This is a genomic window from Pseudomonas sp. F8002 (genome assembly GCF_013385495.1).
Classification (GTDB): Bacteria; Pseudomonadota; Gammaproteobacteria; order Pseudomonadales; family Pseudomonadaceae; genus Aquipseudomonas.
The window spans coordinates 55878-112745 of record NZ_JACAPW010000010.1 but is presented as its reverse complement, the minus strand read 5'-3'; the positions used below and the strand labels follow the sequence as shown (position 1 = coordinate 112745).

At 61.1% G+C, this 56868-nt stretch carries 49 protein-coding genes, 1 tRNA gene and 2 pseudogenes (1 of these 52 cut by a window edge); 29 read left to right on the top strand and 23 right to left on the bottom strand.

The window, feature by feature from the left end:
• Together hslO and HX811_RS08745 are read left to right on the top strand one after the other, a co-directional pair.
• Positions 1-858, top strand: the 3' portion of a protein-coding gene (gene hslO, locus HX811_RS08750; protein WP_102367891.1) for an Hsp33 family molecular chaperone HslO. It extends 45 nt beyond the left edge of the window; the window shows 858 of its 903 coding nt (coding positions 46-903); its start codon lies off the left edge, out of view; the stop codon is at positions 856-858.
• A 179-nt stretch (positions 859-1037) separates the two neighbouring features.
• The gene (locus HX811_RS08745; RefSeq protein WP_177009301.1) at positions 1038-2579 is read left to right on the top strand and encodes a phosphoenolpyruvate carboxykinase; all 1542 of its coding nucleotides are present in this window, start codon (positions 1038-1040) and stop codon (positions 2577-2579) included.
• A gap of 57 nt (positions 2580-2636) precedes the next feature.
• Here HX811_RS08745 and HX811_RS08740 read toward each other — a convergent pair whose 3' ends face one another.
• The 5 genes from HX811_RS08740 to HX811_RS08720 form a co-directional block, all read right to left on the bottom strand.
• Entirely contained in the window at positions 2637-3488 is an 852-nt protein-coding gene (locus HX811_RS08740) for a DMT family transporter (protein ID WP_102367892.1), read from the bottom strand.
• 115 nt (positions 3489-3603) lie between these two features.
• On the bottom strand, positions 3604-3981 hold the full coding sequence (locus HX811_RS08735; RefSeq protein ID WP_177045577.1) for a DUF1493 family protein: 378 nt from the start codon (positions 3979-3981) through the stop codon (positions 3604-3606).
• 168 nt (positions 3982-4149) lie between these two features.
• Positions 4150-4479, bottom strand: a complete 330-nt coding sequence (locus HX811_RS08730) for a hypothetical protein (protein ID WP_177045575.1) — start codon at positions 4477-4479, stop codon at positions 4150-4152.
• A 442-nt stretch (positions 4480-4921) separates the two neighbouring features.
• Positions 4922-5515 (bottom strand): putative adenosine monophosphate-protein transferase Fic, encoded by a 594-nt coding sequence (locus HX811_RS08725; protein WP_008435782.1) that lies wholly within the window; start codon positions 5513-5515, stop codon positions 4922-4924.
• A complete protein-coding gene (locus HX811_RS08720) occupies positions 5515-5685 on the bottom strand; it encodes a YhfG family protein (protein WP_003213201.1) in 171 nt (56 codons plus the stop codon). The genes HX811_RS08725 and HX811_RS08720 overlap by 1 nt, the downstream gene beginning before the upstream one ends.
• 209 nt (positions 5686-5894) lie before the next feature.
• On the opposite strand from HX811_RS08720, the gene HX811_RS08715 reads away from it, so the two are divergent.
• The 3 genes from HX811_RS08715 (at position 5895) to HX811_RS08705 (ending at position 9296) form a co-directional block, all read left to right on the top strand.
• The gene (locus HX811_RS08715; protein ID WP_177045574.1) at positions 5895-7832 is read left to right on the top strand and encodes an ATP-dependent DNA helicase RecQ; all 1938 of its coding nucleotides are present in this window, start codon (positions 5895-5897) and stop codon (positions 7830-7832) included.
• 114 nt (positions 7833-7946) lie between these two features.
• Positions 7947-8804: a M15 family metallopeptidase gene (locus HX811_RS08710; protein ID WP_177045573.1), complete on the top strand. Its 858-nt coding sequence runs from the start codon at positions 7947-7949 to the stop codon at positions 8802-8804.
• Between the two features lie 60 nt (positions 8805-8864).
• Positions 8865-9296: a thioesterase family protein gene (locus tag HX811_RS08705; protein ID WP_177045572.1), complete on the top strand. Its 432-nt coding sequence runs from the start codon at positions 8865-8867 to the stop codon at positions 9294-9296.
• 165 nt (positions 9297-9461) lie between these two features.
• On the opposite strand, the gene HX811_RS08700 is transcribed toward HX811_RS08705, so the two are convergent.
• The 4 genes from HX811_RS08700 to HX811_RS08685 all read right to left on the bottom strand — a co-directional run bounded on the left by HX811_RS08700 (position 9462) and on the right by HX811_RS08685 (position 14369).
• Positions 9462-9944: a glycine zipper domain-containing protein gene (locus HX811_RS08700; protein WP_008435777.1), complete on the bottom strand. Its 483-nt coding sequence runs from the start codon at positions 9942-9944 to the stop codon at positions 9462-9464.
• 257 nt (positions 9945-10201) lie between these two features.
• Entirely contained in the window at positions 10202-12550 is a 2349-nt protein-coding gene (locus HX811_RS08695; protein ID WP_102367895.1) for an FdhF/YdeP family oxidoreductase, read from the bottom strand.
• Entirely contained in the window at positions 12547-13386 is an 840-nt protein-coding gene (gene fdhD, locus HX811_RS08690; RefSeq protein WP_177045571.1) for a formate dehydrogenase accessory sulfurtransferase FdhD, read from the bottom strand. Before fdhD ends, HX811_RS08695 begins: the two co-directional genes overlap by 4 nt.
• Positions 13387-13481: 95 nt before the next feature.
• Positions 13482-14369, bottom strand: a complete 888-nt coding sequence (locus tag HX811_RS08685) for a LysR family transcriptional regulator (protein WP_003213213.1) — start codon at positions 14367-14369, stop codon at positions 13482-13484.
• Positions 14370-14499: 130 nt separating this feature from the next.
• Here HX811_RS08685 and lysM point away from each other — a divergent pair, with 130 nt between their 5' ends.
• Entirely contained in the window at positions 14500-14940 is a 441-nt protein-coding gene (lysM, locus tag HX811_RS08680) for a peptidoglycan-binding protein LysM (RefSeq protein WP_177045570.1), read from the top strand.
• A gap of 120 nt (positions 14941-15060) precedes the next feature.
• Here lysM and yrfG read toward each other — a convergent pair whose 3' ends face one another.
• The gene (gene yrfG, locus HX811_RS08675; protein WP_003213217.1) at positions 15061-15723 is read right to left on the bottom strand and encodes a GMP/IMP nucleotidase; all 663 of its coding nucleotides are present in this window, start codon (positions 15721-15723) and stop codon (positions 15061-15063) included.
• A gap of 87 nt (positions 15724-15810) precedes the next feature.
• Between yrfG and nudE the strand changes: the two genes are divergently transcribed.
• Positions 15811-16377 (top strand): ADP compounds hydrolase NudE, encoded by a 567-nt coding sequence (nudE, locus tag HX811_RS08670; protein ID WP_003213218.1) that lies wholly within the window; start codon positions 15811-15813, stop codon positions 16375-16377.
• A complete protein-coding gene (cysQ, locus tag HX811_RS08665; protein ID WP_008435771.1) occupies positions 16374-17210 on the top strand; it encodes a 3'(2'),5'-bisphosphate nucleotidase CysQ in 837 nt (278 codons plus the stop codon). Before nudE ends, cysQ begins: the two co-directional genes overlap by 4 nt.
• 113 nt (positions 17211-17323) lie before the next feature.
• Here the strand turns inward: cysQ and HX811_RS08660 are convergent, their stop codons facing one another.
• The 7 genes from HX811_RS08660 to rfbB are packed head-to-tail and all read right to left on the bottom strand — an operon-like array spanning position 17324 to position 24408.
• Positions 17324-17779 carry a YiiD C-terminal domain-containing protein gene (locus HX811_RS08660; protein ID WP_087692720.1) on the bottom strand — a complete coding sequence of 152 codons (456 nt, stop codon included), beginning with the start codon at positions 17777-17779 and terminating at the stop codon, positions 17324-17326.
• A 27-nt stretch (positions 17780-17806) separates the two neighbouring features.
• Positions 17807-19192 carry a sigma-54 dependent transcriptional regulator gene (locus HX811_RS08655; RefSeq protein WP_003213224.1) on the bottom strand — a complete coding sequence of 462 codons (1386 nt, stop codon included), beginning with the start codon at positions 19190-19192 and terminating at the stop codon, positions 17807-17809.
• Positions 19189-20997, bottom strand: a complete 1809-nt coding sequence (locus HX811_RS08650) for an ATP-binding protein (RefSeq protein WP_023659335.1) — start codon at positions 20995-20997, stop codon at positions 19189-19191. Before HX811_RS08650 ends, HX811_RS08655 begins: the two co-directional genes overlap by 4 nt.
• A 36-nt stretch (positions 20998-21033) precedes the next feature.
• A complete protein-coding gene (rfbD, locus tag HX811_RS08645) occupies positions 21034-21915 on the bottom strand; it encodes a dTDP-4-dehydrorhamnose reductase (protein WP_177045569.1) in 882 nt (293 codons plus the stop codon).
• Complete coding sequence (gene rfbC / locus HX811_RS08640) at positions 21912-22457, bottom strand: dTDP-4-dehydrorhamnose 3,5-epimerase (RefSeq protein ID WP_177045563.1); 546 nt, start codon at positions 22455-22457, stop codon at positions 21912-21914. Before rfbC ends, rfbD begins: the two co-directional genes overlap by 4 nt.
• Positions 22454-23329: a glucose-1-phosphate thymidylyltransferase RfbA gene (gene rfbA / locus HX811_RS08635; RefSeq protein WP_003213231.1), complete on the bottom strand. Its 876-nt coding sequence runs from the start codon at positions 23327-23329 to the stop codon at positions 22454-22456. The genes rfbC and rfbA overlap by 4 nt, the downstream gene beginning before the upstream one ends.
• Complete coding sequence (gene rfbB / locus HX811_RS08630) at positions 23326-24408, bottom strand: dTDP-glucose 4,6-dehydratase (RefSeq protein ID WP_177045561.1); 1083 nt, start codon at positions 24406-24408, stop codon at positions 23326-23328. The genes rfbA and rfbB overlap by 4 nt, the downstream gene beginning before the upstream one ends.
• 180 nt (positions 24409-24588) lie before the next feature.
• Between rfbB and HX811_RS08625 the strand changes: the two genes are divergently transcribed.
• From HX811_RS08625 to HX811_RS08610, 4 genes are all read left to right on the top strand, one after another.
• The gene (locus HX811_RS08625) at positions 24589-27498 is read left to right on the top strand and encodes an aminotransferase (protein WP_177045559.1); all 2910 of its coding nucleotides are present in this window, start codon (positions 24589-24591) and stop codon (positions 27496-27498) included.
• A gap of 125 nt (positions 27499-27623) precedes the next feature.
• Entirely contained in the window at positions 27624-28502 is an 879-nt protein-coding gene (aguB, locus tag HX811_RS08620) for an N-carbamoylputrescine amidase (protein ID WP_008435737.1), read from the top strand.
• A gap of 6 nt (positions 28503-28508) precedes the next feature.
• Entirely contained in the window at positions 28509-29615 is a 1107-nt protein-coding gene (gene aguA, locus HX811_RS08615) for an agmatine deiminase (RefSeq protein WP_102367900.1), read from the top strand.
• A 243-nt stretch (positions 29616-29858) separates the two neighbouring features.
• Positions 29859-30071 (top strand): hypothetical protein, encoded by a 213-nt coding sequence (locus tag HX811_RS08610; protein ID WP_003213240.1) that lies wholly within the window; start codon positions 29859-29861, stop codon positions 30069-30071.
• Between the two features lie 132 nt (positions 30072-30203).
• On the opposite strand, the gene HX811_RS08605 is transcribed toward HX811_RS08610, so the two are convergent.
• Entirely contained in the window at positions 30204-32276 is a 2073-nt protein-coding gene (locus tag HX811_RS08605; protein ID WP_177045557.1) for a TonB-dependent siderophore receptor, read from the bottom strand.
• 227 nt (positions 32277-32503) lie between these two features.
• Between HX811_RS08605 and HX811_RS08600 the strand changes: the two genes are divergently transcribed.
• Positions 32504-33211 carry a DsbA family protein gene (locus HX811_RS08600; protein WP_102367902.1) on the top strand — a complete coding sequence of 236 codons (708 nt, stop codon included), beginning with the start codon at positions 32504-32506 and terminating at the stop codon, positions 33209-33211.
• A 272-nt stretch (positions 33212-33483) separates the two neighbouring features.
• Positions 33484-34770 carry an OprD family porin gene (locus HX811_RS08595; protein ID WP_003218115.1) on the top strand — a complete coding sequence of 429 codons (1287 nt, stop codon included), beginning with the start codon at positions 33484-33486 and terminating at the stop codon, positions 34768-34770.
• 72 nt (positions 34771-34842) lie between these two features.
• Here the strand turns inward: HX811_RS08595 and HX811_RS08590 are convergent, their stop codons facing one another.
• Positions 34843-35616: an alpha/beta fold hydrolase gene (locus HX811_RS08590; RefSeq protein WP_177045555.1), complete on the bottom strand. Its 774-nt coding sequence runs from the start codon at positions 35614-35616 to the stop codon at positions 34843-34845.
• 258 nt (positions 35617-35874) lie between these two features.
• Here HX811_RS08590 and HX811_RS08585 point away from each other — a divergent pair, with 258 nt between their 5' ends.
• From HX811_RS08585 to HX811_RS08575, 3 genes are read left to right on the top strand one after another with little or no spacing between them, the layout of a single operon-like run.
• Positions 35875-36090 carry a 4-oxalocrotonate tautomerase family protein gene (locus tag HX811_RS08585; RefSeq protein WP_003218111.1) on the top strand — a complete coding sequence of 72 codons (216 nt, stop codon included), beginning with the start codon at positions 35875-35877 and terminating at the stop codon, positions 36088-36090.
• Positions 36087-36737 carry a DsbA family oxidoreductase gene (locus tag HX811_RS08580; protein WP_008435730.1) on the top strand — a complete coding sequence of 217 codons (651 nt, stop codon included), beginning with the start codon at positions 36087-36089 and terminating at the stop codon, positions 36735-36737. Before HX811_RS08585 ends, HX811_RS08580 begins: the two co-directional genes overlap by 4 nt.
• A 31-nt stretch (positions 36738-36768) precedes the next feature.
• Positions 36769-37479 (top strand): SDR family NAD(P)-dependent oxidoreductase, encoded by a 711-nt coding sequence (locus HX811_RS08575; RefSeq protein ID WP_003218108.1) that lies wholly within the window; start codon positions 36769-36771, stop codon positions 37477-37479.
• A gap of 72 nt (positions 37480-37551) precedes the next feature.
• Here the strand turns inward: HX811_RS08575 and HX811_RS08570 are convergent.
• Positions 37552-37749 (bottom strand): annotated as a pseudogene (locus tag HX811_RS08570) (DUF6124 family protein); the annotation flags it as partial.
• 2 nt (positions 37750-37751) lie between these two features.
• On the opposite strand from HX811_RS08570, the pseudogene HX811_RS08565 reads away from it, so the two are divergent.
• From HX811_RS08565 to HX811_RS08560, 3 genes and pseudogenes are all read left to right on the top strand, one after another.
• Positions 37752-38552 (top strand): annotated as a pseudogene (locus tag HX811_RS08565) (terminase); the annotation flags it as partial.
• Positions 38464-39303: a phage portal protein gene (locus tag HX811_RS31960; RefSeq protein WP_371132396.1), complete on the top strand. Its 840-nt coding sequence runs from the start codon at positions 38464-38466 to the stop codon at positions 39301-39303. The pseudogene HX811_RS08565 and the gene HX811_RS31960, both read left to right, overlap by 89 nt.
• Positions 39304-39478: 175 nt before the next feature.
• On the top strand, positions 39479-39829 hold the full coding sequence (locus HX811_RS08560; RefSeq protein ID WP_177045552.1) for a hypothetical protein: 351 nt from the start codon (positions 39479-39481) through the stop codon (positions 39827-39829).
• Positions 39830-40026: 197 nt separating this feature from the next.
• On the opposite strand, the gene HX811_RS08555 is transcribed toward HX811_RS08560, so the two are convergent.
• The 3 genes from HX811_RS08555 to HX811_RS08545 form a co-directional block, all read right to left on the bottom strand.
• Entirely contained in the window at positions 40027-40317 is a 291-nt protein-coding gene (locus tag HX811_RS08555) for a DUF3077 domain-containing protein (RefSeq protein ID WP_177045550.1), read from the bottom strand.
• Between the two features lie 631 nt (positions 40318-40948).
• Positions 40949-41024: transfer RNA gene (locus HX811_RS08550), tRNA-Thr, on the bottom strand.
• Positions 41025-41508: 484 nt separating this feature from the next.
• Positions 41509-41745, bottom strand: coding sequence for a DUF2790 domain-containing protein (locus HX811_RS08545; RefSeq protein WP_177045548.1), 237 nt, complete (start codon positions 41743-41745; stop codon positions 41509-41511).
• A 691-nt stretch (positions 41746-42436) separates the two neighbouring features.
• On the opposite strand from HX811_RS08545, the gene bcsQ reads away from it, so the two are divergent.
• Genes bcsQ through HX811_RS08500 form a run of 9 tightly spaced genes read left to right on the top strand, consistent with a single transcriptional unit; the run spans position 42437 to position 56849 of the window.
• Positions 42437-43420 (top strand): cellulose biosynthesis protein BcsQ, encoded by a 984-nt coding sequence (bcsQ, locus tag HX811_RS08540; RefSeq protein ID WP_177045546.1) that lies wholly within the window; start codon positions 42437-42439, stop codon positions 43418-43420.
• Positions 43417-45636 (top strand): UDP-forming cellulose synthase catalytic subunit, encoded by a 2220-nt coding sequence (bcsA, locus tag HX811_RS08535; protein ID WP_177021033.1) that lies wholly within the window; start codon positions 43417-43419, stop codon positions 45634-45636. The genes bcsQ and bcsA overlap by 4 nt, the downstream gene beginning before the upstream one ends.
• Positions 45633-47891, top strand: coding sequence for a cellulose biosynthesis cyclic di-GMP-binding regulatory protein BcsB (bcsB, locus tag HX811_RS08530; RefSeq protein WP_134325575.1), 2259 nt, complete (start codon positions 45633-45635; stop codon positions 47889-47891). Before bcsA ends, bcsB begins: the two co-directional genes overlap by 4 nt.
• The gene (gene bcsZ, locus HX811_RS08525) at positions 47888-49084 is read left to right on the top strand and encodes a cellulose synthase complex periplasmic endoglucanase BcsZ (RefSeq protein WP_177009278.1); all 1197 of its coding nucleotides are present in this window, start codon (positions 47888-47890) and stop codon (positions 49082-49084) included. Before bcsB ends, bcsZ begins: the two co-directional genes overlap by 4 nt.
• Positions 49066-52923 (top strand): cellulose biosynthesis protein BcsC, encoded by a 3858-nt coding sequence (locus HX811_RS08520; RefSeq protein WP_008435712.1) that lies wholly within the window; start codon positions 49066-49068, stop codon positions 52921-52923. The genes bcsZ and HX811_RS08520 overlap by 19 nt, the downstream gene beginning before the upstream one ends.
• A gap of 16 nt (positions 52924-52939) precedes the next feature.
• Positions 52940-53611 carry an SGNH/GDSL hydrolase family protein gene (locus HX811_RS08515; RefSeq protein WP_003218072.1) on the top strand — a complete coding sequence of 224 codons (672 nt, stop codon included), beginning with the start codon at positions 52940-52942 and terminating at the stop codon, positions 53609-53611.
• Entirely contained in the window at positions 53611-54276 is a 666-nt protein-coding gene (locus tag HX811_RS08510; protein WP_008435711.1) for an alginate O-acetyltransferase AlgF, read from the top strand. Before HX811_RS08515 ends, HX811_RS08510 begins: the two co-directional genes overlap by 1 nt.
• 17 nt (positions 54277-54293) lie before the next feature.
• Positions 54294-55709: an MBOAT family protein gene (locus tag HX811_RS08505; protein ID WP_003218070.1), complete on the top strand. Its 1416-nt coding sequence runs from the start codon at positions 54294-54296 to the stop codon at positions 55707-55709.
• Positions 55710-55721: 12 nt separating this feature from the next.
• Positions 55722-56849: a cell division protein FtsQ gene (locus HX811_RS08500; protein ID WP_008435708.1), complete on the top strand. Its 1128-nt coding sequence runs from the start codon at positions 55722-55724 to the stop codon at positions 56847-56849.
• Positions 56850-56868 lie beyond the last annotated feature (19 nt).

The following is a 56868-nucleotide window of genomic DNA, read 5'->3' as shown; positions in this document are numbered from 1 at the left end:
GACGACAGCGACGCCCGCGGCGAACTGGTCGCCCTGGAGCGCAGCTATGCCGAAGTCCTCGCCAAGCACCCCTATCCGGAGCCGGTCGCGCAATTGCTCGGCGAGCTGATGGCGGCTGCCTCGCTGCTGGTGGGCACCCTGAAGTTCGATGGCTTGCTGATCCTGCAGGCCCGTTCCGAAGGCCCGATCCCGCTGCTGATGATCGAATGCTCCAGCGAGCGCGAAATCCGTGGGCTGGCCCGCTACGACGCGGACCGCATCGCCGCCGATGCGACCCTGGCTGACCTGATGCCAGACGGCGTGCTGGCCCTGACCGTCGATCCGACGGTAGGCCAGCGTTACCAGGGCATCGTCGACCTCGACGGCGAAACCCTGTCCGACTGCTTCACCAATTATTTCGTGATGTCCCAGCAAGTGGGCACCCGCTTCTGGCTCAACGCCGACGGCAAGCGCGCCCGTGGCCTGCTGCTGCAACAACTGCCGGCCGACCGCATCAAGGACGAAGAAGACCGCGCCGACAGCTGGGCCCACATCACCGCCCTGGCCGGCACCCTGAAAGCCGAAGAGTTGCTGGGCCTGGATAACGAAACCATCCTGCACCGCCTCTACCACGAAGAGGCCGTGCGCCTGTTCGACGTGCAGTCCCTGCGTTTCCACTGCAGCTGCTCCCGCGAACGCTCGGCCACGGCCCTGGTCAGCCTGGGCCTGGAAGATGCGCAGGACCTGGTGGTGGAACACGGTGGCAACATCGAGATCGACTGCCAGTTCTGCAACCAGCGCTACCTGTTCGACGCTGCCGATATTGCTCAATTATTCGCCGGCGCGGGCGTAGATACCCCTTCAGGCACCCGCCACTAAAACGTTTAAGCACAGGTAAATCACCTGACAAACGCCGGATTTCCGCCGTTCTGACCGGAGGGCCCTACTCTTTTTGGGCTTTTCTGGCATAATCCGGCCCACTTTTTTCGCGGTAGTAGTGCGCAACTTTCTACTACAAAACGTTTGGAGCACTCGGCCACTGGCCGACGGGGAACCTCATGACGCAAGCCAATAACGCCGTATACACCGATCTGAGTGTTGACGATCTGGTCAAAGAAGCCCTGCAGCGCGGTGAAGGCGTGCTTGCCGATACCGGTGCGCTGGTCGTAGAAACCGGTCACCGTACCGGCCGTTCGCCAGTCGACCGCTTCATCGTTGAAGAGCCTTCCACCCAGGCTGCCATTGCCTGGGGCCCGATCAACCGCAAGTTCCCGGCCGACAAGTTCGATGCCCTGTGGGCTCGCGTCGAGGCATTCAACAACGCGCAAGAGCATTTCGTTTCCCACGTTCACGTAGGGGCTGCAGAAGACCACTACCTGGCCGTGAAAATGACCACCCAGACTGCCTGGCAGAACCTGTTCGGTCGTTGCCTGTTCATCAACCCGGCCCAGTACAACCCGGCCGGTCGTGACGAGTGGCAAGTGCTCAACGTGGCCAACTTCGAGTGCGTGCCAGAGCGTGACGGCACCAACTCCGACGGTTGCGTGATCCTCAACTTCGCCCAGAAAAAAGTCCTGATCGCCGGCATGCGTTACGCCGGTGAGATGAAAAAAGCCATGTTCTCGGTGCAGAACTTCCTGCTGCCGGCCTCCGACGTGCTGCCGATGCACTGCGCCGCCAACATCGGCGAAGCCGGCGACGTGACCCTGTTCTTCGGTCTGTCGGGCACCGGTAAAACCACCCTGTCCGCCGACGAAAGCCGCTACCTGATCGGCGACGACGAACACGGCTGGGGCGAAGGTGTGGTGTTCAACATCGAAGGCGGTTGCTATGCCAAGTGCATCGACCTGTCCGAGAAGAACGAGCCGGTGATCTGGAAAGCCATCAAGCACGGCACCGTGCTCGAAAACGTGGTGATCGACGATGCCAAGCACGCCGACTACACCAACGTCAGCCTGACCCAGAACAGCCGCGCCGCCTACCCGCTGGAGCACGTGGCCAAGCGTTCCGAGAAAAACCTCGGTGGCGAGCCAAACGCTGTGATCTTCCTGACCTGCGACCTGACCGGCGTACTGCCGCCCGTGTCGATCCTCAGCGAAGAACAAGCGGCGTACCACTTCCTGTCCGGCTACACCGCTCTGGTGGGCTCGACCGAAATGGGTTCGGGCGGCGGCATCAAGTCGACCTTCTCCACCTGCTTCGGCGCGCCATTCTTCCCACGCCCGGCTGGTGAATACGCAGAACTGCTGATCAAGCGCGTGCGTGGCTTCGGCTCCAAGGTCTACCTGGTCAACACCGGCTGGACCGGCGGCGGCTACGGCGTTGGCAAGCGCTTCAACATCCCGACCACCCGTGGCGTGATTGCAGCGATCCAGAGCGGTGCGTTGATTGGTGCCGAGACCGAGCACCTGGACACCATCAACCTGGACGTGCCATTGGCTGTACCGGGCGTCGAGACTGGCCTGTTGAACCCACGTAACACCTGGGCTGACAAGGCTGCCTACGATGAAGCGGCGAAAGCGCTGGCGGGTCTGTTCATCGAGAACTTCAAGAAGTTTGAAGTGAGCGATGCGATCAAGGCTGCGGGTCCGAAGTTGTAAGATTCGGCCGTTGTGAAAAAGCCGCCCCTAGTGGGCGGCTTTTTTGTGGGCGAAGGATCAGTCGACGAGGTGCAGAACCACGGCTCCCACTAACACCAGCACCACACCGGTCACTTGCACCGCTGACAGCCGCTCCTTGAAAAACACAAACCCCAGAATCGCGGCGATCCCACCGGACAGGGTGCTGATCACCGTCACCACGGAAACCGACCCCGCCATTGCACCCCACGAGAACGCCGAGAACCCACCCAGGTTCATCAGGCTCGCGCTGGTCAGCGTTGCGCAGTTTTTCAGCGGTGGGATTTTCAGGCCGTCTTTGATCTTAAGCACCATCAACACCAGGACGCACAGGCCAACCAAATACCCAAGCCAAAGCATCGTGACCGGGCCAAGCGTCGGCAGGGTGTAGCGGCCCTGCACCCAGAAGCTTGTGCCGTAGAGCAACGCTGCGAGCATCGCGTAGGCGATTGAGCGGCTGGAGCTGTTGTGAGGGATGCCATTGTCCTTGTGAATGCTGGACAGGATCACGCCAATTACGCAGAGAGCGATGCAGCCGAGCTGGATCAGGCTGATGTGTTCGCCGCTGGCCCATGACAGCAAAGTGGTCACGACACCGTAGGACGTCACCAGCGGCGCGACAATGGCCGCTTTGCCCAGCGAGAAGGCCTTGGACAGCGCAAGGGCGCCGGAGACGGTCAGCAGGGCTGCTGCGGCTCCCAGGAGCCACACACTCAAAGGCGCCGCGAGGGATTTGACGAGGAAGGCCGGGAATATGACCAGCAGCAGGGTCATGATCAGGAAGCCCAGCGCCTGGCCGAAGTACACCGCGCGTTTGACGCCGACAGCTCGGGCGTTGAGGCCCACGAGGAAGTCCGTGCCGCCCCAGAGCAGGGCGGCCAGCAGGCCCATTAGTACGTCCATGTAAGGTCCTTGTTATTTTTTTGAGAGCTGCGGTGTATCGGCTTATAGGTGTGTCGGCTGTCCGGGCCTCATCGCGGGCAAGCCCGGCTCCCACAGTTGATCTTCAGCGTGTTTGGAGTTTGTGTTCGCTCAGGTTTTCCAGGGTTTGGGTGTCCCAGCGTTGGGTCTTGATCGCGAGGTATAGCATGCCGATGGTCAGCGGGATTTTGTCGCCGCGGCCTTTGGCTCTGTGTTTCAGGAAGACGTCGAAGACAGGAGGCTGGAAGTAACGATAAGCGTCGTAGTCGTTCAGGTCGACGGCGAAGTCTTGTTCCAGCGCCTCCATCAATTGATTGGCTTCGGCGCCGTCGCAACCCAGGTCCAGGTTGATGGCCGTTTCAAGGCGCAGCGTCTTATGTTCAGGCAGGCCAATTTCTTCATGCAGCAGTTGCAAGAGCTGTTGCATGGCAAAGTCTTCAGGAAAGTTGGGGGCCAGGTTCATGGTGGTTACGCGTGAGTGGGCAGAGCGACTGACTTTATCGATCGAACCGTGATCCTTCAAACGAAACAGGTCAAATGTGGGAGCCGGGCTTGCCCGCGATGGCGGTGTGTCAGTGGTAGAAGTGTTTTCTGACACTCCGCTATCGCAGGCAAGCCAGCTCCCACGTTTTTAGCTGTGTGGCTGCTCAGGTGGTGTTCGCTTTACGGCGTCGGTGGTGGTGAGTTGCATCATGCCGGTTTGGGCGACTTCCAGTAGATCGCAACCGTCCTGGACGAGCAGATACAGGGCGTTGGTGATGTGCGAAATATCTTTGAGGTCGGCCTGTTCGAAGGTCAGGCAGGAGAAGGTTTCCAGGAGGTCGGCTGCGGCGCGGATGCGTTGGTGGGCTGCGGACTGGATATCTTCGGCGGCGGCTTCGGTGTCGATGAGCAGGGGGTGGGAATCGGTGAAGTTGGTGCCAAGTGGAAGGTAGCGGTTTGTCGCTTCAGGTGTTTGCATTTGAAGGTACTCGGTTTGCTGTTAAGTAACCGTCGTCACCGTGGCCAAACGATGGGTGGCGGACTGTGCGCAGGTTGGCCAACCGGAAACAGCAATCCGGCACGTCCGAGGACGTCCCACACACAGCCGCCATAACATTGCGCTGAGAGGACGATAGACGTCCGCCAGACAAGTGATGGCACTTATGTGTGCTGTTTTCGAGTGACCAAACCCGGTCGCTGAATTTGCAACGACGGGGCGAACCTTGGCGGGAGTGTGGGGCGAGAGCAATAAACAGATCGTTACCAGCTTTAACGGATACTGATCGTTCCCACGCTCCGCGTGGGAATGCATCCCGTGACGCTCCGCGTCACCAGTGTTCATGGCTTGGGTCGTGCGCGGATGACGGGACGCGGAGCGTCCCTGGCGGCATTCCCACGCGGAGCGTAGGGAGCGATCGGGGCTAGCGCGGGGTGCTGATACACCGCTCGAAAATCGCCTCCAACCCCCGATAATCACACGCCACCGCATCAATGTTCGCCGGTATCCACGCCGCATTCTTCACCAGCCACCAGTTCACTGAAAACCCGGCATTCACGATGATCTGCTCGAACAGAATCCGCTGCGCCCGGCCATTCCCTTCGCGAAACGGGTGGATCACGTTGAGGTCGCCATAAGCTTCGGCGACTTGCGTCACCAACTCCGCCTGCGTCACCCCGACAAACCAGTTCGCCTGCGCCATGTGCTGGATGATCTTGCTCGCCTCAGGCGGGATGCGCTCCGGTGTGCAGAACAGCGTGTCGCCTTTCTGGATGTTGACCGTACGCAGTTCCCCGGCCCATTCGTAAATGTCTGCGAACAGGGTGCGGTGGATGTGTTGCAGGCGTTCCAGGTCGTAGGGCGGGGGATACAGCGGAAGGCTGCCGACAGCGATTTCAGACAGTTCCCGCTCGGCCTGGTGCAGGCGTTCTTCGTCAAACAAATCGAGGCGGTTACGCAGGACGCTGCTACCGGGGTAGCAGTACGGGTCCTGGCCCACGCCATATTTGTCGAGCATCAGCGTGGGGTGTTGCGGTACTTGGCGAGGACGGCTTCGCGGGTCGGCAGGGGTTTGTCGACGTCGGCGGGCTGGGTGTCGAACCCTTCCAGGCGCAGGCTGGCCAGGTAGTTGGAACGACGGATCTTGTCGTAGTGATCCTGCTTTTGCTCAAACGTCAGTTCGGCCATGACAGCGTCCTCTCGGTGCGAAGGTTGATTGTAGCGCAATGAGTTTCGAGATGCGTCCCGCGTAAGGTTGGAACGATTCTTACGGGTGCCTACTCCACTTCCCAGGCTGTGTATCATCCAGACTCTTTTTTCCTTGCGACCTTTCTCGATTCGCTGAATGCGCTGGTCTATGTTTTGGGCTCGTTCAGCGGTCAATGGAGTGACAGCTTATGCACAACACCCTCCAACAGGTCTTCGGTTATCCACAGTTTCGTTTGGGCCAGGAGGCGGTGGTCAGTGCCGTGCTGGCCGGCCGTTCGGCGGCGGCAATTTTCCCCACCGGTTCCGGCAAGTCCCTGTGTTATCAACTTTCCGCTGTGTTGCTGCCGCACCTGACGCTGGTGGTGTCGCCGTTGCTGGCGCTGATGCAGGACCAGTTGGGTTTCCTGCAGCGCCACGGTATCTCGGCGGGCAGCATCGACTCGGCCCAGAGCCGCGATGATGCCAATGACGTCATGGCCCGGGCGCGTTCGGGCGAGCTGAAGATCCTGATGGTTTCCGTGGAGCGCTTGAAGAACGAGCGCTTTCGCAACTTCCTGCAAAGCGTGCCGATCTCGCTGCTGGTGGTGGATGAGGCCCACTGTATTTCCGAATGGGGCCATAACTTTCGCCCGGACTACCTGAAGCTGCCGGATTACCAACGCCAGTTCCGCATCCCCCAGGCGCTGCTGCTGACCGCCACGGCGACCCCCAAAGTGATCGCCGACATGCAGGCCAAGTTCGCCATTGCACCTGACGATGTGATCACCACCGGGTTCTACCGCTCCAACCTCAACCTGCTGGTTGAGCCCGTCAGTGGCCAGGACAAGCGACGACGGCTGGTGACGTGGATGCAGGAGCGAGCCAATCAGCCAAGCATCGTCTACGTCACGCTGCAAAAAACCGCGGAGCAGATTGCCGAGCATTTGAATCGCAATGGAATCCAGGCCGAGGCTTATCACGCGGGCCTGGCTCACGATAAGCGGGAAGCCATTCAGAAGCGATTCATGGGCGGTCAGTCCAACTGCATCGTCGCCACCATTGCCTTCGGCATGGGCATCGACAAAAGCGATATCCGCAACGTGGTGCACTTCGACCTGCCCAAATCCATCGAGAACTACAGCCAGGAAATCGGCCGCGCCGGGCGTGACGGGCAGCCGTCTGAGTGTCTGGTTCTGGCCAACCGCGACAGCCTGAATATCCTGGAAAACTTTGTGTACGGCGATACGCCGGAACAGGAAGGTATTCGCCGAGTCCTGGAGGAAATACAGGCGGTCCGTGCCGATGGGCAGTGGGAGTTTATGCTCCGCTCACTGTCGGACCACAGCAACATCCGTGAACTACCGCTGAAGACCTTGCTCGTGCAGCTTGAACTCAAGGGTGTGATCGCGCCGCGCTACGCGTTTTATGCCGAATACCGCTTCAAGTATTTGATTGAACCAGAGGCATTGCTGGCGCGTTTTACCGGCGAGCGGCAGCAGTTTGTCGCAGCGATTATCCAGGTCTGCAAACGGGCGAAAACCTGGGCGACGGTGGATTTCGACGCGCTGTATCAACAGCACCAGGCCGAGCGCAGCCGGGTGGTGAAGGCCCTGGATTACTTTCAGGAACAAGGCCTGATCGAGATGGAAAGCCGGCAGATGACCGAGGTTTACGCCCTGCTGAATACCGACTTCGATCCACAGGCGCTGAGCACGGAGTTATACACAGGCTTCAAGCAGCATGAGGTGACGGAGGTGGCGCGAATTCACGCCATGCTGGATCTGTTCGCGACACAGGAGTGCCTGGGCTATCGCCTGGCGCACTATTTCGGCGATGAAAACGCGCCCCGGCAATGCGGGCATTGTTCGGTATGCCACGGTAACGTCGCCCACTTGCCGGCGCCGCCGAGCTTGCCGCCGCTTGTGGATAAAAACTTTCTCGCGCTTTGCGGTGAATTTATCCACAGCCACCATGAGTACAGCGGCGACTTGCCAAGCGCGGAGCGGCTGACACGGTTTTTATGCGGTCTCAGCGTGCCGTTGTTTACCAAGCTGAAGGCACGAGGGATTCCAGGTTTCGCGGTACTGGAGGAGTATCCCTATGCAGAGGTTCGTGCATGGGCGGAGGCAGGGTTGGAGGCACTCTGATTTCCGGTCTGGTAGGTCGCGCTTTCCCTTCCAGTGGCAGACGCCGCCGACAGCCGGACCGTGCCCGCAGGTGAGAAGGTTTGACGCTTCACTTCTTCTGCAAAGGAATTGCCCATGGCTTTTGGTTTTTCTCGTGGTGTTGCCCCCGGTGTCTTGCTGCTCGCCGGGTTGCTGGTCGCACAAGGCACGCTGGCCTCGGTCATCCCGTTGAGCGTGAATGACTGTCGGCAGATGCAGCTTCGCAACACTATCACCGCCGCCAATCCATTGCCCTGCGCACGCCTGGCGCGGGTGACGTTCAGCTATGTGGACTTTGGCGGAGTGCTGCATAACAACGGGCAGCTCGTGGTGCTGGATGCCATCGCACCCCATGTGGAGGAGATCTTCAGGCAGTTGCTGCAACGTCGGTTCCCGGTGCATCAGGCGGTCAGGCTGGAAACCTATCGAGGCAACGACAAGGTCTCGATGGCCCGCAACAATACCAGTGGTTTTAATGGGCGCCAGGTCAGTGGCGCTTCGGGGTGGTCGCTGCACGCCTATGGCGCCGCAATTGACCTTAACCCTCTGCAAAACCCATTCGTTTTGTTCGGGCGTAACCCGCGAGGTGAATTCACCGGCCAGGCCACTGTTGAGCCCAGGGCAAGTACCGCGACTGCCGTTAACCGCCTGGATGCCCGCCCCGGCAAGCCGGCGCGCCCTGGCCGGGCAGAAGAGGTGATTGACCTGTTCGCCGAACACGGCTTTTTGACCTGGGGTGGTTATTGGGATTTTCCGCTGGATTACCAACACTTCCAGATCGGCCGGCGTTCGTTCGTGGAGTATCTGGCGCGGGTCACGCCGCAGCAGGCCAGCGCTGCAGTCGAGACCTATATCACCGCCTATCGCCAGTGCCTGCAGCAATCGGCCGAGACGGATCAAGCGCTCAAGCGTATGGCGTGCGTCCAGCAAACGATTGAGCAAAGCCCAACCTAGGCTTGCGGGTAGTGCTTGAACCCAGTATCAAGAGAGCCTCCTCCTGCCCGGGTTTTACCGATGACCAACGCCATGCCACAACGCGCCGATTACCGCCACTTCCAGCCGATCATCACGCGCTGGCACGACAACGATGTATATGGCCATGTGAATAACGTCACCTACTACAGCTTCTTCGACACCGCGGTGAATACCTACCTGATCGAGCAGGGCGGGTTGGATATTCATGACGGCGAAGTGGTTGGGTTTGTGGTGAGTTCGGCGTGCGACTACTTCGCCTCGATTGCCTTTCCGGACCGCATCGAGATCGGCCTGCGGGTGGGCAAGTTGGGCAACAGTTCGGTGCTGTATGAGTTGGCGGTGTTCAAGGCGGGAGAAGAAGATGCCTGTGCTGCGGGGAGGTTTGTGCATGTGTTTGTGGATCGGGCGTCGAACCAGCCGGTGACGATCCCGGGGATGTTGCGCGAGGCGTTACAGCGATTGGTGATCTGAATACGATCTGCGAAACAATGAAAGTCAAATGTGGGAGCGGGCTTGCTCGCGAAGGCGGTGGATCAGTCGCCGGATGTATTGGCTGATACAACGCCTTCGCGAGCAAGTCGAATCGTCGCACCGCCGCTCCCACATTAAATCCGCTGTGTTCTTTCGATTCGCGTGTTACCGGTGGTGGCGATAGTGATGCTTGTTTTTGCGATGCCCATAAGCATGGCCGCGCCCGCGATGGTCATCGCGGTCATAACGGCGGTTATCGCGCCCACGGTAACGACGATCATCGTCATCGCTCTTGTTGCCCATGTAGTTGCCCAGTGCACCACCGGCGCCACCGCCGGCTGCTGCGCCGATCAGGCTGCCGGTGCTGCCGCCGACACTGCGACCCACCACGTTGCCGCCGGCCGCGCCCAATGCGCCGCCAATGGCTGCTTCACCGCGGCTGCGCTTGTCTGCGCCCACCGCACTGCCGCCTGCGCCACCAAGAGCCGCACCGATGGCTGAACCAGTATTACCGCCCAACTGCTGACCTACGACAGAACCTAGAACCCCGCCCAATGCGCCGCCCACACCGGCTTCGGTGGTGCCACCGGCCATGGCTGCGCCACTGACCAGGCCAAGGGACAACAAGAGAATCGAGGAGAACTTCATAGAGGAACCTCAAGAGGATGACGGCGCGATCCTGAGGTTGTATCGAGACGGTGACAATCGAAACCCGACCAGTGGTATGGGTTGTATACAATTCTCTAAGTTACTGTTTTGTATGGGGAACTTAAGTGAATTTTGCGAGTCTTTAGTTACTTCGGAACGGCCGCTTTTATGCAAAAGCGGCCTTTTTTGTGCCCGTAAGAAACTCGGGTGCTGTCTGTGGCGAGGGAGCTTGCTCCCTCGCCACAATGAGGTGTCGCTTAGGCCGACTTCGCCATGATCAACCCGGTCGCACTCGCTGCTTCCAACCGAATCGCCACGAATTTCGACGTTGGCGTATGGCTGCCATCCCCCGTGCTTTCCAGCGGCACCAGCGGATTCACTTCCGGGTAATAAGCCGCAGCCTGCCCCGCCGGAATATCAAATGCCAGCAAGGTAAAGCCCTTCACCCGACGCTCACGGCCGTCGTCCCAGATCGACACGATGTCAGCCTTCTGCCCCGGCTTGAAGCCCAGGCGGATGATGTCGGCTTCGTTGACGAACAACACATCCCGCTGGCCCTTGACCCCACGATAGCGGTCGTCCAGGCCATAGATGGTGGTGTTGTACTGATCGTGGGAGCGCATCGACTGCATGATCAGGTCCGGCAATTGCCCGGTGTTGCGGGTGCGTTCGTGCACCAGGTCCTTGGGCAGGATGTTCGGGCGGAAGTTGGCGCGGCCCGACGGGGTGTTCCAGCGACGGGCGCCAGCCGAGTTGCCCAGGTAGAAACCGCCCGGATTTTTCAGGCGCTCGTTGAAGTCCTTGAAGCCCGGAATGGTGTCGGCGATCAGGTCGCGAATACGGTCGTAATCGGCCACCAGCCAGTTCCAGTCCACCGGCTTGCTGCCCAGGGTGGCGGCGGCAATGCCCGCTAGAATCGCAGGCTCGGATTTCATCTGTTTCGACAGCGGCTGCAGTTGGCCGTTGGAGGCGTGGACCATGCTGAACGAGTCTTCAACGGTCACGGCTTGCGGGCCTTCGGCCTGGATGTCGATGTCGGTACGGCCCAGGCACGGCAGGATCAGCGCGTCCTTGCCATGCATCAGGTGGCTGCGGTTGAGCTTGGTGCTGATCTGTACGGTCAGGTCGCAATTGCGCAGTGCTTCAAAGGTGCGTGGGCTGTCCGGGGTGGCTTGGGCGAAGTTGCCGCCCAGGCCGATAAATACCTTGGAGCGCCCTTCGAGCATGGCGTGAATCGCTTCCACCACGTTGTGGCCGTTATCGCGCGGCACCTGGAACTGGAAACGACGCTCCAGGGAATCGAGGAACGCCACCGGCGGGCGTTCGTTGATGCCCATGGTGCGGTCGCCCTGCACGTTACTGTGGCCGCGAACCGGGCACAGGCCCGCACCCGGGCGGCCGATGTTGCCGCGCAGCAGCATCAGGTTGGCGATTTCCTGGATGGTCGGCACCGAATGGCGATGCTGGGTGATGCCCATCGCCCAGCACATGATCACGTTCTTGCCTTTGGCGTACATGCGCGCCGCTTGCTCGATCTCCACCAGGGTCAGGCCGGACTGCTCGACGATTTCATCCCATGAGGTGTCGTCGATCTTGCCCAGGTAATCCAGCACGTTGGCGGTGTGTTCGTTGAGGAAGTCGTGGTCGAACACGGCCTCCTTGCCTTCGGCCTGGGCCTGGCGCTCCCACAGCAGCAGGAACTTGGCCATGCCCCGCAGGATGGCCATGTCGCCTCCCAGCGCCGGGCGGAAGTAGGCGGTGTTGGTCGGCTTGTCGCCGTTGGTGAGCATTTCCAGCGGGTGTTGCGGGTGCTGGAAGCGTTCCAGGCCGCGCTCTTTCAGCGGGTTGATGCACACCACCTGGGCGCCGCGTTTTACCGCTTCGCGCAGTGGCTCCAGCATGCGTGGGTGGTTGGTGCCGGGGTTCTGGCCCCAGACGAAAATCGCATCCGCATGCTCGAAGTCATCGAAGGTCACGGTGCCTTTGCCCACGCCCACGCTTTGCGCCAGGGCGACGCCGCTGGCTTCGTGGCACATGTTCGAGCAGTCCGGGAAGTTGTTGGTGCCGTAGGCGCGCACGAACAGTTGATACAGGTAAGCCGCTTCGTTGCTGGCCCGGCCCGAGGTATAGAACTCGGCCATGTCCGGGTTTGGCAGCGCATTGAGGTGCTTGCCGATCAAGTCGAAAGCCGATTCCCAGCTGATAGGTTTGTAACGGTCGGTTTCGGCGTCGTAGCTCATCGGCTCGGTCAGGCGGCCTTGGTACTCCAGCCAGTAGTCGCTCTGCTCCAGCAGCGCGCTGACGCTGTGCTTGGCGAAGAATGCCGCGTCGACCCGGCGCTTGGTGGCTTCCCAGTTGACCGCCTTGGCGCCGTTCTCGCAGAACTTGACCATGCCGCTTTCCGGCGAGTCGCCCCAGGCGCAGCCCGGGCAGTCGAAGCCGCCGTTCTGGTTGGTCTTGAGCATCATGCGGATGTTTTTCAGCGCGTTGTCGCTGGTCAGCCAGGCTTGCGCCACGCTGATCAGTGCGCCCCAACCACCCGCCGGGCCTTTATAGGGCTTGTAGCGCGGGGTGGGTTTGTCGTCGGCTTGATGATGATTACTCACGCTTGATTCTCCATCGCAGGGCTATAGACCCGCGGCGCACTTTTCTGCGGCAGGTGGATGAGATTGAGGTTGTGCCGGCGAGCCCATTGCAGGGCCAGGCCGGTGGGCGACGACAGGCTGACCAGGGTCTGGATGCCTGCACGCAGGACTTTCTGGATCAGTTCGAGGCTGCAGCGACTGGTGACAATCGTCAGGCCGCCGTCGGTCGGAATCTTTTGGCGGATCAGCGCACCGATCAGCTTGTCGAGGGCGTTATGCCGGCCGATGTCTTCACGGCCCAGCAGCAATTCGCCCTGGTTGTTCATGAACACCGCCGCATGCACCGCGCCGCTGTACTGGCCCAGCGGTTGGAACGCGCTGATGCGCTGGCGCAGGCCATCCAGCCATTCGGCAGGCGGCAACGGCGCGCCGGGCAACACCTTGAGGTTGGGCAGCGCCTGCTCCACGGCTTCTACGCCGCACAGCCCACAGCCGCTGGTGCCGGCGAGTTGCCGGCGCTGCTGTTTCATATTCCAGAACGCGCGGCTGGAAATCTGCACCTGAGCGTATTGGGTCGAGCCCGAACCGCTGATTTTCAGGTCATAAATGTCGCTAACGTCTTCGATAATGCCGCTACCAATGCTGAATCCGACAATAAAGTCTTCAAGGTCGGTCGGCGTCACCAGCATCACCGCCTGGCTGATGTCGTTATAGGCAATCGCCAACGCGACTTCCTCGGCAAGCGCGGTGCAGGCCGATTCGGTGTGTTCGAGATTACAAAACTGGTAGCTCTGGCTGGCGGCGGGCGCGGGCGTTTCGAGGGCGGGCGCCGCGCAGACTGGGCGCTGGGCGTTCATTGGGCATTACCACCGGGAGTATTCAGCTGTAAGACTAGGCGCGACAAAGGGTCGCGTCTAATCGTCAGTACTGATCTACCGATAGATGCCGTCGATCAAGTCTCGATCAGCGATTTCTGATACAGCGCAAAACACGCTTCCGCCAAGGCCGAACGGGGTGCACTGCGGCGCATGATCAACCCCAGGCGAGCCAAAGTGTGAGCGTCTTCAATGGGTTGCAGGCGCAGGTGCTCGGTGAGGGCGTCGAGGCCGCCGTCCAGTGGCATCACCGCGCAACACAGGCCGCCGTGCACCGCTTGTAACAATTGATGGACGGCATCGGTCTGCAACAGCGGCTGCGGATTGAGGCCACGGCTGTGGAAGTTATGGTCGATGGACTGGCGAAAGTGCATGCCGCTGGTGAGCATGCCCAAGGGCAGTTCGATCAGCGCCTCCCAACTCAGGGGCTTGTCGCCGAAGCTGAAGAACCGTTGGTCGTACAGCAGGCCCATGCGGGTTTCGCCCAGGGCCAGGGAGTCGAAACGCTCGGCGTCCAGGCGCTCGAGGTACGACACGCCGAGGTCCAGGCGGTTGCTGGCGAGCTGTTCAAGGATTTGCTCGGAGCTTAACGCGGACAACTCAAAGCGCAGGCTGGGGTGTTCCTTGTGCAGCTTCTGCATCAACGCCAGCGGATCGAAGCTCGACAACGGCACCACCCCCAGGCGCAACGTGCCTACCAGGTTGCCGCGACACGCAGCGGCCTCGGCCTGCAAGCCGTCATAGGCCGCCAGCACCGTGCGTGCCCAGGCCAGCACGCGTTCGCCGGGGGCGGTAAAGCCTTCGAAGCGCTGCCCGCGATTGACCAGCGGCAACTGCAGCTCTTCCTCCAGGCTGCGCAGGCGCATCGACAGGGTCGGCTGGGTAATGTGGCAGCGCGCCGCCGCCTGGCCAAAGTGACGGGTTTCGTCGAGGGCGATGAGGAATTTCAGCTGTTTGATGTCCATCTTCGCTCCGGGCTTATTCCAATGCGGTGGGATTCTAGCGTGTTTGGGTCTTTGGTCAGGCTGGAACCCAATTCTGTAGGACTGGTCTAGTCTTTGGCATCTGGAAATTAAATCCCAAGGAGAGCGCACCATGAGTCTTTTAAGCTTTGTTAAGGAAGCAGGCGAGAAGTTGATTGACCTGTTGACACCGGGTAATGCCAACGCGAGCGAGCAGTTAAAAGAGCACGTGACCAAGGTTGGTTTGGGTAACCCCAATGTGCAAACCACCGTCGACGGTGACAAGGTGACCGTGACAGGTGAAGTCGCCAGCCAGGAAGAGAAAGAGAAGATATTGCTGGCGCTGGGCAACATCGCCGGCGTTGCGAGTGTTGATGACCAGATCACTGTTTCCGGTCCTGCTGTCGCGGCGGCCCGCTTTGTCGTGGTGAAAAAGGGCGACACCCTGAGCGCTATTTCGCTGGCGGTGTATGGCAACGCCAACCAGTACAACAAAATCTTCGAAGCCAACAAGCCGCTGCTGTCCCATCCGGACAAAATCTACCCAGGGCAGACGCTGCGTATTCCTGAGTAATCCGCGGACCCAATGTGGGAGCGGGCTTGCTCGCGAAAGCGGTGGATCAGTCAATATATTCAGTGGCTGACACACCGTATTCGCGAGCAAGCCCGCTCCCACATTGGACCTTCAGCGTTGTTACAAACCTACGATCAAGTCCCGGTAATCCCCAACCGCTGCAAACTCCGCCGTGTCCTTGGGCCCCTTCCGGCTGTCCGGTTCCTTCACCGCCAGCAAGTGCCCCACGCCAAAATCCCGGGCGCTGCGCAGGATCGGCAAGGTATCGTCGATAAACAGGCTGCGGGCCGGGTCGAAGGCGATGTCGGCGTGCAGGGCGTCCCAGAACTGCGGGTTTTCCTTGGCAAAACCATAGTCATGGGAGCTGATCAGTCGCTCGAAATAAGGCGCCAACTCGATGCGTTCCAGCTTCAACGACAGCGAATCCCGATGGGCATTGGTGATCAGGATCACACGCTTGCCCGCCTGTTTGATCGCCGCCAGGAAGGTGTCGGCATCCGGGCGCAAGGCAATCAGGTGCGCGGTTTCCAGCTTGAGCTCGCGCACCGGGATCTTGAGTTCGGCGCTCCAGAAATCCAGGCAATACCATTGCAACTGTCCGGCGTTACGCTCGAACAGCGGCTGCAGCTCCATCTCGGCCATGGCCCGGCTCACACCATGCAACTCGGCATAGCGCTGGGGCAGGTGCTCCATCCAGAAATGGTTGTCGAAGTGCAGGTCGAGCAAGGTGCCGTCCATGTCCAGCAGGACGGTGTCGATGGCGTGCCAGGGCAATGGAGGCATAAAGAACACTCATGTAAGAAAAGATATCCGACACAGACAATCGGAAAAGCCACGGTATAGTAACCCGATCACGCCAAGGAGCCGCTCATGCGCCAGAAACCCACCGTCCTCGCCCGCGAAATAGTCGCCAGTAGCCGTTTGTTCCGCGTGGAGGAAGTGCAATTGCGCTTTTCCAATGGCGTGGAGCGGACCTACGAGCGCCTGGTGGGCAGGGGGGCCGGATATGGCGCGGTGATGATCGTGGCGATGATCGACTCGGACCATGCGTTGCTGATCGAAGAATATTGCGGCGGCACCGACGAGTATGAACTGTCACTGCCCAAGGGCCTGATCGAACCGGGCGAAGACGTGTTGGCGGCAGCCGACCGTGAGCTCAAGGAAGAAGCCGGTTTCGGCGCCCGCCAGTTGGAGCACATCACCGAGCTGTCGCTGTCCCCCGGCTACATGAGCCAGAAAATTCAGGTGGTGCTGGCCACCGAACTGTATGAAGAGCGCCTGGAAGGCGACGAGCCCGAGCCGATGCGCGTCGACCGGGTCAACCTGCGGGAGCTCTCGCAGTTGGCGCAGAACGAGCAGTTCAGCGAGGGCCGCGCGTTGGCCGCGCTGTACCTGGTACGCGACCTGTTGACTCAACGTGGAGCGTTCCAGCCATGAGCGAACTGTTCCTGGGTCACCCGTTTATTGCCCCCGCGATCGAACTGGCCCGCCAGGCTGGCGAGGTCATCCTGCCGTATTGGCGCGCCGATGTTGCCGTCACCACCAAGACCGATGATTCACCGGTCACTGCCGCCGACTTGGCTGCCCATCACTTGATCCTCGCCGGTCTGACTGCCCTGGACCCGAGCATTCCGGTGCTGTCGGAGGAAGACGCGGACATTGACCAGAGCGTGCGCGCCGGTTGGCAGCGCTGGTGGCTGGTGGACCCGCTGGATGGCACCAAGGAATTCATCTCCGGCAGCGAGGAGTTCACTGTCAACATCGCGCTGATCGAAAAAGGCCGCGTGGTGTTCGGTGTGGTGTCGATGCCTACCAGCGGTCGGTGCTACTTCGGGGGGGCTGGGCTGGGTGCCTGGCGTTCCGATGTAGGTGCTGCGCCCAAGCAAATCCAGGTGCGCCAGACCCCGGCGAGCGGTGAAGCATTTACCGTGGTTGCCAGTCGTCGCCATACGAGCCCTGAACAGGATCGCTTGCTCGCTGGCTTGAGTGCCGGATTGGGCGAGCTGAAGCTGGCCAATATCGGCAGTTCTTTGAAGTTCTGCCTGTTGGCCGAAGGCAGCGCCGATTGCTACCCGCGCCTGGCGCCCACCTCGCAGTGGGACACGGCGGCCGCGCAAGGGGTGCTGGAAGGGGCGGGTGGGGAAGTGCTGGAGCTGGATGGCCAGCCGTTCAGTTACCCGGCGCGGGCGTCGTTGTTGAACCCGTTCTTCCTGGCATTGCCGGCTAAGGCGGAGTGGCGTGAGCGGTTGCTGACCCTGGCCCGGTCTTAAGCACAGCGCCGATTAAAAATGTGGGAGCGGGCTTGCTCGCGAAGGCAGTGTGTCAGTCACCAAATGTATTGGCTGATCCACCGCTTTCGCGAGCAAGCCCGCTCCCACATTTGTTATGTGTGCAGGACGTACTGCCCGGTAAAGGCCACGGCCCGCTCTTCACTGCCCTCGTTGACGATCCATGTCTCCAGCGCCAAGCGCGCCCGGCCATACCGTTTATAGGTCGCCAAAAACCGCTTCCACACCTTGTCATCAGGTGCCTGGCAAATCGCCGTCGCATCGGTGGTCACCGGCAGCGGATAACTGATCTGCCCTTCCTGAATCACGATATGCCCGTCTTCAATCCCTTCCTCGCGCAACTGCAAATGCAGCCAGCCCCAACCTGCCAGCACGGCGCCGCAATACAGGCTGCCGCCAAACATGGTGCTCTTGTGGTTGATGTTGGCGTCGAGCGGCAAGCGCAGTTGCAGCTGCCGGTCCTGCCAGTCGATAACCTTGAGGCCCATTTCCCGGGTCAGGGGAATGTCGTGGTGAAGGATCGATTCCAGGTAACGGCTATCGCGACTCATGGTGGCCTCGTGGCAGGGGGAAAAGGGTCATTCGTCGTCAGCGTGACTGTTGCCGCTGTCGGCGAAGTTCAGCCCGTGCTTGCGCAGTTTGTCGTGCAGGGTTTTACGCGGCACGCCCAATGCCTCGGCGAGGCTGCGCATGGAGTTGTGGGTGCGTGCCAGTTCGGCGGCGATCAGGCTTTTTTCAAACTGTTCGACCTGTTCGCTCAAGCCGCCGGGCGTGCTGGTGAGGATGCCCGGCGAAGGGCTGTCCGGGGTGCTGTCCAGCGCCAGTTCAAGGCCCAGGGCGAAACGCTCGGCGGCGTTTTGCAGCTCGCGCACATTGCCCGGCCAGCTGTGACGCAACAACAGCGCGCGCTGGCCCGGTTGCAGCTCTTTCATCGGTAGCCCGTGGCGCGTGCTGGCTTCGTCGGCAAAGTGCTGGAACAGCATCAACGCATCCTCACCCCGTTCGCGCAGCGGTGGAATGCGCAGCGGCGCAACGTTGAGGCGGTAATACAAGTCCGCCCGGAAGCGCCCCTGGTCGGCGGACTGGCGCAGGTCTTCCTTGGTGGCGGCGATGATGCGGATATCCAGCGGGATCAGCTGGTTGCCCCCCAGACGCTCCACCACACGCTCCTGCAACAGCCGCAGCAGCTTGACCTGCACATCCAGGCTCATGCTTTCGATTTCGTCGAGAAACAGCGTGCCGCCGTTGGCGAATTCGAATTTGCCGATGCGCCGCTTCTGGGCGCCGGTAAAGGCCCCGGGCTCATGCCCGAACAACTCGCTTTCCACCACCGACTCGGCCAGGGCGCCGGCGTTGATCGCCACAAACGGGCCGCTGCGGCGGTTCGACAGATCGTGCAGCGCACGCGCTACCACTTCCTTGCCGGCACCGGTTTCACCGAGGATCAGCACATCAGCCTTGGTCGCCGCCAGCGCGCCAATCTGCTCGCGCAGGCGCAGCATTTGCGGGGAGTGGCCCACCAGGCGTGTACTCAATTGCTGACGGTCGCTCAGGGCCAGGCGCAGGCTGCGGTTGTCCAGCACCAGACGGCGCAGGGCCAGGGCGCGGCGCACGCTGTCGAGCAGGGCGTCGCTGGCGAAGGGTTTTTCCAGGAAGTCGTAGGCGCCGGTGCGCATCGCCTGCACCGCCAGTGGCACGTCGCCGTGGCCGGTGATCAGCAGCACCGGCAGCTCCGGGTCCTGGGCGTGGAGTTCCTTCAACAGTTCCAGGCCGTCCATGCCGGGCATGCGGATGTCGCTCACCACAACCCCCGGCCAATCCCGGGACAGGCGCGCGGTCAGGCCCTGGGCTTCGCCGAGGGTCAGGACTTTCAGCCCGGCCAGGTCCAGGGTCTGGCAGAGGGCCTGACGCAGGTGTGGATCATCGTCGATCAACACCACCTGAATCTGGTTATCGATACTCATACACTGCGGTCCTCGGACGGTTGCAGACTGACACCCGGTGCTCCGGCGCGCAGTTTCAAGGTTAACAGTGCGCCGCCTTCCTTGTGGTTGGCGAACAACAGTTCACCGCCAAAGGCGCGCATCAGGGTGTCGCAGATCGCCAGGCCCAGCCCCAGGCCCTGGGTGCGGGTCTTGGTGGTGTAGAAGGGCTCGCTGGCGCGGCCCAGGGCTTCCATGCAGAAACCCGGGCCGTTGTCGCGAATGTACAGGTTGACGCCCTGTTCGGTGGTTTGGGCACTCAGCCAGAGTTTGCGCGGCGGGCCTTTTTCGGTCAGGGCGTCCAGAGCGTTGGCCAGCAGGTTGCCCAGCACCTGGCGCAGGCGGGTTTCGCCGGCGGCCACCCACAAGGTGGCCTCGGGCAGGTCGCGGATCAGTTCCACTTCCATTGCCCGCCGCCGCTTGGCCAGCAGCGCCAGGGCATCGTCCAGTGCCGGTTGCAGGGCCACGCTTTCCGGCGCATGCCGGTCGCGCCGGGCGAAGGCGCGCAAGTGGGCGATGATCGAGGCCATGCGCCCGGTCAACTCGCTGATCAGCTTGAGGTTGCCACGGGCGTCGTCGGTGCGCTCATGGTCGAGCAAAATCCCGGCGTTTTCCGCGTAGCTGCGAATCGCCGCCAACGGCTGGTTGAGTTCATGGCTGATACTCGCCGACATGGTGCCCAGCGCCGACAACTTGCCGGCCTGCACCAGGTCGTCCTGGGCGCGCACCAGTTCCTGCTGGGCATGTTCACGCTCCAGCACTTCCTGTTTCAGGCGCCGGTTGAGGCCTTCCAGGTCGCTGGTCCGCTCGATCACGCGCATCTCCAGTTCGCGACGGGCCTTGGCTTCGAAGGCGATGCGTTCCAGGTAGTGACGACGGCGCTGCATCATCAGGCCGAGCAACAGCATCAGCACCAGCAAGGCGGCGCCACCCACCGCGACCACGGTGCGCACCGGGCGGCTGATCAAGGTGCGCGGCGCGAGAATCTCGACTTTCCAGCCGGTTTCGGCGATGTCGGTGGATTGGCGCACCCACGCCGTCGGGCTGAGGCTCAGCGGCTGCGGGTCGCGGGTCGGATAGGGCTGGATGGCGATGATGGCGCGGCGTTCTTCATCCGTCAGCGGCCGGGTGGCACGGAAGCGCCATTGCGGGCGCGAGGTCAGGATCACCACGCCGTTGTGGTCGGTGACCAGCAGTTGTTCGGGGGTGTTGCCCCACAGGCTTTCGGTGTGGTCCAGGTCGACCTTCACCACCAGCACGCCGATGATCTTGTCACCATCTCGCACAGCGGCGGCGAAGAAGTAACCGCGTTTGGCCGAGGTGGTGCCCAGGCCGAAGAAGCGCCCGAGGCGCCCGGCCATGGCTTCGCTGAAGTAGGGGCGAAAGGAAAAATTACGCCCGACGAAGCTGTCCTGCTTGTCCCAGTTGGACGCGGCGAGGGTCTTGCCGGTGGTGTCCATCAGGTACATCACTTCCACCCCGGCCTGCGCGGCAACGTCCTTGAGCAGATGGTTGGCATTGACCAGGTTGGTGCTGACGTGAGGCGCGTCGATGGCGGTGCGCAGGGCCGGCAGGTCACCGAGGATTTGCGGCAACACTTCGTAGCGGTGCAGGGTGCCCAGCAGGTTGGCGACGTACAGGTCCAGCGTCTGGCGGTTCTGACCGGCCAGTTCGTTGCGGTAATAACGCTCGGCCAAGTGCTCCAGCGGCCACAACAGCGGTGCCAGGCATAGCGCCAGCAATGCCAGGCTGCGCCAGCGGGGTCTTCGCGGAAGGGGTGGAGTCATGGGAGTCATGCGCCTGTGGGTACAGGCGCATTATGCCTAGTGCTGCTCGGCAAGACACTCGCGCAATGCGTCATGCCACTGCGGTTGCGAGACATGCCATTGCTGTTGCAGGCGGCTGCAATCGAGGCGCGAGTTCAGCGGGCGTCTGGCCGGTGTTGGATAGGCGCTGGAGGGAATCGCTTCCAGCTCGGCGCAGGCACGACCGTTGGCCCGTAGTTGCTCGCCGATGGCCTGGGCAAAGCCGAACCACGAGGTCTCGCCCTGGGCCGTCAGGTGATAGACACCCCAATCCCCGGCCTGGCCCGCCTGCCAGCGCTCGATCAGTGCACGGGTGCTGTTGGCGATGGTCCCGGCCCAGGTCGGCGCGCCGATCTGGTCGGCGACGATGCGCATCTGCGGTTTTTCCTGCAGCAGGCGTTGCATGGTCAGCAGGAAGTTCTTGCCGTGGGTCGAGTAGACCCAGCTGGTGCGCAGGATCAGGTGTTCACCGCCGACGGCCGCGATCGCCTGTTCGCCCGCCAGCTTGCTGGCGCCATAGACGCCCAGCGGGTTGGTTGCGTCGCCCTCGTTGTAGGGCGCGGCCTTGCTGCCGTCGAACACGTAGTCGGTGGAATAGTGAATCAGCGGAATGCCCAGTGCCTTGGCTTCCTCGGCAAAAATCCCGGGCGCGGTGGCGTTGATGGCGAAGGCCACGTCCGGCTCGCTCTCGGCTTGATCGACGGCCGTATGGGCGGCTGCGTTGATGATCAGGCCCGGGCGATGGGCGCGCACTTGCTCGCGGACCTGCTCGGGACGGGTCAGGTCAAGCTGGTCGCGGCCCAACACGACCAACTCGCCCAGGCCCTGGAGGCGCTGTTGCAGCTCCCGGGAGACCTGGCCGTGTTGGCCGCTGATGAGGATTTTCAACGGGCTGTTCATGGAAACAGGTCGGCTTCTTTCAGGCTTTTACCGTTCTGGTCCTTGGCGGACAAGGTTGGCGTGCCGGTCAGTTGCCAGTCGATGTTGAGGTCCGGATCGTCCCAGCGAATGCAGCGTTCTGCCGAGGGCGTGTAGTAATCCGTGGTTTTGTAGAGGAACTCGGCGTAGTCGCTGAGTACCACAAAACCATGTGCAAATCCCGGTGGAATCCACAGCTGGCGATTATTCTCGGCGGACAAGCGTGCGCTCGCCCATTTGCCGAAGTTCGGTGAGCTGCGGCGGATATCCACCGCCACGTCCAGCACTTCACCAGCCGTTACACGCACCAGTTTGCCCTGGGCGTGCTCGACCTGATAGTGCAGGCCACGCAGCACACCTTTTTGCGAGCGCGAGTGGTTGTCCTGCACGAACTCTTGTTGCAAACCAGTCGCCTGGGCAAAAGCCCTGGCGTTGAAACTTTCATAAAAAAAACCGCGCTCATCGCCAAAAACCTTCGGCTCGATGATCAATACACCGGGCAGTTCAGTGGCGGTTACATTCATTTAGTTTCCCCAGCGAGAGTGAACAAGTACTGACCATAGCCGGTTTTGCCAAAATATTTGGCCCGTTCCAGCAAATGATCACGGTCGATCCAGCCGTTCTCGTAAGCGATTTCTTCCAGGCACGCCACTTTCAGGCCTTGGCGGTGTTCGATGGTCTGAACGTACGTCGAGGCTTCCAGCAGGCTGTCGTGGGTGCCGGTGTCCAGCCAGGCAAAGCCACGGCCGAAGCGTTCCACGTGCAGGTCGCCGCGCTGGAGGTAGGCGTTGTTGACGTCGGTGATTTCCAATTCGCCGCGCGGCGATGGCTTGACCGCCTTGGCGATCTTGATCACGTCGTTGTCGTAGAAATACAGGCCGGTCACCGCGTAGCTCGACTTTGGCTTGGCGGGTTTTTCCTCAATGGAAAGTGCGCGGCCTTCGCTGTCGAAATCGATCACGCCGAAACGCTCCGGGTCCTTCACCCAGTAACCGAACACCGTGGCACCAGATGGGCGCTCTGCAGCAGTGCGCAGTTGGTCGCCGAAATGCTGGCCGTGGAAGATGTTGTCGCCCAGGATCAGGCACACCGGGTCATCGCCGATGAACTCTTCGCCAATCAAGAACGCTTGTGCCAGGCCGTCCGGCGACGGTTGTTCGGCGTAGGTAAAACGCACGCCAAACTGGCTGCCATCGCCCAGCAGGTTGCGGTATTGCGGCAGGTCTGCCGGGGTGGAGATCACGAGGATTTCCTTGATCCCGGCCAGCATCAGCACCGAGATCGGGTAGTAGATCATCGGCTTGTCATACACCGGCAGCAGTTGCTTGGAAACACCCAGTGTAATGGGGTGCAAACGGGTGCCGGAGCCACCGGCCAATACGATTCCCTTCATCATGCGATCAGATCCTTAAAGTCAGTGTTGCCCAGTCGTTCACCCTGATAACTGCCGTCCTGGACCCTGCGGCACCATTCCAGGTTATCGAGGTACCACTGCACGGTTTTGCGCAGGCCGGTTTCAAAGGTTTCTTCGGGCACCCAGCCCAGCTCGCGTTCGATCTTGCTGGCGTCGATCGCGTAGCGCTGGTCGTGGCCCGGGCGATCCTTGACGAAGGTGATCAGGTCAGTGAATTTCTCCACGCCCGCCGGGCGTTGTGGTGCCAGTTCTTCCAGCAGGCCGCAGATGCTGCGCACCACGTCGATATTCTTCTGCTCGTTATGGCCGCCGATGTTGTAGGTCTCGCCTACCACACCTTCAGTCACCACTTTGAACAGCGCGCGGGCGTGGTCTTCGACGAACAGCCAGTCGCGCACTTGCAGGCCGTCGCCGTACACCGGCAATGGTTTACCTGCGAGGGCGTTGAGGATCACCAGCGGGATCAGCTTCTCGGGGAAGTGGAACGGGCCGTAGTTGTTCGAGCAGTTGGTCAACAGCACCGGCAGGCCGTAAGTGCGCTGCCAGGCGCGTACCAGGTGATCGGACGCGGCCTTGCTGGCCGAGTACGGCGAGCTTGGGGCGTAGGGCGTGGTTTCGGTGAACAGGTCATCGACGCCGTGCAGGTCGCCATACACTTCATCGGTGGAGATGTGGTGGAAGCGGAAGGCACTCTTGGCCGGTTCTTCCAGCTTCTGCCAATAACCGCGTGCGGCCTCCAGCAGGCTGTAGGTGCCGACGATATTGGTCTGGATAAAATCCGACGGGCCGTCGATGGAACGGTCCACATGGGACTCGGCCGCCAGGTGCATGATCGCGTGGGGCGCAAAGCGCGCCAGTATGGCGCTGACGGTGGCCTGGTCGATGATGTCGGCCTGGACGAACTCATAACGGCTATCGCTGGCGATGCTGGTCAGCGACTCGAGGTTGCCTGCGTAGGTCAGTTTGTCCAGGTTGAGCACTTCGTGCTCGGTGTGTTGAATCAGGTGCCGGATCAGAGCGGAACCGATGAATCCGGCGCCGCCGGTGATGAGAATGCGCATGTCGGAAGCCCTTTTCCTTAGACGGACATTAAGCGAATGGAGCATAGCTTGAGTTGTGGCGCGAGACGGTGCAAGGCCCGATGGCAATTTGCGTGCCGAAACACCGTATTTGCAGGGGTTGCGTAACCCCCTTCAACAATGGCGATATAGGCGCCTGATAAAAACACCAGGGGTCTTCACATGTTGCTCGCCACGTTGATTCATCGCGCCAGCCTGCCTTGCCCGCAAGTCGGGCCTGTGCCTGCGACGCAGCTACTTGAGCAGCATTACGGCCTGGGTGGGGCGTTGCAGTCCCTCGGCAGCCAGCAAGACCTCAACTACCGTATCGACAGCGAGCGTGGCCGTTTTGTGCTGAAAATCTGCCGGGGCGACTACGCCGCCGTCGAGTTGCAGGCCCAGCACGCAGCCCTCAAGCATCTGCAGGAACATTCGGATGTACGGGTGCCCAAGGTGATCTCGTCGCTGGCTGGCGAAGAACTGCTGACCGAGACCGTCGCCGGGCAAGCCGTGCACCTGCGGTTGCTGGACTACATCGACGGCCAGCCGCTGACCCATCTGCCCCATCTGGGGCGCGAGGTGATCGCAGGCTTCGGCGAACTCTGCGGGCGGATGAACCAGGCGCTGGCCGACTTCGAGCATCCGGGCCTGGAACGTACCCTGCAATGGGACCCACGCCATGCCCTTGAGCTGATCACTCATTTGCTGTCGACCCTCGAAAACCTCCCGCATCGGGCCGGACTGGAGCGCGTGGTGGAGCAGGTAGGGCAGCGTCTGCGGCCGTTGGCCGACCGCCTGCCCTGGCAAGCCGTGCACATGGACATCACCGATGACAACGTGGTCTGGCAGCGCGATGCCCAGCGGCATTGGCAGATTGAGGGGGTGATCGATTTTGGCGACCTGGTGCGCACCTGGCGCATTGCCGACCTGTCGGTGACCTGCGCGGCGCTGCTGCATCATGCCGAGGGAGATCCGTTCGCGATCCTGCCGGCGATCCAGGCGTGCCACCGGATCACGCCGTTGCAGCGCGAAGAGTTGCAGGTGCTATGGCCGCTGATCGTCGCGCGGGCCGCGGTGTTGGTGCTGAGCAGTGAACAGCAGCAACGCCTGGACCCGGATAACGCCTACCTGTTGAAGAATGCCGAGCATGAGTGGGAAATTTTCCACGTAGCCACCTCGGTGCCCTTTGAATTGATGGAGGCGGCGATCCTGAACTGTGTCGGCGCCGAATTGCCGCCGATTGTCGGTGAAGGCTTCGCGCCTTTGTTGCCGGGGCTCGTTGGGCGTGAATTCGCGTTGATCGATCTGGGCGTGCTCAGCCCGCATTTCGAGGCCGGTAACTGGGAGCAGGAGGGCATTGATCGCCGATTGCTGGAACAAGCGGCCGTGGTCCATGGCCTGGCAGCCAGTCGTTATGGTCAATACCGTCTGTCCCGCACCCAACCCGACAGTGCCGTCGAGCCCGACACCTTCGCGCTTCACGTAGAGCTGCACATGCCCTTGGGCGCCACGGTGGAAGCACCGTTCGCCGGCACCTTGCGCCATGGCGCCGACGGCCTGCTGAGCCTGCATAGCGCCCAGTTGAGTGTTCGGTTGTGGGGCGTGAACGCCTTGTTGAAGCACGGCGCCGCAGTGGTAAAAGGCCAGGTAATCGGCGACGTGGTCGCGCCGCTGACAGTACAACTGTGCCGCGCCGAGCTTGAGCCACCGCTGTTCTGCACGCCTTCCCGGGCGGCGGCATGGCAAACGCTCTGCCCATCCCCGGCCACGTTGCTGGGACTGGCCTGCGACGCCGAGCCGGAGCTGGACCCCGAAGCCCTGCTGGCGCGCCGGGACGCCAGCTTCGCCCGCTCGCAGAAGCACTATTACGTCGACCCGCCGCGCATCGAGCGCGGCTGGCGCAACCATTTGATCGACATGCAGGGCCGTTCCTACCTCGACATGCTCAACAACGTCGCCGTCCTCGGCCACGGTCACCCGCGCATGGCCGAGGTGGCGGCGCGGCAATGGTCGCTGCTCAACACCAACTCGCGCTTCCACTATGCGGCGATTGCCGAATTCTCCGAGCGTTTGCTGGCGCTGGCGCCGGACTCCATGGACCGGGTGTTCCTGGTCAACAGCGGTACCGAGGCCAACGACCTGGCGATTCGCCTGGCCTGGGCCTACAGCGGCGGGCGCGACATGCTCAGCGTGCTGGAGGCGTACCACGGCTGGTCGGTGGCGGCGGATGCGGTGTCGACTTCGATTGCCGACAACCCCCAGGCCTTGAGCAGCCGCCCGGACTGGGTGCACCCGGTGACCGCGCCGAATACCTATCGCGGCGAGTTTCGCGGGCAGGACAGCGCCCCCGACTACGTACGCAGCGTGGAACACAACCTGGCGAAAATCGCCGCGCAGAATCGCCAGCTGGCGGGTTTCATTTGCGAGCCGGTGTATGGCAATGCCGGCGGGATTTCCTTGCCGCCGGGATATTTGCAGCAGGTGTACGCGCTGGTTCGTGAGCAGGGCGGCGTGTGCATCGCCGACGAAGTGCAGGTGGGCTACGGCCGCATGGGGCATTTCTTCTGGGGCTTTGAAGAGCAGGGCGTGGTGCCGGACATCATCACCATGGCCAAGGGCATGGGCAATGGCCAGCCGTTGGGCGCGGTGATCACCCGCCGGGAAATCGCCGAGGCGCTGGAGGCCGAGGGTTACTTCTTCTCCTCATCGGGAGGCAGCCCGGTGAGTTGCCGGATCGGCATGGCGGTGCTGGATGTGATGGAGGAAGAAAAGCTGTGGGAAAACGCCCAGGAGGTGGGCGGACACTTCAAGGCGCGGTTGGAGGCGCTGGTCGAGCAGTATCCATTGGTGGGCGCAGTGCATGGTTCCGGGTTTTACCTGGGGCTGGAATTGGTCCGCGATCGACAGACCCTGGAACCGGCCACCGAAGAGACCGCGCTGCTGTGTGACCGGCTGCGGGAGCTGGGGATCTTCATGCAACCCACCGGCGACTACCTGAACATCCTCAAGATCAAGCCGCCGATGGTCACCTCACGGCACAGTGTGGATTTCTTCGTCGACATGCTGGCGAAGGTTCTGGAGGAAGGCTTGTAACAATAAACTCGATTGTTATCGGTAAAATTTGATCATTTTTCGATGGGCGGATATTTAATAGCTTCAAAAGCCGATTTTTATCCGCTATAAAGGCGTCCACTTGCCCGCCGCCGAGGAGATGATTCATGAGCCGTATCGTTACCGTTGCCGCGACCCAGATGGCTTGTTCCTGGGACCTTGATGCCAATCTCGAAACCGCTGAAAGGCTGGTGCGTGAGGCCGCCGCCAAGGGCGCGCAGATCATCCTGATCCAGGAGCTGTTCGAGGCCCCGTACTTCTGCCAGAAGCCGAACCCGGACTACCTGCAACTGGCGACCACGGTTGAAGATAACGTCGCGATCAAGCACTTCCAGAAGGTCGCCCGGGAACTGCAGGTGGTGTTGCCCATCAGTTTCTATGAACTGGCCGGCCGCGCGCGTTTCAACAGCATTGCGATCATCGACGCGGACGGCTCCAACCTCGGGATTTATCGGAAAAGCCACATCCCGGACGGCCCGGGCTACCATGAAAAGTATTACTTCAACCCCGGCGACACCGGCTTCAAGGTGTGGAACACCCGCTACGCGAAGATCGGCGTGGGCATCTGCTGGGACCAGTGGTTCCCGGAAGCCGCCCGCAGCATGGCGCTGCAAGGCGCGGAAATCCTGTTCTACCCGACCGCCATCGGCAGTGAGCCCCACGACAAGACAATTTCGTCCCGCGACCACTGGCAGCGGGTACAGCAAGGCCATGCCGGCGCCAACCTGATGCCGCTGATCGCCAGCAACCGCATCGGTAACGAAGAGCAAGACGGCTACGACATCACCTTCTACGGCTCGTCCTTCATTGCCAATCAGTTCGGCGAGAAAGTAGAAGAACTCAACGAAACCGAAGAAGGCATCCTGGTGCACCGCTTCGATCTCGATGAACTTGAACACATTCGCAGCGCCTGGGGTTCGTTCCGCGACCGCCGTCCGAACCTGTATGGTGCGCTTAAAACCCTCGACGGTTCCCTGGAGTCCTGAATCGCCATGACCACTTTGCACAGCACCCCCCGCGCCGACGGCTTCTACATGCCTGCCGAATGGGCGCCACAGACCCAGACCTGGATGATCTGGCCCGAACGCCCGGACAACTGGCGCCTGGGCGGCAAGCCGGCGCAGGCCGCCCATGTGGCGGTGGCCAAGGCCATCGCACGTTTTGAACCGGTGACCGTGGCGGTCTCGGCCGGCCAGTACGAAAACGCCCGGGCGCGCCTGGACGTGCCGAATATTCGCCTGGTGGAAATGTCCAGCGACGACGCCTGGGTCCGCGATACCGGACCGACCTTCGTGATCAACAACAGCGGTGAAGTGCGTGGTGTGAACTGGGACTTCAACGCCTGGGGCGGTTTTGATGGTGGCTTGTACTCGCCGTGGAACCGCGACTCCCAGGTGGGCGGCAAGATCCTCGAGATCGAGCGCAGCCCGCGTTATCGCACCGAAGGGTTTGTGCTGGAAGGCGGTTCGATCCACGTCGACGGCGAAGGCACCCTGATCACCACCGAAGAATGCCTGCTTAACCGCAATCGCAACCCGCACCTGCAGCGTGAGGAAATCGAAGCGGTGCTCAGCGCCAACCTGGCGGTGGATAAGATCATCTGGTTGCCGGATGGCCTGTTCAACGACGAAACCGACGGGCATGTGGATAACTTCTGCTGCTACGTGCGCCCGGGCGAAGTGTTGCTGGCCTGGACCGACGACCCGCAAGACCCGAACTATGCGCGCTGCCATGCCGCCATGGACGTACTGCAAAGCAGCACCGACGCCCAGGGCCGCTCGTTCACAGTGCATAAAATGCCGATCCCGGGGCCGCTGTACGCCACCGAGGAAGAATGCGCAGGCGTGGACCCGGTAGACGGCACCCAGGAGCGCAATCCCACCGTGCGGTTGGCCGGTTCCTACGTCAACTTCCTTATCGTCAACGGTGGCATCATCGCGCCGAGCTTCGACGACCCGCTGGACAGCCGCGCCAAGGAGATTCTGCAGAACCTGTTCCCGCAGCATGAAGTGGTGATGGTGCCTGGCCGCGAACTGTTACTGGGGGGCGGTAACATCCACTGCCTGACCCAACAGCAGCCGGCGCCGCACAAAAACTGAGTGCACTTGTAACAGCCTGGTGCCGGGTTTAACGGCAATCGAGTGCGCCATGTTTTGCGCGCTCACAGCAAGCCCGCGGCCCGTCAGGTTCGCGGGCTTTTTTGTGTGCAAGTGCCGACAAACCGGGCACATTGGCATAGCTCTTGTATCGCTGTTGCGACACACAGCACGGTGTATGACTAAGCGGTTCTGTCATAAACCTTGAGTAAGTTAGCCGCTCATGCCGTCGGAGAGAGCGCTGAAATGAATGCCGATATCAACCTGATGTACACGCGCACGTTCCACCCTTTGCGGGTGAACGGTGACGCGATCCACGCGCTGGCGCTCTGGTTGAAGGCAAACGGTTCGCGGCAGATCAGGACGCCCGACCCGCGCCGGGTGATGAGCGAACGGTACCCGGCGGGGCTGTTCAGCGAGGACGAGGTGCAGGCGTTGTGTGAATTGATGCAAGGCTGAACGATCACAGAGATCAAATGTGGGAGCTGGCTTGCCTGCGATAGCGGTGTATCAGCCAAATATTCACTACCTGACCTACCGCTATCGCAGGCAAGCCAGCTCCCACACTGACTGCATTTCTCCCGATGAACCTTAAAAGCTATAGGTTCCGGTCACCACCAGACTGCGCGGGTCGCCGAACTGAATCTGCGCCGCACTCGTCGCTGACGCGTAGTACGTCTTGTCGCTGATATTGTTCAGCGCCGCCCGCACATCCCATTCCTTCTGGCGGAACCCCGCCAGTGCGTCCCAACGCCCATAGCCCGGCAACAATACCGTGTTGGCGTTATCCGCATAGCGCTCACCCACCAGCGTCAGCCCGGTTTCCGCGTACCAGCCCATCCCCGGTTTCCAGGTGACGAACAGGCTCGCGTTGCGCTTGGCCACGTCGCTGATGCGCTTGCCTTCAAAGCCATTGTTGTCTTTCACCACCGTGGCGTCCTGCAGGCCGACGCCACCGCGCACGTACCAGTTGCCGACGATCTTGCCGGTAGCGGTCAACTCCACGCCACGGGAACGCTGCTCGCCGCTGAGCAGGGTGATGGTCGGGTCCAGAGGGTCGCGGGTGCGGCGGTTGTAGAGCTCCAGTTCATACACCGCCAGGGTGGTGCTCAGGCGGTCGTCGAGCCAGTCGCTCTTGACCCCGATTTCCTTCTGTTTGGTCAGCTCCGGGCTCAGGTCGTTGGCGTTGCCCGTGGCATTGGGCGTGATGCCGATCAGGCCGCCGCCGGTCGGCGAGAACGTCTTGCTCCACGAGGCATAGAACGAATGGTGTTCCAGCGGCGTCCAGACCAGGCCCACGCGCGGGCTGGTGCTGTGGCTCACGACCTGTTCCGAGGCGTTGGTCAGTTTGTTGGTGGACTCCACATCAAAGCGGTCATAGCGCAAACCGGCGAGCAGTTGCCATTGATCGTTCAGGCGCAGTTGGTCCTGCACATACACGCCCTGGCTTTGCGCTTCGGTGTGACTGCTGCTGAATGCCGGCAGGCGACCGTAGTGGCGCAGGTCCGGGTTGGGGTTGTACACATCCACGCTCGGCACAGCGGCGAGCGGCGCTCGATAGAGTTTCGGGTCACGGCGCTGGTTGCCCAATTCCACTCCGGTGAGCAAGCGATGCTCCAGGCCGAAGGTGGTGAAGCCGCCTTCCAGTTCGACGTTGTTGAGGATGTTGCGGGTGGTCAAGTCCTGCTGCCAGCGCTGGCGCCCGACCTTGCCGGTTTTTGGGTCGTAGCTGACGGCGTAAGTGTTATCGAAGTCGCTGTCCAGGGTGAACACGCCCAACGTATGGCGCAGTTGCCAACTGTCGTTCAGCTCATAGGCAAGCCGCGAACGCAGGGATTGGGACGTGTCGTCGATGTAATCGCGCTTGTCACCATAAGTGGTGCCGCGGCTGACATCCGCCGGCCGCCCATTGACCCCGGGAATGCCTCGGTCCGGCGTGCGGTTGTAGCGGCTGTATTCGTACTGCACCAGCCAGTTCAGGTCGGGGCTCAGTTGCCAGCTCATGGACGGCGCAAACAGTTGGCGATTGCCGCTGACGCCGTCGCGGAAACTGTTGTTGTCCTGGTTGCCCATGTTCAGGCGCAGGCTGATGGTGTCGGTGGGGTCGGTGCTGAGGTCGGCGTACAGGCTGCGCAAATCATTGCTGCCGCCCTGGGCCTCGATGCTGGAGGCGCGACCGGCCTGGGGCAGCTTGCTCACACGGTTGACGATGCCGCCCTGGCCGCCGCGGCCGTACAACACGGCTGCCGGGCCCTTGAGTACTTCGATGCGTTCGATGTTGTGCAGGTCGCGCACGTATTGGCTGTCGTCGCGAACACCGTCCAGGTAGAAGTCGTTGCTGGCGTCGAAGCCGCGGATGCGCAGGCTGTCGAACCGTGTGTCGGCGCCGCTGCTGACGTTGGGTATACCGCTCAAGGCCTGGCCCAGGTCATTGGTGCCGTAGGAACGCAGGCTGTCGGTTTTTACCGAGTCGATGGCCTGGGGCACATAACGCACGGGTGTGGCGGTGCGGGTGGCGGTGCTGGTTTCCTTGACGCGCGGGTCGTCCTCGTCAGCTTCGGCGCTCACGGAGGTTTCCGGCAGGACAGTGGCAGCGCAGGTAAATCCGGCAGACAGCAGGACAGAGAGCCCAAGGGTCATGGGCGTCAGGCGAAGGGCAGGCATTGGGGTGTGTATCCAAAAAGGTTGGCAGGATAAAAGCGCGTTAATGATAATGCTTACTATTTGCGCAGGTTATCTATTCCTGGGCGGACCTTTCTGAAAAATGTTACGGCGTATGTTTTTCAAGGGTATTCGACCGATTCTCGAAACAGTCTGAAAGCCGATCCGGGGTTTTTCCCAATTGTGCGTAAGACTAATCTGCCGGTCATCAACATCCATCGGAGCCCGCCATGTCGGCAGCCACACTTCACTACATTTACGACCCGCTGTGCGGCTGGTGTTACGGCGCCGAGCCGCTGCTGAGCGCCGCCCGGAGCGTGTTATCAATCCAGTTGCACGGCGGCGGCATGATGACCGGCGCGAATCGCCAATCCGTATCGCCGCAGTTGCGTGACTACGTAATGCCCCATGATCGGCGCATCGCCGAGTACACCGGGCAACCGTTTGGCGAGGCGTATTTCGAAGGTTTGTTGCGGGACCACGGTGCGGTGTTCGATTCAGCCCCGCCGACCAGCGCCGTGCTGGCCGCAGAAAAAATCGCCGGTCGAGGCCTGGAACTGCTGGCGCGTCTGCAAACGGCGCACTACGTCGAAGGTCGCCGAATTGCCGATAAGGACGTGCTGCTGACCCTGGCCGAATCCATCGGTTTGGATCCCCAAGCCTTCACCGCCGCTTTCAGTGAAATCCTTGGCGCAGCAACTCAAGCGCACATCAATGACAGCCGCCAATGGCTGGCAAAAGTCGGCGGCCAGGGCTTCCCCACACTGGCCCTGGAGCAGAATGGGCAACTGCAATTGCTCGATATCAGCCCCTGGTTGGGCAAGCCAGAAGCCTTCGTTGAGTGGCTGAGACAAAGAGTCGCAATTTCGATTCAACCCACCCAATCGAGTGCACCAATGTGTGGCCTGCAGGGGTGTGCAGATCCAGGAAGCGCTTGATAGAGCCTTGCGCAATGATGGCTATTTAATGTTTCTTAGACTTTTTTAGCCTAAATACAGAAGATTCACGAAATTGACACACAGTAAAGGGCGCGGATAGGATTCGCCCCAACGCCTGTGGCTAACCGCCATGACTTCCCCAATAAAAAAAGGCCCGCGGCATTTCACGTCGTCCGCGGGCCTTTTTTTATCTGGGAAAGTCGACACCAGAAAAGCAACACGGAGCCTGGTGTCACAGCGCGTACTCAACCAGTAATAAGGAATATAAGAAAATGTTGAAGCAACGGATGGGGCTGATCGCTCTGGGGATTTTGAGCGCTACGCAAGCAATGGCTGACGACCAATCCCAATCGAAGGGTTTTGTTGAAGACAGCCACCTGAACATCGCGGCACGCAACGCGTACATCAGCCGCGACTACAAAAACGGCAAGCAAGACAAAGCCGAATGGGGCCAGGGCTTCATCGGCAAGTTCGAATCCGGCTTCACCCAAGGCACCGTTGGTGTGGGTGTGGACGTGATCGGCCAATACGCCATTCGCCTGGATGGTGGTAAAGGTCGCAGCGGCGCTGGCGGTATCGACTTCTTCAAGCAAGGCGACAGCGGCGAAGCGGCCAACGACCTGGCCAAGGGCGGCGCTGCCGTCAAGGCACGCATCTCCAACACCGTGATCAAGTACGGTGATCAGATGCCAGCCGTGCCGGTCCTGGAATACGACAACTCCCGCCTGTTGTCCGAAACCTATACCGGTACCTCGATCGTCTCCAAAGAAATCGCCGGCCTGCAACTGGACGCTGGTCACTTCACCAAGGAAGCTCGCAAGAGCGCCGAGGGTTCCGACAGTGGCGCGCTGAAAAGCATCGACTACATCGGCGGTAGCTACAAATTCACCGAAAGCCTGTCGGCAGCGCTCTACGCTTCCAACATGCAGGACGTGCTGAAGAAGCAATACGTCAACGTCAACTACGTGCTGGCCCTGCCAGAGAAGCAATCGTTGACCTTCGACTTCAACGGCTACAAGACCAAGCTCGACCGTAGCTTCGCCCTGGAAAACCAAGGTGACGCCGACGCTCGCGACAACAAAATCTGGAGCCTGGGCGCCACGTGGGCCGTTGGCCCGCACAGCTTCACCGTGGCTCACCAGCGCAGCACCGGTGACACCGGTTACCTGTACGGCGGCTACCGCAACGCAGGCGGCATCGGCGACGGTGGCAACACCATCCTGCTGGCCAACTCCTACTGGTCTGACTTCAACGGCAAGGACGAGCGCTCCTGGCAAGCAGGCTACGGCCTGGACTTCAGCGCCTTCGGCGTGCCTGGCCTGACCTACAACATCGCCTACGTGCGCGGCACCAACATTGACGACGGTTCCAACCGCGGCAGTGGCACCGAGCGTGAAATCTTCAACCAGTTCAAATACGTAGTACAGAGCGGCCCGGCAAAAGACCTGAGCCTGCGTGCCCGTGCGTCGTGGTTGCGCGTTTCCAACAACGCCAGCAACTACAACGTGGGTGGTAACGAGATCCGCCTGTTTGCCGACTACCCAATCAACGTTTTCTAATTGATTCGGCGTCGCGCCTGATTCAAGGCGATAAAAAACCCCGACTGGTTCGGGGTTTTTTTATGCCTGCGATCAGCGCTTGCTGGCGGCTGCGATGATCACATCTGCGACCTTTTGCGGCTGCGACAGCATCGGCACATGGCTGGCTTGCACCACGGTGGTGGTGGCATTGATTTTCTTCGCGTAGGCCTGCTCCAGGCCCGGGTCGATCATGCGGTCCTTGGCGGCGACGATGTAATAGTTGGGTTTGGTTTTCCAGGCGGCGACCGTGATTTTATCGTCGAACGCCTTGCCCAGAATCGGCCCCTGGGTCACGGCAATCAGGTTGGCCTGGTCGGCAGGCAAGTCCTGGGCGAAGTTTTTCGCCACGGACGCGGCGGGCAAATACAGGTAGCCGGAAGCGTCGGCACTGATGGTCTCGATACCCGGCGGGGTTGGGTAGCCTTTCTCGGACTCGGCAGAACTCTGGCCCTCGGACGGCGCGAACGCGGCCACATAAACCAGTGCCTTGACCTTGTCGCTGGTGCCGCCCTGTGTGATCACACTGCCGGCCCACGAATGGCCCACCAGAACCACTCGCCCACTCTGGGCATCAATCACCCGCTGGGCGGCGGCCACATCATCGGCCAGGGACGTCAGCGGGTTTTGCACCGCCACCACCTTCAAGCCTTTGGCCTGCAACAACGGAATCACCTTGTTCCAGCTGGAGCCATCGGCAAAGGCGCCGTGCACCAGCACCACGGTGGTGTCCGATAGCGCCGGGGTGGCTGCATAGGCGTGGCCGGTGAGTATCGCGGCGGCCATCAGTGTAGGCAGCAACAGGGTTTTGACTGTGGATTTAAGCATGTGGGGCACGTCCGTAAGTGAGGGGTTATCGGCCAGCACTCAAGGCGTTTGCAGCCTGCCTTAAGCATGTAGGCAAGACGCGCGGGGAGGGCGGTTATTCCAGGGAGCAGTAAAAAAACGCAGCGCCGGACGTCTCGATTGATTACATAGCATCACTAATGAAGTACTCCGCCCCACCTTTATCCACCTCAGGCAACCTCTTAAATTGGCCTCACTGCCTGCCCACCATGTCGATGGGCAAGTCACTGGAGCCTTGTCATGCCATTTGTCAGCGTACGTATCACCCGCGACGGCGTTACCTCGGAGCAGAAAGCCCAGGTCATTGCCGAGATCACCGAAACCCTCGAACGCGTCCTCAATAAACGCCCCGACCTGACCCACATCGTCATCGAAGAAGTCGACACCGATAACTGGGGCTACGCCGGCATCACCACCACCCAGTACCGCAAACAGCTCGCGGAAAACCCGTCATGAGCACGCCTGTCACCATCGACTTCATCTCCGACGTGGTGTGCCCGTGGTGCGCCCTCGGCGCCACCGCCCTGGAGCAAGCCATCGACAACCTGGCGGGCGAAGTGAAGGTTGAACTGACCTTCAAACCCTTCGAACTCAACCCCGACATGCCGGCCGAAGGCGAAAACGCCGTTGCCCACATGATGCGCAAATACGGGCGCAGCGCTGAAGAAGTTGCCAGCGGCAAAAGGATGTTGATGGAGCGGGGTGCGGCCATCGGCTTCACCTTCGACCTGGAAAAGCGCAGCCACTTCTACAACACCTTCGACGCCCATCGGTTGCTGTTTTGGGCGTTGCAGCAAGGGCGCCAGCTCGAGCTGAAAAAGGCGCTGTTGCGCGGGTATTTCAGCGATGGCCAGAACGTCAGCGATCACGAAACCCTGGCGGGTCTGGCCGCCGAAGCCGGGCTGGATATTGAAGGCGCACGACGGGTGCTGGGCTCTACCGCCTACGCCAATGAAGTGCGCGAGCTGGAAGCGTTCTACCGCGAGCACGGCATCAACTCCGTACCGGCCATGGTCCTCAATGGCCGCCAGCTGGTCTCCGGGTCGCAATCAGTCAGTTACTACGAACAGATGCTGCGGGAAATGTCCGCCGCGGCTGCTTGAACCATCCCATTTTCCCTATAGAGGTTTCATCATGAGCAATTCGAAAAAAGTCGTTGTGATCACCGGTGCATCCCAAGGCCTGGGCGCTGCTGCAGTGAAGGCTTACCGCGAGCTGGATTACCGCGTGGTTGCCACCTCCCGGTCGATCAAACCGTCGACGGATCCGGACATCCTCACCGTGGCCGGCGACATCGCCGACCCGGCCACCGCCGAGCGCGTCATCCGCGAAGGCGTAGCGCGTTTTGGCCGCATCGACAGCCTGATCAACAACGCCGGGATCTTCGTTGCCAAACCGTTCACCAGCTACACCCACGAAGACTACGTAAACGTGTTGGCGGTGAACCTGAACGGGTTCTTCTACATCACCCAACTGGCGATTACCGAGATGCTGAAACAGGGCGCCGGGCACATCGTCAACATCACCACCAGTTTGGTGGACCACGCGATTGATGGCGTGCCGTCGGTGCTGGCATCGCTGACCAAAGGGGGGCTGAACTCGGCGACCAAATCGCTGGCGATTGAATACGCCAAGCGCGGCATTCGCGTGAACGCGGTGAGCCCAGGGATTATCAAGACGCCGATGCACGGTGAAGAGACGCATGCGGCGTTGGGCAGCCTGCATCCGGTGGGGCATATGGGTGAAGCACGGGATATTGCGCAGGCGATTGTGTACCTGGAATCGGCTGGGTTTGTGACCGGGGAAATTCTGCATGTGGACGGTGGGCAGAGTGCTGGGCACTAAGCGACGCGGCTGAATAAAAAACGCCCCGGACCGTGATGGTTCGGGGCGTTTTTTGGGTGGCGTGTAATGCGGTCAACCGACTGTTGTAGGGGCAACCTGCTCCAATGCCCGATCTGCCAGCAGTGAACTCAACTCGATCAATTGCTGAATTCCCAATGCCACTGCCCTTTGTGATCCTTCCAGCTCAAATGCCAGGTTCGAAACCATTTCGTTAGCCGACGAGAGGGTTTCTGCTGCATTGGCCAGCAGCGTTTCGGTGTCCACATCGGGACAACTCCCCGGTGTGGATCGGCTACGACCCCAGCCGCACCCGCGACGACGCCACCTGTGTGGTGGTGGCCCCGCCGCTGGAGCAAGGCGGAAAGTTCAGGATCCTGGAAAAGCACTCCTGGCGCGGGCACTCGTTCACCTTCCAGGCGGCCCAGGTCAAGAAACTGTGCGAGCGCTTCAACGTGCAATACATTGGGATCGATATCACCGGTGTGGGGTACGGTGTGTTCGACCTGGTGCGCGACTTCTTCCCGCGGGCCACGCCAATTCACTACAGCCTTGAAACCAAAAATACGCTGGTGCTCAAGGCGCAAGACACGATCCAGGGTTGCCGCATCGAATGGGACGCCGGCTGGAATGACATCGCCGCCGCCTTCCTGACCATCAAGCGCGGCGCGACCACCAGCGGCCAGATCACCTACAGCGCATCGCGCACCGACGCCACCGGCCATGACGACATCGCCTGGGCGGTGATGCACGCGCTGGCCCACGAACCCCTCAACGTCCACAAGAAGCGGCGCAGCCGCTGGTCCACCCTCGAAGGCAGCCATGAACGATCCCAAGCCACACAGCCCGGCAGCAGCTCCGGGAAGCCCCATGCGGCGCAAAGTACAGGCATTCAGCTTCGGCGCGCCCGAGTCGGTGCTGAACGGCAACATGAGCGAGTACCTGGGCGTGTTCGCCAGCGACGACGGGCAGATCTACACACCGCCCGTGTCCCGAACCGGGCTGGCCAAGATGCTGCGTGCCAACGCCCATCACGGCACCATTCCACGCTTCAAACGCAATCTGCTGCTGCGTGACTTTATACCGTCGGCGGGGTGCAGTGCGCAGACCATGGGCCGGGCGGCGCTGGATTTTATGGTATTTGGCGAGGGGTATTTTCAGCGCAAGGCCAACGTCCTGGGCCAGGTGCTGGAGCTGGAGCATCTGCCGGCGCTGAACATGCGCAGAAAGGTTGGCGGTGGGTTTGTAATGCTGCTGCCCGGCGGCAAGCACCTGCACTTCGAGGAGGACCAAGTGGAACACGTCATGGATTACGACGTGGAACAGAACATCTACGGTGTGCCCGACTACCTGGGCGGCATGCACGCGCTGTTGCTCAACGAGTCCGCGACGTTATTCCGGCGCCGGTATTACAACAACGGCGCCCATGCCGGGTTCATCTTCTACACGAACGACCCGAACCTCTCGGAGGAGGATGAAGAGCGGATGCAAAGCCAGATCGGGGCGAGTAAGGGTGTGGGAAATTTTCGGTCGTTGTTCGTCAACATCCCGGGGGGCGGTGACAAGGCGATTCAGATCATTCCGGTGGGAGATATTGCGACCAAGGATGAATTTGAGCGGGTGAAGAACATCACGCGCAATGACGTGATTGCAGCCTGGCGGATGAACCCGGCGCTCGCGGGGTGCATGCCGGAGAATGCGGCGGGGTTTGGGGATATTGAGAAGATTGATCGCGTATATACAAATAATGAAATTTTGCCAATTCGGCATCTATTTTTGCAGATGAATGAGTGTTTAAGGAGCGATTGCAAAATTGATTGGCGTTGATTCAATTTAAAAAGATATGTCCGATGGCGATTATTCAAATAGCAAGAAAATATAAAAAACTGTCATTTCTCACAGGTGTGAAAGAGATGACTTGTATATAGAGTTTCTGTGTGGGACGAAAGGAGGAATATGACTTTCGGACTTTGTTAAATAATAGAGAGTTAAGGAGTTTAAAATGCCAGATCCTAACAAAGAGTATCCGTATATTCTATCAAAAACAAGAACCGACTTGCTGCAGCAGCGCTTTTACTCTGTAGCTCCAGACGTCGTCGCGAAGTATTTTCCAGTTGACCCGTATGGGCGATTGGACTTCACTAAGCATGATACTTTTGATCTGGACTTGCAACGCATGAAAACAGAAGATCCAGGCTTGTTCCAAGAAGTGGCAAGGTTTCTCAGGTCAAATTGTGACCTTTCATTCAATGCTTATTGTTCCGATGAGCAAGTTGCGGGAAGTAATTCATTAATCGACTATTCAATAATGGTAAGTCAAACTAGTGATATCGGTAAATACTTCAGGAGCTGATACGTTATTACTACTGGAGGAGATATCAATAGTATTGGAAGAAGTAACAGAGCCATTCTACAGTGCAGCATGCGCTGTCTGAATGGCTTTGCTCGTCTGTGACGAAGACGAACTCGCACGGTAGGCCTAGGGAGGTGATGTCGTGGCGGGGGAGGGCCAGCGCGCGAAATAGGTTATCGTACGCTGGTCAGACCAATCTATAGCGGGTCAGGTCCATCGGGCAACAAGGCCTGGCCTAAATCGTCGATGATCGCCTTGCCCATTTCGCCCAGGTAATGCGAGGCGAAGGCGTAGTGTTCGCCGTCTTTATCCATGGCGGCTTCGAGCGAAAGCACTTTGGCGTAGTAGAGCAAATGGGCGGCGTGTTCCAGCGCTTCTCGCAGCGGCACCCCTGCATTGACTCGCAATACTTTCATGTCGTGTTTGTTCTCTCCGCAGTCCGCGAAGGTGACCACGCCGAGGGTGGTTACTGAGTGTGGGTCGCTCATTGCTGACCTCCCGTAAGCAAATCGCGGCGGGTGATCACTGAGGTTGGGACGGAAACAAACGATGATGCGTACGGCATAGCTGACTCCTCTTGCGTGAACAAAAAGAGCTGCCCCAAACGTTTCCAGGCGAAAGGTGGCAGCTGTACGCGGGCTGGAAACCGGAGCAAAAGGAACCCGGCAGGCACGAGGCCTCCCACGCACAGCCGCCAAAAAGCACAAACAACGGGCGAAAAGAAGCGCCTGCTGATTGTTTGACGATGCTGTAACGTCCTTAAGCTACGGGTTTCCAGGCCCGGCCGCTGATGAGCAGCGACGGGCTAAGAATATTCGTATGCCACGTGAGCTGCAAGCTAGATGAATCGGGAATAGAGGGCAAAACGCCTGCTTGTCACACGTAAAGGGGACGGATTTATTTATCGCTCTGCACTGTTCCGCCTCAACCCAAAATTTCGCATACAAGGATCGATGCGAGCGTGGTTACAGGAGTGAGGGCTTTCGAAAGGTTTGCAGAGGGGCGTGGGAGCAGGTAGGTGATCAGCGGAAAGTAGAGAGGCTGCCAGATCAGGATCTGTGGTAAGAGCAATCCAGAAACAACAAAGCCCCCGCATTTCTGCGAGGGCTTCGTTTTGTATGGTGCCGGCACCAGGAGTCGAACCCGGGACCTACTGATTACAAGTCAGTTGCTCTACCAACTGAGCTATACCGGCGTGTTAGGGCGACGATTATAGCGATTGGCAGGCATCTGTAAACCCCTGAATTCTGACTATTTTTGCAACCGGCCGGGTTTTCTCTGCGCGGCCTCGTTTCAGCCACCCCAGCCCCGCCAATCCCATGCGCTGGATCACTGGAAAGGCCTGCGTGCAGAAAGCGGCAAGTGCCAGTTCCTGTCCTCGAACAACAACCTCAAGCCCGACGGCCGCCTCACCATCACGTTTTTCCGCGATGCGCAGCAAACCCAGCCGATTCAAACCGAGAACGGCTGGTGTGGCGACGGACCCGACTGGCGATTGCCAGGAGGATTATGAGTTCACCGAGCACCGTATTCGTGGTTAACGCGATTTAGCTTCAGATGAAATTTTGTGGCGAGGGAGCTTGCTCCCGCTGGGCTGCGCAGCAGGCCCAAAACAGTGGGAGCGCTGCGCACTCCAGCGGGAGCAAGCTCCCTCGCCACAGGTTTTGTCGTTCAGCTTTTTAGCTGCCTTCGTTGCATGAATCGGCAAATTTCTTGTACTCAAACACCCGCTTCTGCCCGTGGGAATCCAGGTAGGTCATCCGCGCATTCACCACGCCACACGCCGCGCCTCCATCGTCCACTGTCGACAGTACTTGCTGTACATCCAGCTTGGGGCTGGCCTGGACATGGGCCGAAAAGACGGCAACGTTGAGCAAGGCAAACAGGCTGCTGGCGATGAGGGTGTTGCGGTTCATGGTGGTGTCCTCTGAGGTTCAATAGGGTGTGTGTTGCGTTGGAGCCTATTGAGCGCCCGGGAGGTATCCGGCCTGTGTCATGCACCCCGGCGTTTTGCCTCGGCATGTGTTGAGAAGGGGATTGCATACAACTTGATACAGAAACATATCCATTAGAGGTATTAGTGCCTCAGGGTCTTTCTCTTAGATGTTTTCGACATAACGGTCATCGTTTTTCCCTTGAATAAGGCGAGTCTTACCGTATTCTGTTTCGAAATATTAAACGTCATATAAATAGCGGAATCGTTTAACCCGGTTTACGGAACGTTGGCGGTTAATGACTAAGTTGTAATTTGATTCGTCAGCTAAGCAATTTTTCCTGACCAGGCGGCCAGAAAAACTGTTAGAAGCATCCGCAAGCTTCTGATCTGAAAGAAATTGATAAAAATTCGCCAAATAAGTCAAAAATACGGCACTAAGCCGCTCGTCGGAAAGAATTCATCAAAAAGCATCAAAATACTGACACCATCAATCTGATATCACAGAATGCCGCCAGCCAACACATAACTAGAAAAACCAAGGTCAGCTCAACGGGCTGACCTTTTTAACGCCTTTAAAGCGTAATAACCGGGGAGGGCCGTGGGTGAGTCGCGCAGACGATATTTCAAAACTATTCAATAAGCTGGGCGCCAATCCAAATGGCTACCGGGAGATGTACGCCGTCCATGATTATCTTGAGGATGACGTGGTGGTCGAGCGTTTCGACGCCGTGCCCATCCCGGCCCAAACCGCTTGCGCCGTCGCACTGGATGAGCCGCCGTCGGCGCCATTGCTGCGCTTGCTCGAAGAGCTGACCCAGGGCGAAGCCGATCACCTGCAACCTCCCGAAGTGGTCGAAGGGCCGACCGGTGAGGTGTACTCGGATCAATCGTCACCCAAGGTGATCGTGGTGGTCTCGCTCAAGGGCGGTGTCGGTCGCAGCACGCTGACCGCGGCCATTGCCAGCGGCTTGCAGCGTCAAGGCCACCCGGCCGTGGCGCTGGACCTGGACCCGCAAAATGCCCTGCGTCATCATTTGTGCCTGGGCCTGAATTTGCCCGGCATCGGCGCGACGAGCTTGAGCAATGAGTCCTGGGAAGGCTTGGCTGAGCGTGGCTTTGCCGGTTGCCGCCTGATGGCCTTCGGTGAGACCAACAACGACCAGCAAAAAAACCTCAATCGCTGGCTCGGCGAAGACGCCCAATGGCTGCCCCGGCACCTGGCCGGTTTGCAGTTGAATGGCCAGGACACGTTGGTGATCGACGTGCCCGCCGGCAACACGGTGTACCTGCACCAGGCCATGGCCCTGGCAGACGTGGTGTTGGTGGCGGTGCAGGCGGATGTTTCCTCATTCAGCACCCTGGCCCAGATGGACAGTGTGCTGGCGCCGTACCTTGAGTGCGAAAAACCACCACAGCGTTACTACGTGATCAACCAACTCGACGGCGCCCACCGCTTCAGCCTGGACATGGCCGAAGTGTTCAAGGCCCGCCTCGGCGACGCACTGCTCGGCACGGTCCACCGTGACCCGGTGTTCAGTGAAGCCCAGGCCTGCGGCCGCGATCCCCTCGACCCTACCGTCAACAGTCTCGGCTGCCAGGACATTCACGCCCTGTGCCGCACGCTGCTCGAACGAATCGATTCGGACCTTCCATGACCGACACTACGTCCTCTACGCCCCACACTCCGGGGCGCGCCGAGCAGCGGCTGGACGCCGCGATTTCGCGCTTCAATCGCTGGCCCGATACGCTGCGCAAAGTGCTGGTGGTGATCAGTTGTGTGGTCGGCACCTTGCTGTTGGTGAGCATTGTCAGCGCCCCGCTGGACCTCTATAGCCAATGCCTGTTTGCCGCCGTGTGCTTCCTCGCGGTGCTGGTGCTGCGCAAGATTCCCGGGCGCATGGCGATCCTCGCGCTGGTGGTGTTGTCGCTGGTGGCGTCGCTGCGCTACATGTACTGGCGGCTGACTTCCACCCTGGGTTTTGAAACCTGGCTCGACATGCTGTTCGGCTACGGCCTGGTGCTCGCCGAGCTGTACGCGCTGGTGGTGCTGATCTTCGGCTACGTGCAAACCGCCTGGCCGCTGCGCCGCGAGCCGGTGTGGCTCAAGACCGAACCGTCGGAGTGGCCCACGGTCGACGTGTTCATCCCGACCTACAACGAGGCGTTGAGCATCGTCAAACTGACCATCTTCGCCGCCCAGGCGATGGACTGGCCCAAGGACAAGTTGCGCGTCCACGTGCTCGACGATGGCCGTCGCGACGACTTCCGCGATTTCTGCCGCAAGATCGGCGTGAACTACATCCGCCGCGACAACAATTTCCACGCCAAGGCCGGCAACCTCAATGAAGCGTTGAAGGTCACCGACGGCGAGTACATCGCGCTGTTCGACGCCGACCACGTGCCGACCCGTTCCTTCCTGCAAGTCAGCCTCGGCTGGTTCCTCAAGGACCCCAAGCTGGCGATGCTGCAAACGCCGCACTTCTTCTTTTCACCCGACCCGTTTGAAAAGAACCTCGACACCTTCCGCGCCGTGCCCAACGAGGGCGAGTTGTTCTACGGCCTGGTGCAGGACGGCAACGACCTGTGGAACGCGACGTTCTTCTGCGGCTCGTGTGCGGTGATCCGCCGCAAGCCCTTGCTGGAAATCGGCGGCGTGGCCGTCGAGACCGTCACCGAAGACGCCCACACCGCGCTCAAGCTCAACCGCCTGGGCTACAACACCGCTTACCTGGCGATCCCGCAAGCCGCGGGCCTGGCCACCGAAAGCCTGTCACGCCACATCAACCAGCGCATCCGTTGGGCGCGGGGCATGGCGCAGATTTTCCGCACCGACAATCCGCTGCTGGGCAAAGGCCTGAAGTGGGGCCAGCGCATCTGCTACGCCAACGCCATGCTGCACTTCTTCTATGGCTTGCCGCGGTTGGTGTTCCTCACCGCGCCACTGGCCTACCTGATTTTCGGCGCGCAGATTTTCCACGCCTCGGCGCTGATGATTGTCGCCTATGTGTTGCCCCACCTCGTGCATTCGAGCCTGACCAACTCGCGGATCCAGGGGCGCTTCCGCCACTCGTTCTGGAACGAGGTCTACGAGACCGTACTGGCCTGGTACATCCTGCCGCCGGTATTGGTTGCGCTGGTCAACCCCAAGGCGGGCGGCTTCAACGTCACCGACAAGGGCGGGATCATCGACAAGCAGTTCTTCGACTGGAAACTCGCCCGGCCGTACCTGGTACTGCTGGCGGTGAACCTGGTCGGGCTGTGCTTCGGTCTTTATCAGTTGATCTGGGGCGACGAGTCCACCGCGGTCACCGTGGCGATCAACCTGACCTGGACCCTCTACAACCTGATCATCACCAGCGCGGCAGTGGCGGTGGCTTCCGAAGCGCGGCAAGTGCGCTCCGAGCCGCGGGTCAGCGCGAAATTGCCGGTCAGTGTGATCTGCGCCGACGGTCGTGTGCTCAAAGGTACGACCCAGGATTTCTCGCAGAACGGCTTCGGCCTGATCCTCGCCGACGGGCACCAGATTGCCCGGGGCGAACAGTTGCAGTTGGTGCTGTCGCGCAACGGACAAGACAGCCTGTTCCAGGCGCGGGTGGTGTTCAGCAAGGGCGCGCAGATTGGCGCGCAATTCGATGCACTGTCCCTGCGCCAACAAAGCGAACTGGTACGCCTGACGTTTTCCCGCGCCGACACCTGGGCCGCGAGTTGGGGCGCCGGCCAGCCCGATACACCGTTGTCAGCCCTGCGTGAAGTCGGTGCCATCGGCATCGGCGGCCTGTTTACCCTGGGTCGCGCCACGCTGCATGAATTGCGTCTGGCCCTGCGCCGCACTCCCTCACAACCGCTCGATACGCTGATGGACAAGCCATGACTTCCACACTATTTGCCCGCCCGCAGTCGCGCGGCGTGCTCGCGCTGATGATCGCTTCGCTGCTGGGCCTGGGCTCGCAGGCACAGGCCGCTGCACCCGCTGTTGCGGTGCAGAGCACTGACGAGGGCTACAGCCTGACCCTCAAGCAACTGGGCCGTCGCGACACCATGAACCTGCAAGGCGTGGAAGCGTCCGACAGCGTCAACTTCGACATCCGTGCCGATGAAGTGGTGAAGGGCGCGCAACTGCTGCTCAAGTACAGCTACTCGCCGGCGCTGCTGGCGGACCTGTCGCAGATCAACGTGCTGGTCAACGACGAAGTCGCCGCCAGCCTGCCGCTGCCCAAAGAGGGCGCAGGTATCCAGCAGGAAAAACTGGTGCAGATTCCGGCGCACCTGATCACCGAATTCAACCGCTTGAGCCTGCAGTTCATCGGCCACTACACCATGTCCTGTGAAGACCCGCTGCACAGCAGCCTGTGGGCCAAGATCAGCAACAGCAGTGAGCTGAAAGTGCAGGTGCAGCCGATCGTCTTGAAAGACGACCTGTCGGTGCTGCCGCTGCCGTTCTTCGACAAGCGCGATGCGCGCCAGGTCAGCCTGCCGTTCGTGTTTGCCAGCGCGCCGGACAACGCCGCGCTGGAAGCTGCCGGTGCGCTGTCGTCGTGGGTAGGCGGCTTGGCCAGCTACCGGGGTGCGACGTTCCCGACCACCCTTGGCGAGATTCCGGCCAAGGGCAACGCCATCGTGCTGGTGCAAAGTACCCAGGCCGTGGACGTACACGGTGTGGCGGTCCCTGAGCCTAAAGGGCCGACCCTGACCCTGATCACCAACCCCAACGACCCGAATGGCAAGCTGCTGATCGTCTCCGGCCGTGATGGCGCCGAACTCAAGCGTGCCGCCACCGCCGTGGTGCTGGGCAACCCGGTGTTGACCGGCAACAGCGTGGTCATCACCAGGCTCGACACCCTGGCCCCGCGCAGCCCTTACGACGCGCCGAACTGGCTGCCCAGCAACCGTCCGGTACGCCTTGGCGAGCTGGTAGAACTGAAAAAACTCAACGTCTCCGGCTACAACCCGGGCCCGATCAGCGTCGACCTGCGCCTGCCGCCCGACCTGTTCAACTGGCGTGAAGAGGGCGTGCCGCTCAACGTCAAATACCGCTACACGCCGCAGCAGGTGTCCACCAACTCCTCCTTGCTGATCGGCCTGAACGACCAGTTCATGAAGTCTGTCGCGTTGCCGTCGGTGAGCAACCTGGGCGGTGGGCAGAGCCTGCTGGACCAGCTGAAGAAAGACGAAACCCTGCCCCGTGAAGTGACGACCCTGTTGCCGATCAGCTCGGCTTCGCCCAAGTCCAAGCTGCAACTGCGCTTCATGTACGACTACATCAAGGAAGGCGAATGCCGGGACATCATCGTCGACAACATGCGCGGTGCGATTGACCCGGACTCGAGCCTGGACCTGAGCAGCTACCAGCACTTTATCGCCATGCCGAACCTCGGCGTGTTCAACGATTCCGGCTTCCCGTTCACCCGCCTGGCTGACCTTTCGGAGTCGGCGGTGGTGATGCCGGACAACGTCGGCACCGATGAGTTGAGCGCCTACCTGACTGTGATGGGCCGCTTCGGCGAGTCCACCGGCTACCCGGCCACCGCCGTCAAAGTGGTGCAGGCCAAAGACGTGCAAAGCGTTGCCGACAAAGACCTTCTGGTGCTCGCCACCGGCGGCAACCAGCCGCTGCTGCAGCAATGGCAGCAATACCTGCCGGCCACCAGTGACGGCCTGCAGCACCACTTCCTGTTGTCTGACCTGCCACGTTATGTGCGCAGCTGGATCAGCCCGGACGCCGCGGCCAACCAGCATACGGCCAATGCCGGCATCACCTTCAGCGGCCTGAGCAACAGCACCTGGTTCGCCGGCTTCCAATCGCCGCTCAAGGCCGGGCGCAGCGTGGTGCTGATTGCCAGCAACCAGCCTCAGGGCCTGCTTGAAGCGACCTCGGCGCTGATTGGCGGTGACGACTACAAAGACTCGATCCAGGGCAGCCTGGCGGTGGTGCAGGGCACGCAGATCAGCTCGTTGGTCGCGGACCAGCAGTACTACGTCGGCGACCTGAACTACTTCAAATTCATGCAATGGCAGCTGTCGCAGAACCTGGGCTGGATGCTGGCGATTACCTTCCTGGGGCTGCTGGTGCTGACCTGCCTGATCTACCTGGCACTGCGTGCCCGTGCAAAACGGCGGTTGGCATGAACCCTTTGCGTAGCGCGATCCTGGCGGTGATTGGCAGCACATTGCTTGCCGGTGCCGCCCAGGCACAGACCTGCGATTGGCCGCTGTGGCAGAACTATGCCAAGCGCTTTATCCAGGACGATGGCCGGGTGTTGAACTCGTCCATGAAGCCGACGGAAAGCAGCTCGGAAGGGCAGTCGTACGCGATGTTCTTTGCCCTGGTGGGCAACGACCGGGCGACCTTCGACAAGCTCTGGACCTGGACCAAGTCCAACATGGCGGGCGCCGACATCGGCCAGAACCTGCCGGCCTGGCTGTGGGGCAAGCGTGACGATGGCAAGTGGGGCGCGATCGACAGCAACTCCGCCAGCGACGCCGATTTGTGGATGGCCTATGCGTTGCTCGAAGCCGCGCGCGTGTGGAACGCACCGCAGTACCGCAGCGACGCGCAACTGGTGTTGGCCAACGTTGAACGCAACCTGATCGTGCGCGTACCGGGCCTGGGCAAGATGCTGTTGCCGGGGCCGGTAGGCTATGCACACGCGGGAGGCCTGTGGCGCTTCAACCCCAGCTATCAAGTACTGCCGCAACTGCGCCGCTTTGCAAAAGAGCGCCCGAACGCCGGCTGGAACGAAGTGGCCGAGAGCAACGCGAAGATGCTCGCCGACCTGCCGAGCAATCCCCATGGCCTGGCGGCCAACTGGGTCGGTTATCGCGCCACCAGCGCGAACACCGGGCTGTTTATCGTCGACCCGTTTTCCGATGACCTGGGCAGCTACGACGCGATCCGCACTTACCTCTGGGCCGGCATGACCGCCAAGAGCGACCCGCTGGCCGCGCCGATGCTCAAGGCCTTGGGCGGGATTTCCCGTGCCACCGCTGCGTCGGTCAGCGGTTTGCCGCCGGAGAAAGTCCACGTGCTGACCGGTGAAGTCGAGAAAAACAACGGCTACACGCCGACGGGTTTCTCGGCCTCCACCATGGCCTTCTTCCAGGCCCGGGGCGAAACCGCCCTGGCGCAATTGCAAAAGCAGAAAGTCGACGACGCCCTCGCCAAGGCGCTCGCGCCTTCGGCCCCGGACAGCGCCCAGCCGATTTACTACGACTACATGCTCAGCCTGTTCGGCCAGGGCTTCGCTGATCAAAAGTACCGTTTCGAACAAGACGGCACGGTGAAATTATCCTGGGAGTCTGCATGCGCCGTCACACGCTAGCCATTGCGATTCTGGCGGCCCTGGCTTCCAGCGCCAGCTTTGCCGAAACCACTGACCCGCAAAGCCTGCTGATCGAGCAGGGCTATTACTGGCAGTCGAAAAAGAACCCGGAACGCGCCCTCGAGACCTGGCAGAAACTGCTGCGCCTGAGCCCTGAACAGCCGGATGCGCTGTACGGCATCGGCTTGATCCAGGTGCAACAACAGCGTCCGGCCGAAGCGCAAAAGTACCTGGCCCGCCTGCAGGCGCTGAGCCCGGTACCGCGCCAGGCCTTGCTGCTGGAGCAGGACATCACCGTCAACATCCCGGCCAACGCGAAGTTGCTGGAACAGGCCCGTGAACTCGGCGAGCCTGAAGAAGAGCGCGAACAAGCGGTGGCGCTGTATCGCCAGATCTTCCAGGGGCGCCAGCCCCAGGGCCTGCTTGCCCGCGAGTATTACAACACCCTGGGCTTCACGCCCAAGGGCACGAACGAGGCCATCGCCGGCTTGCAGCGTTTGTCTCGCGAGCGGCCGAACGACCCGATTGTGGCGCTGTTCCTGGCCAAGCATCTGGCGCGTAACCCGGCCACCCGCGCCGACGGCATCCGCGCCCTGGCCAAGCTGGCCCCGAACAACGACGTGGGCGGCAACGCCGATGAAACCTGGCGCTTTGCGCTGATCTGGCTCGGCCCGCCGAAGAGCGACCAGGTGCCGTTGTTCCAGCAGTTTCTGGCTGCGCATCCGGACGACAGCGAAATCCGTGCGCTGATGAACAAGGGCATTGCCCAAGGCAAGACCGGCGCCGGTTGGCAGCGTGATCCGCAGATGACCAAGGCGTTCAAGGCGCTGGATGATGGCGACCTGAAAACCGCCGAGCCGCTATTGGCGGCGCGCCTCAATGAAAAATCCAATGACGTCGATGCCCTCGGCGGCATGGGCGTGCTGCGTCAACAGCAGCAGCGCTTCAGCGAGGCTGAAAGCTACCTGGTTCAGGCCACCCGTTTGCCGGGTGGCGCGGCATGGCAGTCGGCGCTCAATGATGTGCGCTACTGGAACCTGCTCAACCAGGCCCGTGACGCCCAGCGTGGCGGGCGCGGCAGCCAGGCCCGCGACCTGGTGGCCCAGGCCGAACGCTTGAACCCTGGCCAGCCCGGCGCTGCCGTGGCACTGGCGGGTTTCCAGGCCCAGGACAATCAGTTCGACACCGCTGAAGCCGGCTACCGCAAAGTGCTCGCCCGTCATCCTGGCGACCCGGACGCGCTGAGCGGCTTGATCAACGTGCTGTCCCAGTCGGGGCAGCCGGAAGAAGCCTTGAAGCTGATCGACTCGGTGTCGCCCGCCGAGCGCGCGAAGTTCGCGCCGAGTGTGAAAATCACCGCGTTGCGCGCTACCCAGGTCGGCAAGCTGGCCGAGCAGCGGGGCGATTTGAAAGCCGCGCAAGCCGCCTACAAACAAGCCCTTGATGCCGACCCGGAAAACCCGTGGACACGCTTCGCCCTGGCGCGCATTTACCTGCGCGACGGCCAGATTCGCAACGCCCGTGCCTTGATCGACGGCTTGCTGGCCAAGCAGCCGAACCAGCCGGACGCGCTGTACACCAGCACGCTGCTGTCGGCGGAGCTGGGTGAGTGGAAAAAGGCTGAAGAGACCCTGGCGCGTATCCCTGCGGGGCAACGTACCGCTGACATGAACGAGCTGGGTATCGATATCGCGCTGCACAAGCAGACCGACATCGCCATCGAGACCGCCCGCCGTGGCCAACGCCCGGAAGCCCTCGCGCTGCTGGGCCGCAGTGAAGCCATGACCCGGCAGAAGCCTGAGCGCCTGGCGGTGCTGGCGGCCGCTTATGTGGAAGTCGGCGCGACGCAGCAGGGTCTGGATATCATGCAGAAGGTTCTGGATAACAATCCGAACCCGACTGTCGACCAGAAACTGCTGTACGCCAACGTGCTGCTCAAGGCCAACCACTACACCGAGGCGGGCGACATCCTGCGTGAAGTGCAGGGCAAGCCGCTGAGTGAAACCGGTCGCCAGCGTTACGACGATTTGATCTACCTGTACCGGGTCAAACAGGCTGATGCCCTGCGTGAGAAAAACGACCTGGTCGCGGCCTACGACATGCTGTCGCCGGCCCTTGCCCAGCGTCCCAACGACGCTATGGCGGTAGGTGCCCTGGCGCGGATGTACGCGGCCAGCGGCAACAGCAAAAAGGCCATGGAGCTTTATGCGCCGCTGATTCAGCAGAACCCGAACAACGCTCGCCTGCAACTGGGTCTGGCGGATATCGCGCTGCAAGGCCGTGATCGTGGCCTGGCGGAAAGCGCCAGTGAAAAGGCGCTGTCCCTGGAACCGGGCAACCCCGAGATCCTCACCTCGGCTGCGCGCATCTATCAGGGGCTGGGCAAAAACAACGAAGCCGCTGCACTGCTGCGCAAGGCGTTGGCGATTGAGAACAGCCAGAAGAGCCAGACGCAATTGGCTCAGGCCGGCTCCCAGGGCGTGCCTTACAACCCCTTCGTCGGCTTGCCGGGCCAGCGTCGCCAGGTCACCGACCTGACCGTTGCCGGCGCCGTGCCGCCGCCGATTGATGCACCGACCAATGTCGTGCCGGACAATGCCCTGGCAGCCTCCGCGCGTCCGGCGTCGAACAACTGGAACGAGCCGTTCGAGCCACCGTCGAGCATTGCTGCACTCGACACCGCCAACCTCAGCCCGGCACGTCGTGCGCTGGATACGATCCTGCGGGATCGCACCGGTTACCTGGTGCAGGGCTTGAGCGTTCGCAGCAACAATGGCGAAAGCGGCTTGAGCAAAATCACTGACGTCGAGGCGCCATTCGAAGCGCGGATGCCGGTGGGGGATCTGAACGTTGCGCTGCGCGTGACGCCGGTGCATGTGAGTTCCGGCAGCGTGAAGAGCGACTCTGCCACACGCTTTGGCGGTGGCACGGCCAACCCGGCGGGCTCCCAGAGCGACACAGGCGTCGGTCTGGCCGTTGCCGTGGAGAACCCGGATGAAGGCCTCAAGGCCGACATCGGTGTGAGCCCGCTGGGCTTTCTGTACGACACCATCGTCGGTGGCGCCAGCGTCTCGCGGCCGTTCTCCCAGGGCTCCAACTTCCGTTACGGGGTCAACGTTTCGCGGCGTCCGGTCACCGACAGTGTGACCTCCTTTGCCGGTTCCGAAGACAAGCGTACCGGCGAGAAATGGGGCGGCGTGACCGCCAACGGCGGGCGTGGCGACCTGAGCTACGACAACCAGAAGCTCGGTGTATATGGCTACGCCTCGTTGCACGAGCTGTTGGGCAACAACGTCGAAGACAACACCCGGCTGGAACTGGGCAGCGGCATCTACTGGTACCTGCGCAATACCCCGACCGACACCCTGACCCTCGGCATCAGCGGTTCGGTCATGGGCTTCAAGGAAAACCAGGGTTACTACACCTACGGCCAGGGCGGTTACTTCAGCCCGCAGCGCTTCTTCTCCCTGGGTGTGCCGGTGCGCTGGGCGCAGAGTTTTGACCGGTTCAGCTACCAGATAAAAAGTTCGGTGGGCATCCAGCATATCGAGCAAGATGCGGTCGATTATTTCCCGGGGCATAGCGATTACCAAAATGACCCGACCCGGGGCGATCCGAAATACGCCAAGGACAGCAAGACCGGCATCGGCTACAGCTTCAACGCCGCCGCCGAATACCGCCTCAGCTCGCGCTTTTACCTGGGTGGCGAAGTCGGTCTCGACAACGCCCAGGACTATCGCCAGTACGTCGGTAACGCCTACCTGCGCTACTTGTTTGAAGACCTGAGCGGGCCTATGCCCTTGCCGGTCAGTCCGTACCGTTCCCCTTATTCGAATTGATTGATAGGAGTCATCCATGCCTGTTTCCGCTTCTGCTATTGCCGGCCTGACCCTGCTGGTATTGGGCGAAAGTCACATGAGCTTTCCTGATTCACTGCTCAACCCGCTGCAGGACAACCTCACCGCCCAGGGTGCCAAGGTTCACTCCATCGGCGCGTGCGGCGCCGGTGCAGCCGACTGGATCGTGCCGAAGAAAGTCGAGTGCGGTGCCGAGCGCCTGCCGGTTGGCAAGGCCGAGATTTTCGGCAAGAACGCCATGAGCACCACCCCGATCAAAGACCTGATCGCCAAGGACAAGCCGGACCTGGTGGTGATCATCATCGCCGACACCATGGCCTCGTACCCGGAGCCGCAGTTCCCGAAAGTCTGGGCCTGGAAAAGCGTGACTTCCCTGACCAAGGCCATCACCGAAACCGGCACCAAGTGCGTGTGGGTCGGGCCGGCGTGGGGCAAGGTCGGTTCGCAGTACAAGAAGGATGATGCGCGCACCAAGGTGATGTCGCAGTTCCTCGCCACCAACGTGGCGCCGTGCACCTACGTTGACTCGCTGACCTTCTCCAAGCCGGGCCAGTGGATCACCACCGACGGCCAACACTTCACCATCGACGGCTACCAGAAGTGGGCCAAGGCGATCGGCGACTCCCTGGCGAAGTTGCCACCGGCCGCCGTGGGCAAAGGAGCGCAATAATGAAACGGATCACCCTGGGCCTGGCGACCTTGCTCGCCAGCGTCAGCGCCTACAGCGCCGACATCCCGCTTTACCCCACCGGCCCGGAGAAGGATTCGGCCTTCCTGCGCCTGGCCAACGGCACCGACGGCGAGCTGAAATTGCTGCCCCAGGGCTCCAAGGCCAGCCTGGTCTTGGGTGGCGACAAACTGGTGTCTGACTACCTGCCGGTGTCGGGCGGCAAGACCCCGATCAAGGGTGTGTTGAGCCAGGGCGGCAAGGATTCCGAGCTGGCCGTGACCGTCGCGCCGGGCGAGTTCGCCACCGTAGTGGCCGTGCCGGACGCCAAGGGCGGCACGCGCCAGTTGGTGATCCACGAACAGCCGGATGACTTCAACGCACTGAAGGCCTCGCTGGCCTTTATCAACGCCGACGCCGCCTGCGCCGACGCGAGCCTGGAAGCCGTGGCGCAAAAAGCCGAACTGTTCAAGAAGGTCGCCGAAGGCGCGATTTCGCGCCGCATGATCAACCCGGTGGAACTGTCGGTGCAGCTCAAGTGCGCCAACGCGCCGGTGGGCCAGCCGCTGACCTTCACCCTCAAGGCCGGCGAACGCTACAGCGTGCTCGCACTGCCATCGGCCGCCGGTTCGAGGTTGCTGTTTACCTCCGACACGCTCGCTAACTGATCGGGCCCGACACCACCATGGTCTTTGCCTCACTGGAATTCCTCACGCTGTTCCTGCCGGCCTTCCTGTTGATTTATGCGCTGGCCCGTCCGGGCTGGCGCAACGTCATTCTGTTGATCGGCAGCTGGCTGTTCTACGGCTGGTTGAGCCCGCTGTTCCTGTTCCTGCACATGGTGTTGACCGTGGTGGCGTGGGTCGGCGGTTTGCTGGTGGACCGTTCCCGTGAAGACGGCAAGGGCCGGGTGCGGCTGTTGATCGCGTTGATCGTGTTCAACACCGCGGTGCTGTGTTGGTACAAGTACGCCAACATCGTCGCGGGCACCGTGAGTGAGGTGATCACCTGGTACGGCGCGATGCCGCTGGATTGGCAGCGCGTGGCGTTGCCGGCCGGGTTGTCGTTCATTGTGCTGCAGGCGATTTCGTACCTGGTGGATGTGCACCGGCACACCGTGCCGGTGGAGCGCAGCTTCATCAATTACGCGACCTATATCTCGATGTTCGGCCACTCGATTGCGGGCCCGATCATTCGTTATGACTGGGTGCGGCGCGAGCTGAACCAGCGTTATTTCAACTGGCCGAATTTCAGCCTTGGCGCTCGGCGTTTCATGATCGGCATGGGCATGAAAGTGCTGGTGGCCGACACCTTGTCGCCGCTGGTGGACATCGCCTTCCACCTGGAAAACCCGAGCCTGGTGGATGCCTGGATCGGCTGCCTGGCGTACTCGTTGCAACTGTTTTTCGACTTCGCCGGCTACAGTGCCATGGCCATCGGCCTGGGCTTGATGCTGGGCTTCCACTTCCCGGAAAACTTCAACCGGCCGTACCTCGCCAGCAGCATCCAGGACTTCTGGCGGCGCTGGCATTTGTCGTTGTCCAGCTGGCTGCGGGACTACCTCTACATCGCCCTCGGCGGTAACCGCGATGGCGTATGGCGTACCTACCGCAACCTGTTCCTGACCATGGCGATTGCCGGGTTGTGGCATGGCGGCGACAGTTGGAACTACCTGTTGTGGGGTTCGGCCCACGGTATCGCGTTGTGCATTGACCGGGCGTGGTCGCGCTCGAGCCTGCCGAGCATTCCGCCGGTGCTGTCGCACATCTTGACGCTGCTGTTTGTGTGCCTGGCCTGGACGCTGTTCCGCGCACCGGACTTCCATTCGGCACTGACCATGTACGCCGGCCAATTCGGCATGCATGGCATGGCCTTGGGTGATGCGTTGGCCGTGGCCATGCGCCCGGCCCATGGCATGGCCGCGTTGCTCGGTTTGGTGTGCATCATCGCGCCGATCTGGCAGACCCGCTGCGAGCAGCGTTTTGGTACGCAGCCCTGGTTTGTGGTGGCCGCATCCCTGTGGCCGGTGGCGGGGTTTGTGTTGTCGTTCGCGCTGATTGCCAGCCGCGATGCCGTACCGTTTCTGTACTTTCAGTTCTAAGGAAGCCTGACGATGCCCGCCCCTACCGCGCCGACCCCACCGAGTGAATTGGCCGTCCGCACCAGCCCCCTGGCGGGCTGGGTGTTGGTGCCTTTCCTGGCGGCGGGGCTGTTGTCTTGCGTCTGGCTGATGGTCAAGGGCCCGGTGAGTTTCCTGCCGCCCAAGGTCGACAGCGACATGCTGCTGCACGGTGAAGTGACCCATCGGTTTGCCAAGGAGCTGTCCAAGGCACCGATGGCCATCGAAGCGGCAAACCTGGAGCGCGGCGCCAGTTGGCTGGCGTTCGGCGACACTGGGCCGCGGGTGCGCCAGGGCTGCCCGGGCTGGCTGTTTATCAGCGATGAACTGAAGCTCAACCGCCACGCCGAAGACAATGCGCGCACCAAGGCCGACGCGGTGATCGACCTGAAAAAGCAGCTAGGCCAGCGCGGTATTGATCTGCAAGTGATGGTGGTGCCGGATAAAACCCGCATCGCCGCTGCCCAGCGTTGCGGCTTGTATCGTCCGGCCGTGCTGGATGGCCGGATTCAGCAATGGAGCACGCTGTTGCAAGCGGCGGGCGTTGAAGTCTTGGATTTGACCGACACCCTGAAACCCCTCGGCCCGGATGCCTACCTGCGTACCGACACGCACTGGAGCGAAATCGGCTCGAATGCCGGCGCCCGCGCCGTGGCCCTGCGCATCCAGCAGCGCGGTATCCAGGCCACGCCGGAGCAAGCCTTCGACATTACCCAGGCACCGCTCGCACCGCGTCCGGGTGACCTGGTGCGCCTGGCCGGTCTCGACTGGTTGCCGCCGAAGTTACAGCCGGTGGGCGAGCAGGTTGCGGCCAGCACCGCGCATGAGAACGGCCCGGCGGCGTCGAGTAACCCTGACGATTTGTTTGGTGACGCCGGCCTGCCGAACGTGGCACTGATCGGTACCTCGTTTTCGCGCAATTCGAATTTCGTGGGTTTCCTGCAAAAAGCCCTGAACGCTCCGGTGGGTAACTTCAGCAAGGACGGCGGCGAATTTTCAGGCGCCGCCAAGGCTTATTTCGACAGCCCGGCGTTCAAGCAGACGCCGCCCAAGCTGCTGATCTGGGAGATCCCGGAGCGGGATTTGCAAACACCTTACGACCCGATAAAGATTAGTCAGTAAATTGACTATTTACCGCTCG

Excerpts from the sequence above, each read along its gene's own strand:
- HX811_RS08745 (WP_177009301.1), top strand. The coding sequence starts at position 1,038 with ATGACGCAAGCCAATAACGCCGTATACACCGATCTGAGTGTTGACGAT.
- HX811_RS08740 (WP_102367892.1), bottom strand. The coding sequence starts at position 3,488 with ATGGGCCTGCTGGCCGCCCTGCTCTGGGGCGGCACGGACTTCCTCGTG.
- HX811_RS08735 (WP_177045577.1), bottom strand. The coding sequence starts at position 3,981 with ATGAACCTGGCCCCCAACTTTCCTGAAGACTTTGCCATGCAACAGCTC.
- HX811_RS08730 (WP_177045575.1), bottom strand. The coding sequence starts at position 4,479 with ATGCAAACACCTGAAGCGACAAACCGCTACCTTCCACTTGGCACCAAC.
- HX811_RS08725 (WP_008435782.1), bottom strand. The coding sequence starts at position 5,515 with ATGCTCGACAAATATGGCGTGGGCCAGGACCCGTACTGCTACCCCGGT.
- HX811_RS08720 (WP_003213201.1), bottom strand. The coding sequence starts at position 5,685 with ATGGCCGAACTGACGTTTGAGCAAAAGCAGGATCACTACGACAAGATC.
- HX811_RS08715 (WP_177045574.1), top strand. The coding sequence starts at position 5,895 with ATGCACAACACCCTCCAACAGGTCTTCGGTTATCCACAGTTTCGTTTG.
- HX811_RS08710 (WP_177045573.1), top strand. The coding sequence starts at position 7,947 with ATGGCTTTTGGTTTTTCTCGTGGTGTTGCCCCCGGTGTCTTGCTGCTC.
- HX811_RS08705 (WP_177045572.1), top strand. The coding sequence starts at position 8,865 with ATGACCAACGCCATGCCACAACGCGCCGATTACCGCCACTTCCAGCCG.
- HX811_RS08700 (WP_008435777.1), bottom strand. The coding sequence starts at position 9,944 with ATGAAGTTCTCCTCGATTCTCTTGTTGTCCCTTGGCCTGGTCAGTGGC.
- fdhD (WP_177045571.1), bottom strand. The coding sequence starts at position 13,386 with ATGAACGCCCAGCGCCCAGTCTGCGCGGCGCCCGCCCTCGAAACGCCC.
- HX811_RS08685 (WP_003213213.1), bottom strand. The coding sequence starts at position 14,369 with ATGGACATCAAACAGCTGAAATTCCTCATCGCCCTCGACGAAACCCGT.
- lysM (WP_177045570.1), top strand. The coding sequence starts at position 14,500 with ATGAGTCTTTTAAGCTTTGTTAAGGAAGCAGGCGAGAAGTTGATTGAC.
- yrfG (WP_003213217.1), bottom strand. The coding sequence starts at position 15,723 with ATGCCTCCATTGCCCTGGCACGCCATCGACACCGTCCTGCTGGACATG.
- nudE (WP_003213218.1), top strand. The coding sequence starts at position 15,811 with ATGCGCCAGAAACCCACCGTCCTCGCCCGCGAAATAGTCGCCAGTAGC.
- cysQ (WP_008435771.1), top strand. The coding sequence starts at position 16,374 with ATGAGCGAACTGTTCCTGGGTCACCCGTTTATTGCCCCCGCGATCGAA.
- HX811_RS08660 (WP_087692720.1), bottom strand. The coding sequence starts at position 17,779 with ATGAGTCGCGATAGCCGTTACCTGGAATCGATCCTTCACCACGACATT.
- HX811_RS08655 (WP_003213224.1), bottom strand. The coding sequence starts at position 19,192 with ATGAGTATCGATAACCAGATTCAGGTGGTGTTGATCGACGATGATCCA.
- HX811_RS08650 (WP_023659335.1), bottom strand. The coding sequence starts at position 20,997 with ATGACTCCACCCCTTCCGCGAAGACCCCGCTGGCGCAGCCTGGCATTG.
- rfbD (WP_177045569.1), bottom strand. The coding sequence starts at position 21,915 with ATGAACAGCCCGTTGAAAATCCTCATCAGCGGCCAACACGGCCAGGTC.
- rfbC (WP_177045563.1), bottom strand. The coding sequence starts at position 22,457 with ATGAATGTAACCGCCACTGAACTGCCCGGTGTATTGATCATCGAGCCG.
- rfbA (WP_003213231.1), bottom strand. The coding sequence starts at position 23,329 with ATGATGAAGGGAATCGTATTGGCCGGTGGCTCCGGCACCCGTTTGCAC.
- rfbB (WP_177045561.1), bottom strand. The coding sequence starts at position 24,408 with ATGCGCATTCTCATCACCGGCGGCGCCGGATTCATCGGTTCCGCTCTG.
- HX811_RS08625 (WP_177045559.1), top strand. The coding sequence starts at position 24,589 with ATGTTGCTCGCCACGTTGATTCATCGCGCCAGCCTGCCTTGCCCGCAA.
- aguB (WP_008435737.1), top strand. The coding sequence starts at position 27,624 with ATGAGCCGTATCGTTACCGTTGCCGCGACCCAGATGGCTTGTTCCTGG.
- aguA (WP_102367900.1), top strand. The coding sequence starts at position 28,509 with ATGACCACTTTGCACAGCACCCCCCGCGCCGACGGCTTCTACATGCCT.
- HX811_RS08610 (WP_003213240.1), top strand. The coding sequence starts at position 29,859 with ATGAATGCCGATATCAACCTGATGTACACGCGCACGTTCCACCCTTTG.
- HX811_RS08605 (WP_177045557.1), bottom strand. The coding sequence starts at position 32,276 with ATGCCTGCCCTTCGCCTGACGCCCATGACCCTTGGGCTCTCTGTCCTG.
- HX811_RS08600 (WP_102367902.1), top strand. The coding sequence starts at position 32,504 with ATGTCGGCAGCCACACTTCACTACATTTACGACCCGCTGTGCGGCTGG.
- HX811_RS08595 (WP_003218115.1), top strand. The coding sequence starts at position 33,484 with ATGTTGAAGCAACGGATGGGGCTGATCGCTCTGGGGATTTTGAGCGCT.
- HX811_RS08590 (WP_177045555.1), bottom strand. The coding sequence starts at position 35,616 with ATGCTTAAATCCACAGTCAAAACCCTGTTGCTGCCTACACTGATGGCC.
- HX811_RS08585 (WP_003218111.1), top strand. The coding sequence starts at position 35,875 with ATGCCATTTGTCAGCGTACGTATCACCCGCGACGGCGTTACCTCGGAG.
- HX811_RS08580 (WP_008435730.1), top strand. The coding sequence starts at position 36,087 with ATGAGCACGCCTGTCACCATCGACTTCATCTCCGACGTGGTGTGCCCG.
- HX811_RS08575 (WP_003218108.1), top strand. The coding sequence starts at position 36,769 with ATGAGCAATTCGAAAAAAGTCGTTGTGATCACCGGTGCATCCCAAGGC.
- HX811_RS08560 (WP_177045552.1), top strand. The coding sequence starts at position 39,479 with ATGCCAGATCCTAACAAAGAGTATCCGTATATTCTATCAAAAACAAGA.
- HX811_RS08555 (WP_177045550.1), bottom strand. The coding sequence starts at position 40,317 with ATGAGCGACCCACACTCAGTAACCACCCTCGGCGTGGTCACCTTCGCG.
- HX811_RS08545 (WP_177045548.1), bottom strand. The coding sequence starts at position 41,745 with ATGAACCGCAACACCCTCATCGCCAGCAGCCTGTTTGCCTTGCTCAAC.
- bcsQ (WP_177045546.1), top strand. The coding sequence starts at position 42,437 with ATGTACGCCGTCCATGATTATCTTGAGGATGACGTGGTGGTCGAGCGT.
- bcsA (WP_177021033.1), top strand. The coding sequence starts at position 43,417 with ATGACCGACACTACGTCCTCTACGCCCCACACTCCGGGGCGCGCCGAG.
- bcsB (WP_134325575.1), top strand. The coding sequence starts at position 45,633 with ATGACTTCCACACTATTTGCCCGCCCGCAGTCGCGCGGCGTGCTCGCG.
- bcsZ (WP_177009278.1), top strand. The coding sequence starts at position 47,888 with ATGAACCCTTTGCGTAGCGCGATCCTGGCGGTGATTGGCAGCACATTG.
- HX811_RS08520 (WP_008435712.1), top strand. The coding sequence starts at position 49,066 with ATGCGCCGTCACACGCTAGCCATTGCGATTCTGGCGGCCCTGGCTTCC.
- HX811_RS08515 (WP_003218072.1), top strand. The coding sequence starts at position 52,940 with ATGCCTGTTTCCGCTTCTGCTATTGCCGGCCTGACCCTGCTGGTATTG.
- HX811_RS08510 (WP_008435711.1), top strand. The coding sequence starts at position 53,611 with ATGAAACGGATCACCCTGGGCCTGGCGACCTTGCTCGCCAGCGTCAGC.
- HX811_RS08505 (WP_003218070.1), top strand. The coding sequence starts at position 54,294 with ATGGTCTTTGCCTCACTGGAATTCCTCACGCTGTTCCTGCCGGCCTTC.
- HX811_RS08500 (WP_008435708.1), top strand. The coding sequence starts at position 55,722 with ATGCCCGCCCCTACCGCGCCGACCCCACCGAGTGAATTGGCCGTCCGC.